The organism is Microbacterium sp. ARD31 (assembly GCF_031844425.1).
Map to the genome: position 1 here is coordinate 1 of NZ_JAUZVE010000004.1, position 55683 is coordinate 55683.

Annotated in this window: 57 protein-coding genes and 1 tRNA gene (1 of these 58 only partly in view); 35 read left to right on the forward strand and 23 right to left on the reverse strand. The window is 70.5% G+C overall.

The genetic code is table 11. The features are described 5' to 3' along the window. The first annotated feature begins 365 nt into the window (after positions 1-365). Positions 366-1304: a heme o synthase gene (locus Q9S36_RS13565; protein ID WP_311285881.1), complete on the forward strand. Its 939-nt coding sequence runs from the start codon at positions 366-368 to the stop codon at positions 1302-1304. Between the two features lie 19 nt (positions 1305-1323). Here Q9S36_RS13565 and Q9S36_RS13570 read toward each other — a convergent pair whose 3' ends face one another. Then, positions 1324-1710, reverse strand: a complete 387-nt coding sequence (locus Q9S36_RS13570) for a dinucleotide-utilizing enzyme (protein ID WP_311285582.1) — start codon at positions 1708-1710, stop codon at positions 1324-1326. A gap of 126 nt (positions 1711-1836) precedes the next feature. Next, on the reverse strand, positions 1837-2793 hold the full coding sequence (locus tag Q9S36_RS13575) for a COX15/CtaA family protein (RefSeq protein ID WP_311285583.1): 957 nt from the start codon (positions 2791-2793) through the stop codon (positions 1837-1839). A 256-nt stretch (positions 2794-3049) separates the two neighbouring features. Between Q9S36_RS13575 and sufB the strand changes: the two genes are divergently transcribed. Genes sufB through Q9S36_RS13605 form a run of 6 tightly spaced genes read left to right on the forward strand, consistent with a single transcriptional unit; the run spans position 3050 to position 8327 of the window. Further along, on the forward strand, positions 3050-4468 hold the full coding sequence (sufB, locus tag Q9S36_RS13580; RefSeq protein ID WP_251449551.1) for a Fe-S cluster assembly protein SufB: 1419 nt from the start codon (positions 3050-3052) through the stop codon (positions 4466-4468). Continuing rightward, positions 4469-5677, forward strand: a complete 1209-nt coding sequence (sufD, locus tag Q9S36_RS13585) for a Fe-S cluster assembly protein SufD (protein WP_311285584.1) — start codon at positions 4469-4471, stop codon at positions 5675-5677. It abuts the gene before it with no gap. Continuing rightward, positions 5674-6000, forward strand: coding sequence for a non-heme iron oxygenase ferredoxin subunit (locus Q9S36_RS13590; protein WP_251449553.1), 327 nt, complete (start codon positions 5674-5676; stop codon positions 5998-6000). Before sufD ends, Q9S36_RS13590 begins: the two co-directional genes overlap by 4 nt. Beyond that, positions 6001-6783, forward strand: a complete 783-nt coding sequence (gene sufC, locus Q9S36_RS13595; RefSeq protein WP_251449554.1) for a Fe-S cluster assembly ATPase SufC — start codon at positions 6001-6003, stop codon at positions 6781-6783. It begins immediately after the preceding gene. A 10-nt stretch (positions 6784-6793) separates the two neighbouring features. Further along, positions 6794-7123 carry a metal-sulfur cluster assembly factor gene (locus tag Q9S36_RS13600; protein WP_251449555.1) on the forward strand — a complete coding sequence of 110 codons (330 nt, stop codon included), beginning with the start codon at positions 6794-6796 and terminating at the stop codon, positions 7121-7123. 43 nt (positions 7124-7166) lie between these two features. Continuing rightward, a complete protein-coding gene (locus Q9S36_RS13605) occupies positions 7167-8327 on the forward strand; it encodes an aminotransferase class I/II-fold pyridoxal phosphate-dependent enzyme (RefSeq protein ID WP_311285585.1) in 1161 nt (386 codons plus the stop codon). 24 nt (positions 8328-8351) lie between these two features. Here Q9S36_RS13605 and Q9S36_RS13610 read toward each other — a convergent pair whose 3' ends face one another. The 6 genes from Q9S36_RS13610 to Q9S36_RS13635 all read right to left on the reverse strand — a co-directional run bounded on the left by Q9S36_RS13610 (position 8352) and on the right by Q9S36_RS13635 (position 14028). Beyond that, a complete protein-coding gene (locus Q9S36_RS13610; RefSeq protein WP_311285586.1) occupies positions 8352-9266 on the reverse strand; it encodes a siderophore-interacting protein in 915 nt (304 codons plus the stop codon). Continuing rightward, a complete protein-coding gene (locus Q9S36_RS13615; RefSeq protein ID WP_311285587.1) occupies positions 9263-10117 on the reverse strand; it encodes an ABC transporter ATP-binding protein in 855 nt (284 codons plus the stop codon). The genes Q9S36_RS13610 and Q9S36_RS13615 overlap by 4 nt, the downstream gene beginning before the upstream one ends. After that, positions 10114-11163, reverse strand: a complete 1050-nt coding sequence (locus tag Q9S36_RS13620) for an iron ABC transporter permease (RefSeq protein WP_311285588.1) — start codon at positions 11161-11163, stop codon at positions 10114-10116. Before Q9S36_RS13620 ends, Q9S36_RS13615 begins: the two co-directional genes overlap by 4 nt. Next, entirely contained in the window at positions 11160-12206 is a 1047-nt protein-coding gene (locus Q9S36_RS13625; RefSeq protein ID WP_311285589.1) for an iron ABC transporter permease, read from the reverse strand. Before Q9S36_RS13625 ends, Q9S36_RS13620 begins: the two co-directional genes overlap by 4 nt. Further along, positions 12203-13243 carry an iron-siderophore ABC transporter substrate-binding protein gene (locus Q9S36_RS13630; protein ID WP_311285590.1) on the reverse strand — a complete coding sequence of 347 codons (1041 nt, stop codon included), beginning with the start codon at positions 13241-13243 and terminating at the stop codon, positions 12203-12205. Before Q9S36_RS13630 ends, Q9S36_RS13625 begins: the two co-directional genes overlap by 4 nt. A gap of 152 nt (positions 13244-13395) precedes the next feature. After that, positions 13396-14028: a biotin transporter BioY gene (locus Q9S36_RS13635; protein ID WP_311285591.1), complete on the reverse strand. Its 633-nt coding sequence runs from the start codon at positions 14026-14028 to the stop codon at positions 13396-13398. Between the two features lie 118 nt (positions 14029-14146). Between Q9S36_RS13635 and Q9S36_RS13640 the strand changes: the two genes are divergently transcribed. Beyond that, positions 14147-15745, forward strand: a complete 1599-nt coding sequence (locus Q9S36_RS13640; RefSeq protein ID WP_251449563.1) for an ABC-F family ATP-binding cassette domain-containing protein — start codon at positions 14147-14149, stop codon at positions 15743-15745. Positions 15746-15752: 7 nt separating this feature from the next. Here Q9S36_RS13640 and Q9S36_RS13645 read toward each other — a convergent pair whose 3' ends face one another. The 4 genes from Q9S36_RS13645 to Q9S36_RS13660 are packed head-to-tail and all read right to left on the reverse strand — an operon-like array spanning position 15753 to position 17750. Beyond that, on the reverse strand, positions 15753-16622 hold the full coding sequence (locus tag Q9S36_RS13645) for an SURF1 family protein (RefSeq protein ID WP_311285592.1): 870 nt from the start codon (positions 16620-16622) through the stop codon (positions 15753-15755). After that, positions 16619-16840: a hypothetical protein gene (locus Q9S36_RS13650; protein WP_251449565.1), complete on the reverse strand. Its 222-nt coding sequence runs from the start codon at positions 16838-16840 to the stop codon at positions 16619-16621. The genes Q9S36_RS13645 and Q9S36_RS13650 overlap by 4 nt, the downstream gene beginning before the upstream one ends. Continuing rightward, positions 16837-17202, reverse strand: a complete 366-nt coding sequence (locus Q9S36_RS13655; RefSeq protein WP_311285593.1) for a DUF3099 domain-containing protein — start codon at positions 17200-17202, stop codon at positions 16837-16839. Before Q9S36_RS13655 ends, Q9S36_RS13650 begins: the two co-directional genes overlap by 4 nt. Positions 17203-17261: 59 nt before the next feature. Beyond that, the gene (locus Q9S36_RS13660) at positions 17262-17750 is read right to left on the reverse strand and encodes a DUF4190 domain-containing protein (protein ID WP_311285594.1); all 489 of its coding nucleotides are present in this window, start codon (positions 17748-17750) and stop codon (positions 17262-17264) included. Positions 17751-17867: 117 nt separating this feature from the next. On the opposite strand from Q9S36_RS13660, the gene fabG reads away from it, so the two are divergent. Continuing rightward, the gene (gene fabG / locus Q9S36_RS13665; protein WP_251449568.1) at positions 17868-18578 is read left to right on the forward strand and encodes a beta-ketoacyl-ACP reductase; all 711 of its coding nucleotides are present in this window, start codon (positions 17868-17870) and stop codon (positions 18576-18578) included. Between the two features lie 27 nt (positions 18579-18605). Here the strand turns inward: fabG and serB are convergent, their stop codons facing one another. Both serB and glgC read right to left on the reverse strand, forming a co-directional pair. Then, positions 18606-19247 (reverse strand): phosphoserine phosphatase SerB, encoded by a 642-nt coding sequence (gene serB / locus Q9S36_RS13670; RefSeq protein ID WP_311285595.1) that lies wholly within the window; start codon positions 19245-19247, stop codon positions 18606-18608. 55 nt (positions 19248-19302) lie between these two features. Continuing rightward, positions 19303-20547 (reverse strand): glucose-1-phosphate adenylyltransferase, encoded by a 1245-nt coding sequence (gene glgC / locus Q9S36_RS13675; RefSeq protein ID WP_251449570.1) that lies wholly within the window; start codon positions 20545-20547, stop codon positions 19303-19305. Positions 20548-20594: 47 nt separating this feature from the next. On the opposite strand from glgC, the gene glgA reads away from it, so the two are divergent. From glgA to Q9S36_RS13690, 3 genes are all read left to right on the forward strand, one after another. Further along, positions 20595-21788: a glycogen synthase gene (glgA, locus tag Q9S36_RS13680; RefSeq protein WP_311285596.1), complete on the forward strand. Its 1194-nt coding sequence runs from the start codon at positions 20595-20597 to the stop codon at positions 21786-21788. A gap of 10 nt (positions 21789-21798) precedes the next feature. After that, positions 21799-22584, forward strand: coding sequence for an ABC transporter ATP-binding protein (locus Q9S36_RS13685; RefSeq protein WP_251449572.1), 786 nt, complete (start codon positions 21799-21801; stop codon positions 22582-22584). Positions 22585-22701: 117 nt separating this feature from the next. Continuing rightward, positions 22702-22953: a type B 50S ribosomal protein L31 gene (locus tag Q9S36_RS13690; RefSeq protein ID WP_251449573.1), complete on the forward strand. Its 252-nt coding sequence runs from the start codon at positions 22702-22704 to the stop codon at positions 22951-22953. Positions 22954-22992: 39 nt separating this feature from the next. On the opposite strand, the gene Q9S36_RS13695 is transcribed toward Q9S36_RS13690, so the two are convergent. Then, positions 22993-23730 (reverse strand): exonuclease domain-containing protein, encoded by a 738-nt coding sequence (locus tag Q9S36_RS13695; protein WP_311285597.1) that lies wholly within the window; start codon positions 23728-23730, stop codon positions 22993-22995. Between the two features lie 80 nt (positions 23731-23810). On the opposite strand from Q9S36_RS13695, the gene Q9S36_RS13700 reads away from it, so the two are divergent. Beyond that, a complete protein-coding gene (locus Q9S36_RS13700) occupies positions 23811-24704 on the forward strand; it encodes an alpha/beta hydrolase (RefSeq protein ID WP_311285598.1) in 894 nt (297 codons plus the stop codon). Here the strand turns inward: Q9S36_RS13700 and Q9S36_RS13705 are convergent. Then, positions 24691-25260 carry a CGNR zinc finger domain-containing protein gene (locus tag Q9S36_RS13705; protein ID WP_311285599.1) on the reverse strand — a complete coding sequence of 190 codons (570 nt, stop codon included), beginning with the start codon at positions 25258-25260 and terminating at the stop codon, positions 24691-24693. The genes Q9S36_RS13700 and Q9S36_RS13705 overlap by 14 nt on opposite strands. Positions 25261-25332: 72 nt before the next feature. On the opposite strand from Q9S36_RS13705, the gene Q9S36_RS13710 reads away from it, so the two are divergent. Beyond that, on the forward strand, positions 25333-26328 hold the full coding sequence (locus tag Q9S36_RS13710) for a DMT family transporter (RefSeq protein ID WP_311285600.1): 996 nt from the start codon (positions 25333-25335) through the stop codon (positions 26326-26328). On the opposite strand, the gene Q9S36_RS13715 is transcribed toward Q9S36_RS13710, so the two are convergent. Then, entirely contained in the window at positions 26300-26773 is a 474-nt protein-coding gene (locus Q9S36_RS13715; protein WP_251449578.1) for an Lrp/AsnC family transcriptional regulator, read from the reverse strand. The genes Q9S36_RS13710 and Q9S36_RS13715 overlap by 29 nt on opposite strands. A gap of 166 nt (positions 26774-26939) precedes the next feature. Between Q9S36_RS13715 and pdhA the strand changes: the two genes are divergently transcribed. Genes pdhA through Q9S36_RS13730 form a run of 3 tightly spaced genes read left to right on the forward strand, consistent with a single transcriptional unit; the run spans position 26940 to position 30519 of the window. Continuing rightward, positions 26940-28076 carry a pyruvate dehydrogenase (acetyl-transferring) E1 component subunit alpha gene (gene pdhA, locus Q9S36_RS13720; RefSeq protein WP_311285601.1) on the forward strand — a complete coding sequence of 379 codons (1137 nt, stop codon included), beginning with the start codon at positions 26940-26942 and terminating at the stop codon, positions 28074-28076. Then, positions 28073-29083: an alpha-ketoacid dehydrogenase subunit beta gene (locus tag Q9S36_RS13725; RefSeq protein WP_311285602.1), complete on the forward strand. Its 1011-nt coding sequence runs from the start codon at positions 28073-28075 to the stop codon at positions 29081-29083. Before pdhA ends, Q9S36_RS13725 begins: the two co-directional genes overlap by 4 nt. Then, on the forward strand, positions 29080-30519 hold the full coding sequence (locus tag Q9S36_RS13730; RefSeq protein ID WP_311285603.1) for a dihydrolipoamide acetyltransferase family protein: 1440 nt from the start codon (positions 29080-29082) through the stop codon (positions 30517-30519). Before Q9S36_RS13725 ends, Q9S36_RS13730 begins: the two co-directional genes overlap by 4 nt. Before the next feature lie 50 nt (positions 30520-30569). Here Q9S36_RS13730 and Q9S36_RS13735 read toward each other — a convergent pair whose 3' ends face one another. Continuing rightward, on the reverse strand, positions 30570-31157 hold the full coding sequence (locus Q9S36_RS13735) for a TetR/AcrR family transcriptional regulator (protein WP_311285604.1): 588 nt from the start codon (positions 31155-31157) through the stop codon (positions 30570-30572). 105 nt (positions 31158-31262) lie between these two features. Between Q9S36_RS13735 and Q9S36_RS13740 the strand changes: the two genes are divergently transcribed. The 5 genes from Q9S36_RS13740 to Q9S36_RS13760 are packed head-to-tail and all read left to right on the forward strand — an operon-like array spanning position 31263 to position 37385. Next, a complete protein-coding gene (locus Q9S36_RS13740; protein WP_311285605.1) occupies positions 31263-32867 on the forward strand; it encodes a carboxyl transferase domain-containing protein in 1605 nt (534 codons plus the stop codon). A 5-nt stretch (positions 32868-32872) separates the two neighbouring features. Next, positions 32873-34870 carry a biotin carboxylase N-terminal domain-containing protein gene (locus Q9S36_RS13745; protein WP_311285606.1) on the forward strand — a complete coding sequence of 666 codons (1998 nt, stop codon included), beginning with the start codon at positions 32873-32875 and terminating at the stop codon, positions 34868-34870. Positions 34871-34886: 16 nt separating this feature from the next. Then, a complete protein-coding gene (locus Q9S36_RS13750) occupies positions 34887-36059 on the forward strand; it encodes an acyl-CoA dehydrogenase family protein (protein ID WP_311285607.1) in 1173 nt (390 codons plus the stop codon). Positions 36060-36069: 10 nt separating this feature from the next. Beyond that, entirely contained in the window at positions 36070-36561 is a 492-nt protein-coding gene (locus Q9S36_RS13755; RefSeq protein WP_311285608.1) for a MaoC family dehydratase, read from the forward strand. Next, on the forward strand, positions 36558-37385 hold the full coding sequence (locus Q9S36_RS13760; protein ID WP_311285609.1) for a CoA ester lyase: 828 nt from the start codon (positions 36558-36560) through the stop codon (positions 37383-37385). Before Q9S36_RS13755 ends, Q9S36_RS13760 begins: the two co-directional genes overlap by 4 nt. A 3-nt stretch (positions 37386-37388) precedes the next feature. On the opposite strand, the gene Q9S36_RS13765 is transcribed toward Q9S36_RS13760, so the two are convergent. Both Q9S36_RS13765 and Q9S36_RS13770 read right to left on the reverse strand, forming a co-directional pair. Beyond that, positions 37389-37997: a histidine phosphatase family protein gene (locus Q9S36_RS13765; protein WP_311285610.1), complete on the reverse strand. Its 609-nt coding sequence runs from the start codon at positions 37995-37997 to the stop codon at positions 37389-37391. 63 nt (positions 37998-38060) lie between these two features. Then, the gene (locus tag Q9S36_RS13770; RefSeq protein WP_311285882.1) at positions 38061-38900 is read right to left on the reverse strand and encodes a Sir2 family NAD-dependent protein deacetylase; all 840 of its coding nucleotides are present in this window, start codon (positions 38898-38900) and stop codon (positions 38061-38063) included. A gap of 128 nt (positions 38901-39028) precedes the next feature. Between Q9S36_RS13770 and Q9S36_RS13775 the strand changes: the two genes are divergently transcribed. Then, a complete protein-coding gene (locus Q9S36_RS13775; RefSeq protein ID WP_311285611.1) occupies positions 39029-39832 on the forward strand; it encodes an RNA methyltransferase in 804 nt (267 codons plus the stop codon). Positions 39833-39835: 3 nt separating this feature from the next. Here Q9S36_RS13775 and Q9S36_RS13780 read toward each other — a convergent pair whose 3' ends face one another. After that, a complete protein-coding gene (locus Q9S36_RS13780; RefSeq protein ID WP_311285612.1) occupies positions 39836-40705 on the reverse strand; it encodes an SGNH/GDSL hydrolase family protein in 870 nt (289 codons plus the stop codon). A 153-nt stretch (positions 40706-40858) separates the two neighbouring features. Between Q9S36_RS13780 and Q9S36_RS13785 the strand changes: the two genes are divergently transcribed. Continuing rightward, complete coding sequence (locus tag Q9S36_RS13785; protein WP_311285613.1) at positions 40859-42712, forward strand: DEAD/DEAH box helicase; 1854 nt, start codon at positions 40859-40861, stop codon at positions 42710-42712. Between the two features lie 118 nt (positions 42713-42830). After that, on the forward strand, positions 42831-43919 hold the full coding sequence (locus Q9S36_RS13790) for a VIT1/CCC1 family protein (RefSeq protein ID WP_311285614.1): 1089 nt from the start codon (positions 42831-42833) through the stop codon (positions 43917-43919). A 55-nt stretch (positions 43920-43974) separates the two neighbouring features. Here Q9S36_RS13790 and Q9S36_RS13795 read toward each other — a convergent pair. Next, positions 43975-44059, reverse strand: a tRNA-Leu gene (locus Q9S36_RS13795). A gap of 152 nt (positions 44060-44211) precedes the next feature. Here Q9S36_RS13795 and Q9S36_RS13800 point away from each other — a divergent pair. Together Q9S36_RS13800 and Q9S36_RS13805 are read left to right on the forward strand one after the other, a co-directional pair. Beyond that, positions 44212-45513 (forward strand): M20/M25/M40 family metallo-hydrolase, encoded by a 1302-nt coding sequence (locus Q9S36_RS13800; RefSeq protein WP_311285615.1) that lies wholly within the window; start codon positions 44212-44214, stop codon positions 45511-45513. Positions 45514-45561: 48 nt separating this feature from the next. Beyond that, a complete protein-coding gene (locus Q9S36_RS13805) occupies positions 45562-46389 on the forward strand; it encodes an undecaprenyl-diphosphate phosphatase (RefSeq protein ID WP_251449595.1) in 828 nt (275 codons plus the stop codon). A 17-nt stretch (positions 46390-46406) separates the two neighbouring features. Here Q9S36_RS13805 and Q9S36_RS13810 read toward each other — a convergent pair whose 3' ends face one another. Continuing rightward, positions 46407-47273, reverse strand: a complete 867-nt coding sequence (locus Q9S36_RS13810) for a PAC2 family protein (protein ID WP_311285616.1) — start codon at positions 47271-47273, stop codon at positions 46407-46409. 98 nt (positions 47274-47371) lie between these two features. On the opposite strand from Q9S36_RS13810, the gene Q9S36_RS13815 reads away from it, so the two are divergent. From Q9S36_RS13815 to Q9S36_RS13850, 8 genes are all read left to right on the forward strand, one after another. Continuing rightward, positions 47372-48085: an HAD family hydrolase gene (locus Q9S36_RS13815; protein ID WP_396653760.1), complete on the forward strand. Its 714-nt coding sequence runs from the start codon at positions 47372-47374 to the stop codon at positions 48083-48085. Continuing rightward, complete coding sequence (locus tag Q9S36_RS13820) at positions 48082-49098, forward strand: tRNA (adenine-N1)-methyltransferase (RefSeq protein WP_311285617.1); 1017 nt, start codon at positions 48082-48084, stop codon at positions 49096-49098. The genes Q9S36_RS13815 and Q9S36_RS13820 overlap by 4 nt, the downstream gene beginning before the upstream one ends. A 4-nt stretch (positions 49099-49102) precedes the next feature. Beyond that, positions 49103-50065, forward strand: coding sequence for an FKBP-type peptidyl-prolyl cis-trans isomerase (locus tag Q9S36_RS13825; RefSeq protein ID WP_311285618.1), 963 nt, complete (start codon positions 49103-49105; stop codon positions 50063-50065). 9 nt (positions 50066-50074) lie between these two features. Continuing rightward, positions 50075-51070 (forward strand): helix-turn-helix transcriptional regulator, encoded by a 996-nt coding sequence (locus tag Q9S36_RS13830; protein WP_396653761.1) that lies wholly within the window; start codon positions 50075-50077, stop codon positions 51068-51070. Beyond that, positions 51067-52029: a WYL domain-containing protein gene (locus Q9S36_RS13835; protein ID WP_311285619.1), complete on the forward strand. Its 963-nt coding sequence runs from the start codon at positions 51067-51069 to the stop codon at positions 52027-52029. The genes Q9S36_RS13830 and Q9S36_RS13835 overlap by 4 nt, the downstream gene beginning before the upstream one ends. A 92-nt stretch (positions 52030-52121) precedes the next feature. Further along, positions 52122-52400: a Sec-independent protein translocase subunit TatA gene (gene tatA / locus Q9S36_RS13840; RefSeq protein WP_251449601.1), complete on the forward strand. Its 279-nt coding sequence runs from the start codon at positions 52122-52124 to the stop codon at positions 52398-52400. A gap of 6 nt (positions 52401-52406) precedes the next feature. Further along, on the forward strand, positions 52407-53228 hold the full coding sequence (gene tatC, locus Q9S36_RS13845) for a twin-arginine translocase subunit TatC (RefSeq protein WP_251449602.1): 822 nt from the start codon (positions 52407-52409) through the stop codon (positions 53226-53228). Then, positions 53225-55683: the 5' portion of a DEAD/DEAH box helicase gene (locus Q9S36_RS13850; RefSeq protein ID WP_311285620.1), read on the forward strand. The gene runs 37 nt beyond the window's last position; 2459 of the gene's 2496 nt are visible here — the first part of the coding sequence; its start codon is at positions 53225-53227; its stop codon lies off the right edge, out of view. Before tatC ends, Q9S36_RS13850 begins: the two co-directional genes overlap by 4 nt.

Here is a 55683-nt window from a genome sequence, read left to right on the forward strand (position 1 = left end):
GATCGATTTCATCCCAACGCAGATCCGACACCGGGCCGCCTTTCTTGGAGGGAGCGCCCAGACATGGCCGGATCCGCGGCCCTTGTCCGGCTGGAGAAGGGGGAATCGGCGCGGGGCGCGCGTGTTGTCCCAGCATAGCGAAGGGCCATACCGGCCCCGTCATGTGCACTGCTGTGTGACGCAGTCTTTCCCGACGGCTCGCGCCGAAGGTGACGCCGTCGTGTCGCCGACGTGACTTTTCGCTCACCCCCTGCACCCGGGGGTTGTGAGGTCGGCCCGCTCTCGGGCGCGGGCCGCGCGGGCCCGGCCCGTCGAGCGCGATGGCATAGACTGAGGTGGTTCTGCAGGCGGCGATTGCGGGGGCGATGGACATCACGACCACGGCGGGCGCTTCTGCGACCGCCTCGGCTCCGCGACGATCCTCCTCTTTCGGTCGAACGGTCCGCGCCTACATCGCGCTCACCAAGCCCCGCGTGCTCGAGCTGCTGCTGGTGACCACCGTTCCGGTGATGATCCTCGCCCAGGGCGGGCTCCCGTCCCTCCCGCTGGTGCTCGCGACGGTCGTCGGCGGATCGCTGAGCGCCGGGTCGGCGGCCGCCTTCAACATGTATCTCGATCGCGACATCGACGCGCACATGCAGCGCACGGTGAATCGTCCGCTCGTGACCGGCGAGGTCTCGCCGCGCGGTGCGCTGATCTTCGCATGGACGCTCGCGGTGATCTCGACCGTCTGGCTGTGGCTGACGACGAACTGGCTCGCGGCGACGCTGTCGGCGGGTGCGATCTTCTTCTACGTCGTCATCTACACGATGATCCTGAAGCGCCGCACCGAGCAGAACATCGTGTGGGGCGGCATCGCCGGGTGCTTCCCCGTGCTCATCGGATGGACGGCCGTCACGGGCTCGCTCGCCTGGCCGCCGGTGATCCTCTTCGCACTGGTGTTCCTGTGGACGCCGCCGCACTACTGGCCGCTGTCGATGAAGTACAAGGATCAGTACGAAGACGTAGACGTGCCGATGCTGGGTGCCACCCGCGACGGCTCTCAGGTCGGACTCCAGGTCATCCTCTACGCGTGGGCCACTGTCGCGTGCTCGCTGCTGCTCATCCCGGTGGGCAGCATGGGCGTGGTGTACACCGCCTCCGCCCTCGTCTTCGGGGGGTGGTTCGTGTACGAGTCGCACCGGCTGTACAACCGCGCCGTGCGCGGAACCGAGCCGCGGCCGATGCGCGTGTTCCACGCGTCGATCACGTACCTCACGCTGCTGTTCGTGGCCATCGCGGTCGACCCGCTCCTCCCGTTCTGAGCGGGCCGCCGCGCGAGCCTCAGCGTGCGGCGCCGACCGGTTCGGCCTCGGTGTATCCGAGCTCCGGCTCGTACCCGAGCGCGTCGTCGGCCTCGTTCGAGGGCGCGTCGGCGTCATCTCCGGGCGCGATCGCGCCGGGGGCGGCGGGGCGGAGCGAAGCGGCCGTCGCCACGGTGAGCGCCAGCAGGATGCCCAGGGCCCCGGCGCCGATGAGCACGGCGCCCAGGACGGCGAGCGACTGGCCCACGTAGACCTCGATGCCGGTCGCGGTGCCGTCGGTGAGAGTGGTCGACATCACGCTCAGCTTGTCGACGAGGATCGCGGCGCCGGTGGCGGCGGTGGCGACGGATCCGGCGATGAGGATCCAGAACGGGATGCTGGTGATCAGGCGGGGGCGAACGGTCATCGTGACTCCTCGGTGGTCGTATCGGTGTTCGAAGCGCTGTCCGAAACCAGGGGGTGTCGCCGCGGCATGTGCCGCCGCGGCATCCCTCACGGTGTCACCGGGAGTCGGGAGGTCCCTCAGTCCCGCCTATGCGTCCGCTGTGGACGCCGCGGGCTCGCGGAGGCGGATCACCACGACGGTCATGACCGCGACGGCGACGGCCGCCAGCACCATATGCGCACCGACCGCCAGCTCGGGAAGGCCGTTGCGCGCCTGGTAGAGGCCGACGGCGATCTGCACGACCTCGACGATCAGCAGGGCGGCCGACCAGCGCAGCAGACGCGGTGCGGTGCGCCGCGCGCGGACGGCGGCCACCACGAGGGCGATGGTCAGGACGAGCAGCGCGTACCCCGGCCAGGCGTGGACGTGCTCGAGCAGTTCGGCGTCGAATCCGTTGCGACCCGCAGCGGCGTCGCCCGAGTGTGGGCCCGCACCCGTGGTGAGCACGCCCATCGCGATCGTGAGGGCCAGGACGGCCGAGGTGACGTGGGCGAGCATCGCATGACGGCGGGGGACGGCGCGCGCGCGAGGCGACGGGGGCTCGTCCATGAGGGCCAGGAACCCCGCGGTCACTCCCACCAAGGCGAGCGAGGCGACGTAGTGGAAGCCGACGATGAAGGGGTTGAGGCCGGTGAGGACGGTGATCCCGCCGACGATCGCCTGCGCGATCACGCCGGCGACGACGACGGCCGCCAGCACGACGAGCCGACGCCGACGTCGGTACCGCACGATCACGATCACGAGAACCACGACGGCGAGGATGCCGACCAGCCCCGTCATCAGGCGGTTGCCGAACTCGATCGCGCCGTGGATGCCCATCTCGGGGGTGGCGACCAGGGAGTCCGCGGTGCACGTCGGCCAGGTCGGACAGCCCAGCCCCGAGCCGGTGAGGCGGACCGCGCCGCCCGTGCCGATGATGATCACCTCGGCGAGGAACGACAGCCACGCGAACACGCGCAGCGCGCGTCCGACGCGGTGCGCCTGCGGCGCAGTGGCCGCAGAGCCGGTTTTCGGAGCGGGCGTCGTCGTGGTGTCCGCAGACATGGCGTCGGGGCCTCCTCGGGTCGCCGTTCGCGATGAACGAGCGTGACACAGGGCATCCGGCGCCGGGGCGGAGCCTGTAGAATCAGGGGGTCGGCTGCGGGCGCCTCACGAGGTCCGCACCACTGACAGTCTAGGCGCGAAGGTCAGCGCCGAACGAGAGGGCCCACCAAGCGGCATCCCCTTCCGGTAACTCCATCGGGAGACGAGGAATGCCGGGGCGGATGACACCGTTGGGGCCCGGATGGAGAAATCGACAATGTCCGATGTGCTGATCGATCGCCCCGAGCTCGAGGGCCTGGGTGTCTACGAGTTCGGCTGGCACGACGCCGACGCGGCCGGGGCCAGCGCCCGACGAGGCCTCAGCGAGGCCGTCGTCCGCGACATCTCCGCGCTCAAGTCCGAGCCCGAGTGGATGCTGAAGACCCGCCTGAAGGCGCTGCAGCTGTTCGATCGCAAGCCGATGCCGACGTGGGGTGCAGACCTCAGCGCCATCGACTTCGAGAACATCAAGTACTTCGTGCGGTCCACCGAGAAGCAGGCCCAGACCTGGGAGGACCTGCCCGAAGACATCAAGAACACCTACGAGCGCCTCGGCATCCCCGAGGCCGAGCGCTCCCGTCTCGTCGCCGGCGTCGCCGCGCAGTACGAGTCGGAGGTCGTGTACCACCAGATCCGCGAGGACCTCGAAGCACAGGGTGTCATCTTCATGGACACCGACACGGCGCTGCGCGAGCACCCGGAGTTCTTCCAGGAGTACTTCGGCACCGTGATCCCCTCCGGCGACAACAAGTTCGCCGCACTCAACACGGCGGTGTGGTCGGGCGGATCCTTCGTCTACGTCCCCCCGGGGGTCCACGTCGACATTCCGCTCCAGGCCTACTTCCGCATCAACACCGAGAACATGGGCCAGTTCGAGCGGACGCTGATCATCGCGGACGAGGACTCGTACGTCCACTACATCGAGGGCTGCACCGCGCCGATCTACAAGAGCGACTCGCTGCACTCCGCGGTGGTCGAGATCATCGTGAAGAAGAACGCCCGCGTGCGCTACACGACGATCCAGAACTGGTCGAACAACGTCTACAACCTCGTCACCAAGCGAGCGGTCGCCCACGAGGGCGCGACCATGGAATGGGTCGACGGCAACATCGGCTCGAAGGTGACGATGAAGTACCCGTCGATCTTCCTGATGGGCGAGCACGCCAAGGGCGAGACGCTCTCGGTGGCCTTCGCCGGCCCCGGCCAGCACCAGGACGCCGGCGCCAAGATGATCCACATGGCCCCGTACACGCAGTCGTCGATCGTGTCGAAGTCGATCGCGCGCGGCGGCGGCCGCGCGGGATACCGCGGCGAGGTCCGTGTCGACGCCAACGCGCACCACTCGGCGAACACCGTCCGGTGCGATGCGCTGCTGGTCGACACCATCTCGCGTTCGGACACGTACCCTGCCATCGACATCCGCGTCGACGACGTGCAGCTCGGTCACGAGGCGACGGTGTCGAAGGTCAGCGAGGAGCAGCTGTTCTACCTGCAGTCGCGCGGCCTCCCCGAGGACGAGGCGATGGCCATGATCGTCCGCGGCTTCATCGAGCCGATCGCGCGCGAGCTGCCGATGGAATACGCCATGGAACTCAACAAGCTCATCGAGATGGGCATGGAAGGATCGGTCGGCTAGATGACGACCACGACGCAGGCACCCGCGACGGTGCCGGGCTCAAGGCCGCATTCCGACGGCGCAGGAGCGTTCGTTCCGGTGCAGACGCGCTCGGAGCGACCTCGCTCGTACGCTCCTGAGGACTTCGTCGTCCCCACGGGGCGCGAAGTGGATTGGAAGCACACGCCGATCGCGCGGGTGGCCCCGCTCTTCGCGGACGAGGACACCGACGACCGCGAGGACGATCCGGCCGTGGCGTACACGGTGACCGCGGCCGACCAGGTCCAGATCGGCGCGCTCGGCGCGGGGGAGTCCCCCCGCGGTTCGGTGTTCGAGCCGGAGGACCGTGTCGCCGCGATCGCGTGGAACCGCTCCGAGCGGGCGCTGCACGTGCGGATCCCGGCGGGGGTCGAACTGTCCGATCCCGTCCACGTCGACATGGTGGGCAGCGGCGCGGATCGACGCGCCAACGCGCACATCGTGATCGAAGCCGAGGCCCAGGCGCGCGGCATCGTGCTGCTGCGCCACTCGGGCTCCGCGCGCTACGCGCAGGATGTCGAGATCATCGTCGGAGACGGTGCCCACCTCGAGGTCGTCAGCGTGCAGCAGTGGGAGGACGACGCCGTGCACGCGTCGTCCCATCAGGCCCGCGTCGGGCGCGACGCGACGCTGCGCCACTTCGTCATCACCTTCGGCGGCGGCGTCGTCCGCGTCAACCCGTCGGTTGAGCTGGCCGGCACCGGTTCGCGCGGAGAGCTCTTCGGCCTCAGCTACGCCGACGCCGGTCAGCACTTCGAGAGCCAGGTGTACCTGCACCACAAGGGCGCCGAGACCTCCGGCGACGTGCTGTACAAGGGCGCACTGCAGGGCCTCGGCGCCCGCAGCGTCTGGGTCGGCGATGTCCTCATCGGACCGGATGCCGTCGGCACCGACTCCTACGAGGCGAACCGCAATCTGGTCCTGACGGACGGCGCGCGCGCCGACTCGATCCCGAACCTCGAGATCGAGACCGGCGACATCCGCGGGGCGGGCCACGCCAGCGCCACGGGCCGCTTCGACGACGAGCAGCTGTTCTACCTCCAGGCTCGGGGCATCCCCGAGGACGAGGCGCGGCGCCTCGTCGTGCTGGGGTTCCTGTCCGAGATCGTGCAGAAGATCGGCATCCCCGATCTCGAGGCCGAGCTCTTCGCCGCGATCGAGACCGAACTCGCCCAGGAGGTGGCCCGATGACCGCACAGCGCGCCTGCGCTCTGAGTGATCTTGAACAGGACAGCGCGCTGCGCGTCGAGATCGACGGAGTGGCCATCGCGGTCGTTCTCGACTCGAACGGCGAGGTGCACGCCATCGGCGACACCTGCACCCACGGCGACATCTCGCTCGCCGAGGGCTTCGTCGACGGTGACACGCTCGAATGCTGGGCCCACGGCTCGGCGTTCTCGCTGCGCACCGGCAAGCCCCTCAACCTTCCCGCGTACGAACCCGTCCCGGTCTTCGAAGTGACCATCGACGGCGACGACGTGCTGATCGACCCGAACCTGAAGAAGGAACTCTGAATGTCAGTCCTCGAGATCCGCGACCTCCACGTGACGGTCGAGACGGATGCCGGTACCACGCCCATCCTCAACGGCGTCACCCTGACCATCGAAACCGGGCAGACCCACGCCATCATGGGCCCCAACGGCTCGGGGAAGTCCACGCTCGCGTACACGATCGCCGGACACCCGAAGTACACCGTGACGAGCGGTTCGATCACCTTCGACGGTGAGGACGTCCTCGCCATGTCCGTCGACGAACGGGCCCGGGCCGGACTGTTCCTCGCGATGCAGTACCCGGTGGAGATCCCCGGCGTCACCGTCACGAACTTCCTGCGCACGGCCAAGACCGCGATCGACGGCGAAGCGCCGTCCATCCGCACGTGGACGAAGGACGTCAAGGCGTCCATGAAGAACCTGCGCATGGACGCGAAGTTCGCCCAGCGCAACGTCAACGAGGGATTCTCCGGTGGCGAGAAGAAGCGCCACGAGATCCTCCAGCTGGAGCTCCTGCGTCCCAAGCTCGCCGTGCTCGACGAGACCGACTCGGGTCTGGACGTCGATGCGCTCAAGATCGTCTCGGAGGGCGTCAACCGCGCCAAGTCCGAGACCGACCTCGGCGTGCTCCTCATCACCCACTACACGCGGATCCTCCGCTACATCCGTCCCGACTTCGTCCACGTGATGATCGGCGGCCGGATCGTCGAGGAGGGCGGCCCCGAACTGGCCGACCGCCTCGAGGACGAGGGCTACGACCGCTACCTCGCCCCCGCAGGCGAAGCCGCCGTCGACGCGGGCGAATAGAATCGCTGCCATGACCGCCACGCTCACGCCTGAGAAGTACGACGAGGTCACCGAGGCCCTGAAAGACGTCATGGACCCCGAACTGGGGATCAACGTCGTCGACCTGGGCCTCATCTACGACCTCGCGTGGGACGACGAGAACGACGCGCTCATCATCCACATGACGCTGACCTCGGCGGGCTGCCCCCTGACGGACGTGCTCGAGGAGCAGACGGCTCAGGCGCTGGACGAGGTCGTCGACCGTTTCCGCATCAACTGGGTGTGGATGCCGCCGTGGGGCCCCGAGCGCATCACCGACGACGGCCGCGACATGATGCGCGCGCTCGGTTTCGCCATCTGACGTCGGCCGGGCGATCGGCTCGCACGCTGGCTAGGCTCGACGGGTGAGCGTCACTCCTCTCCCCGCCCTGCCCATCGAACAGCTGCGACAGCGCTCGAGCACGAAGTGGCGGAAGTATCCCGCCGACGTCCTGCCGCTCTTCGTCGCGGAGACGGACTTCGCCCTCGCGCCGGCGATCACCACCGCGCTGGCCCGGGCGGTGGAGCTGGGCGACACCGGCTACACGCCGCCGGACCCCGGCATCCGCGACGCCTACGCAGCGTTCGCACGGCGCCGATTCGGGTGGGAGGTGGACCCCCGGAACATCCGCACCACGTGCGACGTCATGATGGGGGTCGTCGAGATCCTCCGCGCGGTGACGACGCCGGGCGACCGGGTCATCGTCACCCCGCCGGTGTATCCGCCCTTCTACGACTGCATCCCCGAAGCCGGAGCGGTCGTGGACCGCGTGCCGCTGGTGCAGACCGCGAGCGGGTGGGAACTCGACCTGCCCGGCATCGAGGCGGCGCTCGCCCGCGGGGCGCGTGCCGTGCTGCTCTGCAACCCCCACAACCCGACCGGGACCGCGCACTCCCGCGAGGCTCTCGCAGCCCTCGCGGAAATCGCCGCCACGCACGGCGCCGTCGTCGTGAGCGACGAGATCCACGCGCCGCTCGTGCAGCCGGACGCGGCGTTCACGCCGTTCCTGGCGGCATCGGCGACCGCGGCGCGCGTCGGGTACACCGTCACGAGTGCGAGCAAGGCGTTCAACCTCGCGGGTCTCAAGTGCGCGCTGATGGTGACCGCCGACCCCGGCACGAGAGGCGTCATCGACGGCCTTCCCGACGAGATCGAATGGCGGACCGGGCTGTTCGGCGCCCTCGCGGGGGTCGCGGCGTTCGCGCCCGAGAGCGACGCATGGCTGGACTCCCTGCTCGTCCGCCTCGACGAGAATCGGCGCCTTCTGGCGGAACTCCTCGACACCCACGTTCCGTCGGCTCGCTACCGCATCCCCGACGCGGGATTCCTCGCCTGGGTGGACCTGAGCGCACTCGGCTGGGGTGACAACCCGGCGGCGCGCATCCTGCGGGACGCGAAGGTCGCGCTGCATTTCGGCCCGCACTTCGGCGACGAGGGGCGCGGCCACGTCCGCGTCAACTTCGGGTGCGACCCCGACGTGCTGCGTGAGGCCATCGCCCGGATCGGTGCCCTCGCCGCATCCTGAGCGCCGGCATCCGCGGGCCGGCCGTCAGTTCTCGGCGCGTCCGAGCCGCCAGTAGCCCATGAAGGCGACGGCGCGACGGTCGACACCCTGCTCGGTCACCAGGTGTCGGCGCAGCGCCTTGATCGCGCCCGCTTCGCCGGCGAGCCAGGAGTACAGCGGGGCGCTCTTGAGGGCGGCGCCCCCCTTGGCGGTCCGCGGCACCTCCCACAGGATGCCGCTGTCGATGTCCACCTCTTCGACCTCGCCGCCACGGCCCGCCGGAGCCAGCGTGGCGACGGCGGCCTCCACTTCGCGCACGAGATGGCTGTGCCGCGCGGCCTCGCCGCGCGCGGCGATCCGCTGCTCGAACCCCGGATGCTTCGGAAGATACGCGGCATCCTCGGGGCACGGCACCTCGAGCACCACGATGCCACGCGCCTCGGGCGGCAGCTGCTCGAGGATGGTGGCGATCGCGGGAGCGGCGGTCTCGTCGCCGGCGAGCAGGATGTTCTCGGTGCGGGCGGGCGGGACGAAGTCGATCCCGTAGCTGACGCCGGTGTGGTGGACGGTGGGCGCGAGGATCAGCACCTCGTCGCCGACGGCGGCGCGCGCGATCCACGCGGATGCCGGACCGGAGACCTCGTGGGCCACCATGTCGACGTCCACCTCGCCGACGTCGTTTCGGACGCGCCTGGTCGTGTACGTGCGGAAGGGCGGACGCGCGTGCGGTGCCATCTCGCGCCACTGCGTGTACCAGTCCTCGCCGGTGGGCATGTCGTCCAGTCCCGCGGTGTCTGTGGGGAAGACCACCTTGATCCGCTGATCCAACCCGGTGTCGCCGTAGAGGTCCAGGTCGTCCCCCGTGAAGGTGAAGCGCCGGAAGCTCGGCGTCAGGTTTGTGACGGTCTTCACCCGGACGCGGAAGAAGCGAAGGGTGCTGACGGTGGTGGCGATGGTCATGCGCTGGCTCCGGAGAGGGTCGGCCCGGCGCCCGCGGATGCGGCTGCCGAGGAGAGGACGTGGTGGCGACCGCGCGGCAGCACGATCGGCGTACCCGACACCGGGTCGTCGACGACGAGGGCATCGATGTCGAACACGTCGCGGATGAGGTCGGCGGTCATGACGTCGGCCGGCGCGCCGGCGGCGACGACCCTGCCGGCTCGGACGGCCACGATGTGGTCCGCGTAGCGGGCGGCCATGTTCATGTCGTGCAGCACCATCACGACGGTGGTGCCCCGGTCGCGATTGAGGTCGGTCAGGAGGTCGAGCACGTCGACCTGGTGCGCGACGTCGAGGAAGGTCGTGGGCTCGTCCAGCAGCAGGATGTCGGTCTCCTGGGCGAGCGCCATCGCGATCCAGACCCGCTGGCGCTGCCCGCCCGACAGTTCGTCGACCGCACGGTCGGCCAGTTCGGTGGTCTCGGTGGCGGCGAGGGATTCCGCCACCACCTCGTAGTCGCGCGCGCTCCAGCGGGCGAGCAGCCTCTGGTGGGGATGACGCCCCCGCCCCACGAGATCCGCCACGGCGATCCCCTCGGGCGCGGACGGGCTCTGCGGCAGCAGGCCGAGCGTGCGTGCCACTTCCTTCGAGGGCAGGGAGTGCAGCTCGCGGCCGTCGAGCACGACCTGCCCCGCGTGGGGTGAGAGCAGCCGGGCGAGCGCCTTCAGGACCGTCGACTTGCCGCAGCCGTTCGCGCCGATGATCGCGGTGATGCGGCCGGCGGGGACGTCGAGATCCAGATCGTCCACGATCGTGCGGTCGCCGTACGACAGCGACAGCGACCGGGCGGACAGCTGGTGGGACACGGTCACAGGGAGCCTCCGGAGCGGTTGATCCTGATGAGAAGGAAGATGAGGTACGGCGCCCCGAGGACGCCCGTGATCACCCCGACGGGGTAGCGGTTGTCGAACGCGAACTGGCCGACGAGGTCCGCAGCGAGCACGAGCAGGATGCCGACCATCGCCGACGGAAGCAGGAGCGGGGTGCCGGGTCCGACCAGACGCGCCGCGATCGGCCCCGACATGAACGCCACGAAAGCGATGGGTCCCGCGGCCGCGGTGGCCACCGCCAACAGGGCCACGGCGGCGAGGATGAGAAGGATGCGGGTGCGCTGCACTGAGACCCCCAGGCTCGACGCGGAGTCGTCCCCCAGCCGGAGCAGCCCGAGGGGTCGGCCCTGCAGGAGCAGAACGGGGCCCAGGACGGCGCTCGCGATGGCCACGGGGGCGACGACCGACCAGGAGGCGCTGTTGAGGCTGCCGGTCAGCCAGCGCATCGCCGCCTGCAGATCCCACGCCGGGGCCTGCGACAGAACGTAGGTCACGGTGCTGTCGAGCATCGCCGCGACTCCGATGCCGATGAGGATGAGGCGGGTGCCGGCGAATCCGCCGCGGTGCGAGAGCAGATAGACGGCCAATGCCGTCACGACGGCGCCGCCCAGCGCCAGGAGCGACACACCGGTCTCGTTGAGGCCCAGGACGACGATGCCCACGACGGCGGCGGCGCCCGCGCCCGAACTGACGCCGATGATGTCGGGGGAGGCGAGGGGGTTTCGCAGCAGAGTCTGGAAGGTGACGCCGGCGATGCCGAAGGAGAAGCCCGCGAGGACGCCGAGCACGGCTCGGGGAAGACGCAGTTCGCCGACCGTGAAAGACGCGCCGGGGACCGTCTGGCCCGCTATGACGCGCAGGACCTCGTCCGGCGAGTAGACGGTGTTGCCGACCATCAGCGAGACCGCGAAGAGCACGAGGATGCCGGCTCCGAGCGCCGCGGTGACGACAGCGCGTCGTCGCGCACGCCGGCGGCGTCCGGCCACCACCGTGGCGACGGACGCGGGGAGGAGCGCTGCGGACGTCACAGTTCCCTCACCCGCTGGCGCCGGACGATCCAGATGAACACCGGCGCGCCGACGAAAGCGGTGATGATCCCCACCGGGATCTCCTCCGGACGCGCCACCACCCGCCCGAGCACGTCACCGGCGACCAGCAGCGCGCTCCCCGCGACCGCGGCGAACGGCAGCAGCCAGCGATGATCGCTGCCCACCAGCATCCGGCACAGATGCGGGATCACGAGCCCGACGAAGGCGATCGGACCCGCCACCGCGGTGGCGGCCCCGACGAGGATGACAGCACCGGCCGAGGCGATGAGGCGGGTGCGCGAGACCCGCTCGCCGAGTCCGGCGGCCAGCTCGTCGCCGAGCGCCAGGGAGTTCATTCCCCGCGCGGCCGCGAGGCAGATGAGCGTGCCGAGGAGGAGGACCGGCGCGACGGCGGCGATGCGGTCCCATGTCGCTCCACCGACGCCGCCGATCTGCCAGAACCGGAAGCTCTCGAGGATGTCGACGCGGGGGAGGAGGATCGCGCTCACGAGCGATGCGAACGCCGCCGATGTCGCGGCACCCGCCAGCGCGAGCTTGAGCGGTGTCGCACCGCCCCTGCCGAGCGACCCCACCGCGTAGACGAAGACGGCGGCGAGGGCTGCGCCGACGATCGCGAGGCCCATGGTCGGGTAGGGGCCGGTGATGCCGAAGAACGCCAGACCGGTGACGACCGCGAGCGCGGCTCCGCCCGAGACCCCGAGGATGCCCGGATCGGCCAGCGGATTGCGGGTGACGGCCTGCATCGTGGCGCCGGCGAGGGCGAGCGCCGCCCCGACCAGGACCGCCAGCGCGGTGCGGGGCAGTCGGGCCACGACCGCGGCCTGCGCGACCCCGTCGGTGGCGCCGGCCAGTCCGGCGGCGACGTCGGCGAGCGAGACGTCCCTGACGCCGAAGGCGACCGAGGCGGCGCACAACAGCCCGAGGATGCCCAGGGCGGCGACGAGGATCGCCAGTCTCACCGCTGCCGGACGCCGCAGCGCGGCGGTGTCCGGCAGCGGTGTGCGGAGCGCCTGGGTGCTCACCCTTCCTGGTCGAGCGCGTCGGCGAGCAGGGCGAAGTACTCGTCGACGCCCCAGCCGATCGACAGCGGTGAGGGGTTCGCAGACGCCGCGAGGGGCGTCGAGTTCTCGAGCACGGCGATGCGGCCCTCGGCGATGGCCGGGATCTGCGACAGGAGCGGATCGGCCTGCAGGCTCTCGACCATGTCTCCTTCGGGGTCGCCGTAGGTGACGAACACGTCGACGTCCTCGAATCGGTCCGCCTGCTCGGCGCTGACGGTGACGTAGAAGAGGTCGGTGCCGGCCGACTCCTCTTCGACGACGGCGGGAAGAGGCAGTCCGAGAGCGGTCAGGAACCCAGGGCGGGTGTCGAGGCTCGTGTAGAAGCCGATCTGGCTCAGGTCGGCGGGGTCGATGTACGAGAAGAGCAGCTTCGAGTCGGCCAGCTCCGGGTACTCGGCGAGGGAGTCCTCGACCGTGGCGTGCAGGTCATCGATGAGCTGGTCGCCTTCTGCGGCCAGACCGAGCGCCTGGGAGTTCAGCCGGATGGTGTCCTCGTACGAGGTGCCCCAGGCGACATCCGGGTACGCCACGACCGGGGCGATCTTCGACAGCGTGTCGTATTCCTCCTGCGTCAGTCCCGAGTACGCCGCGAGGATGACGTCGGGTTGCGTGTCGGCGACGGCTTCGAAGTCGATGCCGTCGGTCTCGTCGAACAGCACCGGAGTCTCGGCATCCAGCTCCTCCAGCTGGTCCTCGACCCACGGCAGGACGCCGTCGCCGTCGTCGTCGCCCCACGTCGCCTTGCTCATGCCGACCGGCACGATGCCGAGCGCGAGCGGGACCTCATGGTTCGCCCACGCGACCGTGGCGACCCGCTCGGGCTGAGCGTCGATCGTCGTCTCGCCGTAGGCGTGCTCGATCGTGACGGGGAACGACGCGGACGCTTCGGGGGCGGTCGACGCGGCGGGCGCGGTGCCGGTGTCGCTGGAGCAGCCGGCGAGGACAAGGGATGCGGTCGCAGTCGCGGTCAGCGCGATGGCGAGGCGGGTACGGGGCACGATTCCTCCGGGTGAGTAAGGTAAGCCTTACATTACCCAAGAGGCCGCGCGCGTGCGAATTCGCCGATGTCCATGACGGCGGATGTCCCCGAGAACGCCGACGGCGCCGGATGCGTGATCTGCATCCGGCGCCGTCGGGGCAAGTGGTCCGGTCAGCCCTTGCGCGCGTCCGCCGCCCGGACGGCCGCCCACGCGCCGGGGATGACGAGCGCCGCGATCGCGGCCTTCACGACACCGCCGAGGATGAAGGGGAACAGGCCCGCCTCGAGCAGCTGCCAGAACGACAGCTCGAGCCCCATCACCGCGTTGAGGATGATCGCCATGTACGGGATGCCGAACACGAAGGGCACCGCGCTGGCGGCGATGAACCCGACGAAGGCCAGCCACGGCTTGCGATCCCACGCCCTCTCGGCGAACCAGCCCGCGACGAAGGCGGCGACGATGAACCCGATGATGAATCCGAAGCTGGGCTTGCCGACGGCGGCGATCGAACCGGTGAAGTCTGCGAAGACGGGAAAACCCGCCAGGCCCGCGGCCATATAGGTGACGAGCGCAGCAGCGCCGCGGCGTGCTCCCAGAGCGGCCCCGACGACGATGACGGCCAGGGTCTGACCGGTGATCGGAACCGGCCACAGCGGGATCGACGCCTGCGCCAGCACGGCGACGAGGGCGGCGCCGGCGACGACGAGCCCGGCATCGACGGCGAGTGCGAGCGCGCGGGAGGAGGGGCGGGCGATGACGTCGGCGAGGACCCGACGTCGGGAGGGTGCGGCGGCCAGGGTCATGGGTGCTCCTTCGGCGTGGGGGTTCCCGGGACGGCGCCCGGGGCATCGCGACTTATACTAGGGGGCTGGTCATCGACCGCCTCTTGTACCCCTTCACCGAACGAAACGGACAATCGCTGTGCTCTCCGTGCACGACCTCGAGATCCGCGTGGGCGCCCGCGTGCTCATGTCCGAGGTGTCCTTCCGCGTCAGCGGCGGCGACAAGATCGGTCTGGTCGGGCGCAACGGCGCCGGCAAGACCACCCTGACCAAGGTGCTCGCCGGAGATCTGCTTCCGGCGGACGGACGGGTGGACCGCAGCGGCGAGCTCGGCTACCTGCCGCAGGACCCGCGAGCGGGCGACCCCGAGATGCTGGCACGGACGCGCATCCTCGACGCGCGCGGCCTCGGCACGATCGCGCTCGGGATGAGCGAGGCATCGCAGGCGATGGCCGATGCGGATGCCGCCACGGCGGCCCGCGCGATGAAGAAGTACGGCAATCTGACCGAGCGCTTCGAGGCGCTCGGCGGCTACGCCGCCGAGGCGGAGGCCGCGTCCATCGCGCACAACCTCTCGCTGCCGGACCGGATCCTGGACCAGCCCCTGCGCACGCTCTCGGGCGGGCAGCGGCGCCGCATCGAGCTCGCGCGGATCCTGTTCTCCGACGCCGACACCATGATCCTCGACGAGCCCACCAACCACCTCGACGCCGACAGCGTGGTGTGGCTGCGCGAGTTCCTCAAGGGATACAAGGGCGGTCTCATCGTCATCAGCCACGACGTCGAACTCGTGGGCGAGACCGTGAACCGGGTGTTCTACCTCGACGCGAACCGCCAGGTCATCGACATCTACAACATGAACTGGAAGAACTACCTCCGGCAGCGTGTGGCCGACGAGGAGCGTCGCAAGAAGGAGCGGGCGAACGTCGAGAAGAAGGCGACCGCACTGCAGCAGCAGGCCGCCCGGTTCGGCGCGAAGGCCTCCAAGGCCGCGGCAGCCCACCAGATGGTGGCGCGGGCCGAGAAGATGCTCTCGGGACTGGACGACGTCCGTCAGGACGAGCGCGTGGCCAAGCTCCGCTTCCCCAAGCCGGCGCCCTGCGGGAAGACGCCCATCACGGCATCCAATCTGTCGAAGTCGTATGGCTCGCTCGAGATCTTCACCGACGTCGACCTCGCGATCGACCGGGGCTCGAAGGTGGTCATCCTCGGTCTGAACGGCGCGGGGAAGACGACGATGCTGCGCATCCTGGCCGGCGTCGACGCGCCCGACACGGGCCAGGTCGAACCCGGTCACGGGCTCAAGATCGGGTACTACGCGCAGGAGCACGAGAATCTCGACGTGTCCCGCTCCGTTCTCGAGAACATGATGTCGGCCGCCCCCGACATCACCGCGACCGAGGCGCGGAAGGTGCTCGGGTCATTCCTGTTCACCGGCGACGACGTGCTCAAGCCCGCGGGCGTGCTGTCGGGCGGCGAGAAGACGAGGCTGTCGCTGGCGACCCTCGTGGTCTCGAGCGCCAACGTCCTGCTGCTGGACGAACCCACGAACAACCTCGACCCGGCCTCACGTGAGGAGATCCTCGGCGCCCTCGCGCACTACGAGGGCGCGGTGATCCTCGTCTCGCACGACGAGGGTGCGGTGGAGGCGCTCAATCCCGAGCGCGTCCTCATCCTTCCCGACGGCGTCGAGGACATCTGGGGCCGCGACTACGCCGACCTCGTCACGCTCGCCTGACGCGCCTTCAGCGCGCGGAGGCGTCGATGAGAGCGTCCTCGTCGTCCGCATCGCGGTCGCGGCGCCGCGTGCGCGGCGCGGGCGCTGAGCCGGGTGCGCCGTCGTCCTCCGCGTCCTCGCGTCGATGCTGACGCTCGGTGCGGATGACATAGCCGATGAAGACGAAGCCCATGACGGCGAAGAGGATCCACTGGATCGCGTACGACAGGTGCGGGCCCGGGTCCTCCGACGGCGACGCGATCGCCTGGGGACGCGTCGCGGGCGCGGGATCCTCGTCGGCCATCAGCCCGTAGGCGCTCGTCTCGAGGTCCACTCCGGCGTCGCCGATCTGCTCGGCCACCGACGGGAGGTGGATTGTCGGCACCTGCCCGTCGGGCGCCGATCGTCCGGAACGGGGGAGCGGTTCGCCCGGCTGGAGCCGGGCGACGACCGTGACCGTCCCCTCCGGCGCGGGGGGGACGTCATCGGGCAGGGGGCTCTGCTCCCCGGGCAGCACCCATCCTCGGTCGATGAGCAGCACGCGTCCGTCGTCGAGTCGGAACGGGACCAGCACCTCGAACGCGGACGTCCCGCCGTGCGGCCGGTTGCGCACCAGCAGCTGTTCCCCGGACAGGTAGCTGCCGGTGAGTTCGACCTGCCGCCACTGATCTGCGGGGTCGAGTCGCCCGCCGGCGGGGATCAGCTCGGCAAGGGGAACCGGGGCGACATCGTAGTTCGCCTCGACGAGCGCCAGCTGCGCCGAGCGCTCATCGTTCCTGGCGAACTGCCAGTTCGCCAGGAACGCGCACGCGATGGCGAACACCGCCGCGAGAGAGAGATAGATCGCCCACCGACCGGCCGTCGGGAGGTTCTGCATGCTGACCCCGCGCCGGCTCATGTCGCGGACTCCGCGTCGGGGTCCAGAGGCACGGAGGCGACGGGGAAGTTCCGGGCGGAGAGGTACTCGCTGAGGAAGGCACGGTGCTCCTCGCACGCCGTCCAGCTCTTCACGCGGTCGGGGGCGTGGATCCGGGGGTTGCGCCAGTCGATGCGCCACGACGCCGGGGCGCGGCATCCGGCCCGCGAGCACACGGGCACGGCGTCGTCCACGATCATCCGCGATCGTCCGCGGGCGGGTTCTCGCTCGTCTCGCCCAGTCGGATGATGCGAGGGGCCGACGGCGGCGGCTCGACACGAGCGGGCGGAGCTGCCGGGAGCGCGCGCTCCGGGCTCTCGGGATCCGGCGAACGCACGTCCTCGCCCACGTTCGCCGTGACGACGGCGAAGTAGGGAAGCAGAACGGCGGCGGCGCCCAGCACCCAGGTGTACCAGCCGTACGGAGTGATCACCACCATGAGCACGAAGCAGAGGACACGGATGCCCATCATCACGAGATAGCGCCGCGAGCGCGCGGACGCCTCGTCGCGTGGTGCACGCGGCAGAGACGTGGCCGACTGGGCCCGATTCGAACTCTTCACGGTGCTTCCAGGGTACGCCGCCGCGGGGGTGCGGTCGCCGTTCCGGAGGCACGGATCCGTCAGCTGAAGGAGGTGCTGCTGACCGTGGCGAGGAACGCCGGCAGGACCGCGAACAGGATGATGAGAGCGAGCACGCTGAACCCGACGCCCACCCAGCCGACGATGGTGCCCGCAAGCGCCATCCCCCTGCCGCCCTCGCCGTTCTGCTTGATCTGCGACAGCGACATGTGGCCGGTGATGACCCCGACGACCGATCCGATGAACGGGACGAGCACGAGTCCGACGATCGATGCGATCAGCGAGACGATCGCGAGCGTGTTGGTCTTCGGGGCCGTTCCATAACCGCCGTACGCCGGTGCCGCGCCGTAGGACCCCGCACCGTACGCGGGCGGAGAACCGTAGGCGGGGGCACTGCCGTACGGCGGGGGAGTGGGCGCCCCGTAGGCAGGTGGCTGCGGAGCGGCGGGGGATGCCGGCGGCGGATAGGCTCCGCCGGCGGACGGGGACGGCGGATCGGCGGGCTGTCCGCCGGGGGTGTTCTCGCTCACGCGTGGGGCCTTTCTCGAGGTGGCACCCTCAGCGTTCCAGCGCGCGAGCCCGGGTGTCAAACGGCGCGCCGATAGGCTGGTGCGCGGTCCATCACCTACCCGGGGAGCATCATCGCCATGTCGAGCCCACGCGTCGTCCTGATCACCGGCGGAAATCGCGGCATCGGCCGCGCCATCGCCGAGCGTTTCGTGGCCGAGGGCCATCGCGTCGCGGTGACCGCGCGCTCCGGCGAGGGGCCTGCCGGCACGCTCACGGTGCGCGCGGATGTGACCGACACCGCCGCCGTCGACGCCGCCTTCCGCGAGGTGGAAGAGGCGCTCGGGCCGGTGGAGGTGGTCGTCGCCAATGCCGGCATCACCAAGGACACCCTGCTGATGCGGATGACCGAGGAGGACTTCGACAGCGTCGTCTCCACCAACCTCGGCGGCGCCTTCCGGGTGGTCAAGCGCGCCAGCAAGGGGATGCTGCGCGCGCGGTGGGGACGAGTCATCCTGATCTCCAGCGTCGTGGGGCTCTACGGGTCGGCCGGCCAGGTCAACTACGCCGCCTCGAAGAGCGGGCTCGTCGGCTTCGCCCGCTCGCTCACCCGAGAACTCGGGGGGCGGGGGATCACCGCGAACGTCGTGGCGCCGGGGTTCATCGAGACGGACATGACCGCGGCGCTCCCGGAGGACACCCAGGCGGAGTACAAGCGGAACATCCCGGCGGGGCGCTTCGCCACTCCCGACGAGGTCGCTGGTGTGGTGGCATGGCTGGCCTCGGATGACGCGGCCTACATCTCGGGCGCCGTCATCCCTGTCGACGGCGGCCTCGGGATGGGGCACTGACCCGGACGCGGATGCGCAGGACCCGGCTCAGGGCAGGAGCGGGATGACCTGTGCGAGATCGACGGGGCCGATGACGACGTCTGCGCGCTCGCGCACCGCCGGCTTGGCGTTGAAGGCGACGCCCAGCCCGGCGACGTCCATCATCTGGAGGTCGTTCGCACCGTCCCCGATGGCGAACGTGCGCGAGAGGGGAACGTCGTAAGAGAGGGCCCATTCGCGCAGCGTCGCGGCCTTGACCGCCGCGTCGACGATCGCACCGTCGACGGTGCCGGCCAGCATCCCCTCGCGCACGTCGAGGCGATTCGCGCGCCACACGTCGACGCCGAGGGCGGGGGCGATCTGATCGAGGATCTCGTGGAAGCCGCCGGACACCACCCCGACGATCCCGTCGCGCCGGTGGACCGCGTCGATGAGCTCGGCCACGCCCGGGGTGGGCTCGATGCGCGAGATGACGCGTTCGAAGCGTGAGATCGGCACGCCGGCGAGCACCGAGACCCTCGCCCGGAGGCTGGCGGCGAAATCGACCTCACCGCGCATCGCGGCCTCGGTCGCTGCGGCGACCTCTTCGCCGCGGCCGGCCTCGTCAGCGATGAGCTCGATGACCTCGTTGCGGATCAGTGTCGAATCGGCATCGAGGACGACCAGGAGACGCGCGGAGGGCGAGGGCATGCTCTCACGCTAGCGCCGCGGGAGTGCTGGTCCCGCATCGAGGAGCCGCGCGGCGTCACCGTTCGACGCGCACGCCCTTGCCCACCACCGTGATGCCGGAATCGGTCACGGTGAAGCCGTTCGCGAGATCGCGCTCACGGTCCACGCCGACGGTCGCGCCGTCGGCCAGGATCACGTTCTTGTCGAGGATCGCCCGATGGATACGGGCGCCCGCGCCCACATGCACGTGATCGAACAGCACCGAGTCCGTGATCGTCGACCCACCTCCGGCCAGGGTCCACGGGCCCACCACGCTCCGCTCCAGATGGGTGCCCGACAGCACCGAACCGAGCGAGACGACCGAGTCGATCGCGTTGCCGATCCGCCCGACGGAGTCCCGGACGAACTTCGCCGGCGGGGAGTTCACGGACTGCGAGTGGATCGGCCACTGCATGTTGTAGAGGTTGAAGATGGGCAGCGTGGAGATCAGGTCGCGGTGCGCGTCGAAGAACGAGTCGATCGTGCCGACATCGCGCCAGTAGTAGCGATCGCGGTCGGTCGAGCCCGGCACGTCGTTGTGCTTCATGTCGTACACCCCGGCTTCGCCGCGATCGACGAAGTAGGGGATGATGTCGCCGCCCATGTCGTGGTTCGACGTCGGCAGCTCGCCATCGGCCTCGACCGCTTCGATGAGCGCATCGGTGTCGAAGATGTAGTTGCCCATCGAGGCGAGCACTTCGTCGGGAGCATCGGAGAGCCCGGTGGCGTTCTGCGGCTTCTCGAGGAACTGATTGATCCGCGTCGGGTCGGAGGCGTCGACGTCGATGACGCCGAACTGGTTGGCCATCGACAGCGGCTGCCGGATTCCCGCGACCGTCGCACGCGCGCCGGAGTCGATGTGGGCCGCCAGCATCTGGCGGAAATCCATGCGGTAGACGTGATCGGCGCCGATCACGACGACGATGTCGGGCTGCTCGTCGTTGATGAGGTTCAGCGACTGCAGGATGGCATCCGCCGACCCCGAGAACCATCGCTTGCCCAGGCGCTGCTGGGCCGGCACCGATGCGACGTACGAATCCAGCAGCGCCGACATCCGCCACGTCTGCGAGATGTGACGGTCGAGGCTGTGCGACTTGTACTGGGTGAGCACGACGATCTGTCTCAGCCCCGAGTTGATCAGGTTCGAGATGGCGAAGTCGATCAGGCGGTACTGGCCGCCGAACGGGACGGCGGGCTTGGCTCGGTCCGCCGTGAGCGGCATGAGACGTTTGCCCTCGCCGCCGGCGAGGATGATTCCGAAGACCTTCGGCGCTGCAGGCATGGGTCCACACTAGGACGCGATCGGCGCTGTGTACTAGCGTTCCCCACATGCGCGTCGACATCATTTCCAAGGAGTACCCTCCGGAGGTCTACGGCGGGGCCGGTGTGCACGTCGCCGAGCTCGTCAAGGCATTGCGCGGCGGGCTGGAGGTCCGGGTGCGCGCGTTCGGGGCCCCCCGGGACGAGGACGGCACGACCTCCTACGGGGTCCCCGTCGAGCTGTCCGGCGCCAACGGTGCCATCCAGACGCTCGGCACGGACCTCGCGATCGTGTCGGACGTCGCCGGAGCCGATGTCGTCCACAGTCACACCTGGTACGCCAATTTCGCCGGTCACCTCGCATCACTGCTTCACGGCATCCCGCATGTCGTCACCGCGCACAGCCTGGAACCGCTGCGCCCCTGGAAGGCGGAGCAGCTCGGCGGAGGGTACGCCGTCTCGAGCTACATCGAGAAGACGGCATACGAGGGAGCGGCCGCCGTCGTGGCCGTCAGCGAGGGCATGCGCGACGACATCCTGCGCAGCTACCCGGCGCTGGACCCGGCCAAGGTGCGGGTCATCTACAACGGCATCGACACCGACGCGTGGGCACCGGTGGAGGACCCGGGACTGCTCGCCGAGATGGGGATCGATCCGGCCCGTCCGTCGGTCGTCTTCGTCGGCCGGATCACCCGGCAGAAGGGTCTGCCCTACCTGCTGCGCGCCGCCGAGCGCCTGCCCGCCGACGTGCAGCTCATCCTGTGCGCCGGAGCCCCCGACACCCCGCAGATCATGGCCGAGGTCGAGGAGCTCGTCCGCGGCCTCCAGCAGACGCGCGAGGGTGTCGTCTGGATCGACCGCCTGCTGCCGAGGCGCGAGCTGTGCGCCGTGCTCACCGCCGCCACCACCTTCGTCTGTCCCTCGGTGTACGAGCCGCTCGGCATCGTCAACCTCGAGGCGATGGCGTGCGGTGCCGCCGTGGTCGGCACCGGCACGGGAGGCATCCCGGAGGTCGTCGTCGACGGTGTCACCGGCCGCATCGTGCCCATCGACCAGGTGCAGGACGGTACCGGAACCCCCATCGACCCCGAACGCTTCGTCGGGGATCTGGCTCGCGTGCTGACCGAGGTGGTGAGCGACCCCGAGCGGGCGCGCGCGTACGGCGAGGCGGGCCGACGGCGCGCCGCTGAGGATTTCAGCTGGGAGCGGATCGCCGAACAGACCGCCGCGCTCTACACGGAGGTCGCCGCTGTCGGCCGATAGGGTAGACGGCATGCCGCAGGTGCTCGAGTTCTCCGACGTCGTCGTCCGCAGAAACGCCCGGGACATCGTCGATCACCTGCAGTGGTCGGTCGCCGACGATCAGAGGTGGGTGATCCTCGGACCCAACGGGGCCGGGAAGACCACGCTGCTGCAGCTGGCTGCGACTCTCATCCACCCCACGTCGGGTCAGGTCGACGTCCTCGGCGAGCGGCTCGGTCGCACCGACGTGTTCGAACTCCGTCCCCGCATCGGATTCGCATCGTCGGCGATGGCCCGGCGGGTGCCGCCGGAGGAGACCGTGCTGAACGTGGTGCTGACGGCCGCGTTCTCGGTGCTGGGACGATGGAACGAGGCGTACGAGGACATCGACGAGCGCCGCGCGCTGCGTGTGCTCGCAGAGTGGAGGCTGGACCACCTCGCGGACCGCACCTTCGGCACCCTCAGCGACGGCGAGCAGAAGCGGGTGCAGATCGCGCGCGCCGTCATGACCGACCCCGAGATCCTGCTGCTGGACGAGCCCACGGCGAGCCTCGACCTCGGCGCCCGCGAGGAGCTGCTCACGCTGCTCAGCGGCTATGCGAAGGCCCCGACGACTCCCGCCATGATCATGGTCACCCACCACGTCGAGGAGATCCCCGTCGGGTTCACCCACGTCCTGCTTCTCAACGCGGGACGGGCTGTGGCGGCCGGACCGATCGCCCAGACGCTGACAGCCGAGGCCCTCACCGATACCTTCGGCCAGCCGATCGTCCTCACCGAAGACGGCGGCAGGTACGCCGCCCGCGCCGCCCACTGACGCGGCTCGGATTCCTCCAGCCGGCCGCGGGCTGGTAATATGGCCCCTTGGTGCGCTCGCACCCCAGACTTTGACCGCCCTGGCAAAATCCAGGGCACCACTTTCAAAGGACTTCCCATGAAGACTGACATCCACCCCGAGTACCAGGCCGTCGTGTTCCGCGACCTCGGCTCCGGCGACACCTTCCTCACCCGCTCGACGGTCACCAGCAACAAGACGATCGAGCTCGACGGTGTCGAGTACCCGGTGATCGACGTCGAGATCTCCTCCGCCTCGCACCCGTTCTACACGGGCAAGCAGCGCATCCTCGACTCGGCCGGTCGTGTCGAGAAGTTCAACCAGCGCTTCAAGAACTTCGGCTCCAAGTAAGCAGCCGCACGAAGGGCCCCGCCTCGGCGGGGCCCTTCGTCATGCGCCCCGCACGGGCCACGTGCCGTCGATGCTGTCGTCGGCGTCGATGCGCCCGATGCGTACGAAGTACTCCGTCAGGCTCGCCGCCTGAGCACGCGCCCACCCGATCTGCCGGGTGTGCAGCTCTTCGGCGGTCGCGGGCAGCCACGCCGCATAGCGAGCCGCGATCGCCTGCGCGACCCGGCCCGCGGCGACCGCGTCCGCCGCCGCCTCGTGCGCATCGTCCAAGCGCACGTCGTAGTGTGCCGCCACGACGCCCAGCGTGCGCTTGCCCCGGCGATAGCGGTCGTAGGCCTTGTCGACGACGAGCGGGTCGATGACCGGCGACGGCGCCGTCAGCGGCGGCACGCCGTGGCGGGCGGCCTCATGGGCAAGCAGGGAGAAGTCAAAGGCCGCGTTGTAGGCGACCACCGGGATGCCGGCCTCCAGGAGACCGCGCAGCGCCGCGACGACCTCGGTCACGACCGCGGCGGCCGGTCGTCCGCGCGTGCGCGCGTCGGCGGTGGTGATGCCGTGGATCGCCGCGGCCGCGTCGGGGATCTCCACGCCCGGGTCCGCGATCCAGCCCCGCGCGCTCATGACGGCTCCGGTCGCGTCGAGCATGCCCACGTGCGCCGTGACGATGCGGTCGGCGGTGACGTCGATGCCCGTGGTCTCGAGATCGAAAACCCCCACCACGTCCAGCCAGGCGGGGGACTCGAACATCGACAGCGGAGGAGACTGCCACACGTGCATGCTGAACACGGTAGGTGCGCCCGCGGACATCGTTCGGGTGCCGCTCCGACGTCGCGCGATCGCCCCGATAGGATCGCCTGATGCCGCCTGAGAATCCCTACGGTGCGCTGCTGCGCGAGATTCCGGTGCAGCGCGGCGAAGCCGATGTGCTCGGCGGCCGCACCGCGTACTGGACGTACGGACCTCCGGATGCCGAGGTCACCGTGCTCGCTGTCCACGGCTTCCGCGGTGAGCACCATGGGCTCGAGCCGGTCGTGGCGTATCTTCCCGGCATCCGCGTCGTCATGCCCGACCTGCCCGGCTTCGGCGAGACGCCCCCGCTGCCCGCGCGCACCCACGACCTCGACGCCTATGCCGAGTGGCTGACCGCCTTCGCCGCGGCCACCGCCCCCGGCGCGGTGGTGCTCGGCCATTCCTTCGGCTCGATCGTCGCCGCCGCCGCCGTGACCGGTGGGCTCTCGACACCGGCCCTCATCCTCGTGAACCCGATCGGGGCACCCGCCCTGGAAGGACCGCGTGGGGTGATGACCCGGCTCGCCATCGCCTACTACACGGTGGCCGCGCGGCTCCCCGCGCGCGCCGGCGACGCGCTGCTGCGCAACCCCGCGATCGTCCGCGTCATGAGCGCGACGATGGCCAAGACGCGCGATCGACGACTCCGCGCTTTCGTCCACGACCAGCACGACACCTACTTCTCGCGATTCGCCGATCGTGACGTCCTCCACGACGCCTTCGTGACCTCGGTGTCTCACGACGTCCGGGAGTTCGCGCCCGCCGTCGACGTGCCCACGCTCCTGGTGGCCGCGCAGAAGGACGACATCACGCCGATCGAGAAGGAGCGGGAGCTGCGCACGCTCTTCCCGGACGCCCGCCTCGTGGAGATCCCCGCCGTCGGTCACCTCATCCACTACGAGACTCCGCACGCCGCAGCCTCGGCGATCCAGGAGTTCCTCGCGGACGTCACGACGAGGTGAGGCCTTCGCGTGCCCGTCGACGTCGATAGGCGTTGACGTTCATGCGATTGCCGCAGTTGCCGGTGTCGCAGTATCGCTTCGACCGGTTCCTCGAATAGTCGATGTAGACGCTCAGACAGTCGTCGGCCGCGCACACGCGGACGCGATCGTATTCGTCCGAGCGGATGACGTCGACGAAGGCCATCGCCGCCTCGACCATGACGCGGGTGGCGAGCGGTGCGTCCTCGGAAGTGGCGTGGATGTGCCAGTCGTACTCGTCGTGGATGACGAGCTGGGGAAGCGCCTCACCGTCTCGCAGCATGTCGTTGACCAGGGGCACCGCGCCGTCGCGGTCCACGAACCACAGGCCACGCAGTCGCGTGCGGATCTCGCGCAGGGAGCGCCTCTCGTCCTCGTCATGCGAGATGCGCCCGGAGTACGGGTGCGCGCGAAGGTAGCGTGCGAGGTCCTCCGCGGTGTCGAGGCGGTCCACGCCCGCAGTGTCTGTCGCCGGAAGAGTGTTCACGAGGTCGACAGCGGCCGCGAGCGCATCGCGGGTGTCACGAATGAAAACCATGTTGACTCCTGACAGTCCCTCGGGATACTGTCACCAGTGTAAGTGCAGATGACTCATGACAGGCGGATGGCAGTGGCTGCTCGACCCACGACGGGATCGTCCTCGGGTCTCGTCGTCGGGCGGGCTCATACCTCCGGTCTGCTCCTCGCTGTCGTCTCTGCCCTCGCATTCTCGTCGAGCGGACCCCTTGTGAAGCCGCTGCTCGAGGCGGGATGGTCGCTCGGCGCCGCGCTGACGGCGCGCATGGGCATCGCCGGTCTCATCCTCGCTCCGGCGCTCGTGCGAGCACTTCGCCGCGAGCGCGGATTCCTCCGCCGGCACGGCCCCCTCATCGCCGGGTTCGGTCTCACCGGCGTGCTCGGCTGTCAGCTGTTCTACTTCTCGGCCATGCAGCGGATGCCGGTGGCCATCGCTCTGCTCATCCAGTACCTCGCGCCGGTGCTCCTTGTCGGCTTCGTGTGGTTGCGCACCCGTCGGCGGCCCTCGGCGCTCGTGCTCGGGGGGTCGCTCATCGCTGTCGCCGGGCTTGTCCTCGTCGTGGATGTCGCCGGCGCCCGCTTCGACCTGTGGGGAACGCTCCTCGCCCTCGGCGCCGCCGTGTGCGCCGCCGTCTACTTCGTCATCTCTGCACGGGCGGTCGACGACCTGTCGCCGATCGCGCTGGCGGCGGGCGGTCTGCTGTTCGGCGCGGCGATCATCGTTCTTCTGGGCGTGACCGGCATCCTGCCCTTCCACGCGCCCGCCGTGTCGGTCGTCGTCGGCGGTGTCTCCCTGCCGTGGATCGTGCCCGTGCTGTGGGTCGCGATCGCGTCCACGGCGGTCGGCTACGCCCTGGGTGTCATCGCCGTGCCGCGCATCGGGTCGAGGCTGGCGTCCTTCATCGGACTGGCGGAAGTGCTGTTCGCTCTGGCCTTCGCCTGGCTCCTGCTGGGAGAGACGCCCGGACCCGTGCAGTTCGCCGGCGGCGCTCTGATCCTGCTGGGTGTCGTCGCGGTGCGATGGGATGCCGGAATCGCGCGACGATCGCTGCCTGCAGTCGCTACTGCTCCCGCCGTGCCAGCTCCATGAGCGGGACCACGCGATAGGGGATGACCTCGCCCATCACCAGAGAGGTCTCGGTGCGCTCCACGCCCTCGATCGCGAGGATGCGCGCATCCGTGTCGAACAGGTGCTGGGTGTCGCGACACGCCACTCGCACCAGCAGGTCGACCTGCCCGCTGAGGCCGTGGGCCTGCACGATCTCGGGCACGCGGAGGAGTTCCTCGGTGATCCGCGGCAGTTCGGCCTGACGCACGATGACGCTGATGAACGCCTCGATCGGGAACCCCAGCGCCGACGACGAGATCGCCCGCTCGTAGGACAGGAACACACCCGAGCGGTCCAACCGCGCCATGCGCGCCTGCACGGTGTTGCGGGACAGGCCCAGCCGCTCGGCCAAAGCGACGACCGTGGCACGCGGGTCGTCCGCCAGGGCGGCCAGCAGCTCGAGGTCGACGTGGTCCAGTGCGCTCATAGTGCGAAACGATAGCACGCTGTCCGACCCTTCTGTTGCGCAACATGCTCAAGCTTCTGCCGGATGCTTGAGCCACATGCGTCGCAGACGTATTCTCGGCCTTGTCGGCGACGACGCCGGCATTCCACCCCGGGCCTACTCACGAGGCAGGCTCCGGACGAGGGAGATGACGATGGCGCACACCCTGACACCGACAGCCGATCCGGCGACCGACATCGACGACGTCGCGCGGCTGGTGAGCCCGGACGGCGCGCGGGTCGCCGACCCCGACCTCGACCGCTGGATCGCCGATGTGGACGTCGAGACGGTCCGCGGTCTGTACCGCGACATGGCCCTGGTGCGGCGCATCGATGCCGAAGGAGTCGCGCTCCAGCGTCAAGGGCAGCTCGGGCTGTGGGCGCCCTGCCGCGGCCAGGAGGCCGTCCAGGTCGGCACTGCTCGCGCGCTGCGCGCCGACGACTTCGCGTTCCCGAGCTACCGCGAGATCGGCGTCAACCACGTTCGCGGTGCCAAGCCGGCGGACTTCGTCCTGGCGTGGCGCGGCGAGTCGCATTCGACGTACGACCCCTACGAGATCAACACCGCGACGCCTCAGATCATCATCGGCGCCCAGTCGCTTCACGCGGTCGGCTACGCGATGGGCATCCAGCGCGACGGCACCGACCAGGTCGCCGCCGCCTACTTCGGCGACGGCGCCTCGAGCCAGGGCGATGTGAACGAGGCCATGGTCTTCGCCTCGTCCTTCCGGGCTCCCGTGGTCTTCGTGTGCACCAACAACCAGTGGGCGATCTCGGAGCCGGTGACCGTGCAGGCGAAGTTCCCCATCGCGGGTCGCGCTCCCGGATTCGGCATCCCCAGCCTGCGGGTGGACGGCAACGACGTTCTGGCCTGTCTCGCCGCGATGCGATGGGCGGTGCAGAATGCGCGCGCCGGCGGCGGCCCCGCCTTCATCGAAGCGGTGACGTACCGGATGGGCCCGCACACCACATCGGACGACCCCACGCGCTATCGCGACAAGGAAGAGGTCGAGCGCTGGGCCGCTCGCGATCCGCTTGCGCGCATCGAGGCGCTGCTGCGCGCGCAGGACGCCTTCGACGAGGAGTTCTCGCGAAGCGTGGCCGCCGAGGCGGACGACCTCGCCGCCGAGGTGCGTGCTGCGGCGATCGGCGCGAAGACCCTCCCGCCGCTCAGCGTCCTCGACCACGTCTATGCCGAGCCCCACTCGGGGCTCGAAGAGCAGGGTCGCTGGTTCGGCGCCTATCTCGACGGTTTCGCCGACGACGAGGACGGGAGCGGGCGATGACGCAGCTGACGATGGCGAAGGCCATCAACGAGGGTCTGCACCGGGCCATGGCCGATGACCCGAAGGTGCTCGTCATGGGCGAGGACATCGGCAAGCTCGGCGGCGTCTTCCGCATCACCGACGGACTGCTCGACGAGTTCGGCGCCCAGCGCGTCATCGACACACCTCTGGCCGAGTCCGGCATCATGGGCACCGCGGTGGGACTGGCCTTCCGCGGCTACCGCCCGGTGGTGGAGATCCAGTTCGACGGCTTCGTCTACCCCGCCTTCGACCAGATCGTGTGCCAGGTCGCCAAGCTGCACTACCGCACGCGCGGCAACGTGCGGATGCCCATCACCATCCGCATCCCGTGGGCGGGGGGAGTCGGGGCGGCGGAGCATCACTCGGAATCGCCCGAGGCCTACTTCGTCCACACCGCAGGGCTTCGCGTCGTGGCGGTGTCGAACCCCCAGGACGCCTACGTATGCCTGCGTCAGGCGATCGCCTCGGACGATCCGGTGGTGTTCTTCGAGCCCAAGCGGCTGTACCACGCCAAGGGGGAGGTCGATCTCTCGGTCGATCTCGCGGATGCCGCGCCGATGGGGCTGGCACGCGTGGCGCGGCAGGGTTCCGACGTCACGATCCTCACCTACGGCGCGCAGGTGGGCACGGCACTGGATGCCGCCGCCGCCGCCGAGGACGAGGGGATCTCGATCGAGGTCATCGACCTCCGCTCGATCTCGCCTGTCGACTACCGCACGGTCACGGCGTCGGTGCGCAAGACCGGGCGCGTCGTGGTCACCCACGAGGCGGCCCGCGAGGCGGGGGTCGCCGCCGAACTCGTCGCGAGCGTCACCGAGCGCTGCTTCAACTACCTCGAATCGGCGCCGGCGCGGGTCACCGGTCACGACATCCCCTACCCGCCCGCCAAGCTCGAGAAGCACCACCTGCCCGACCTCGACCGGATCCTCGACGCCGTCGATCGCGTGCTGGATCGACCGAACAGCCTGACGGGGGTGGAGCTGTGATCGAAGACTTCCGCCTACCGGATCTCGGAGAGGGACTGCCGGAGGCCGAACTGGTCCAGTGGCTCGTGGCCGAGGGCGACACCGTCGCGCTCAACCAGACGATCGCCGAGGTCGAGACCGCCAAGGCCGTCGTCGAGCTGCCGTCGCCTCATGCCGGTGTCATCACCAAACTGCACGCGGCGGCCGGAGACGTGGTCGAGGTCGGCTCGGTGCTCATCTCGTTCGACCTGGGAGGTGACTCCTCACCGTCCGGATCGCCCGCTTCCGAGACCGCGCCCGCGACCGCAGGTGACGCCGGTCATCCGGCAGAGCCGGCCGAGTCGCCGCAGGCAGCGGCATCCGCCGACGCAGTGTCCGCCGACGACGAGAAGGCACAGCCCAATCTCGTCGGCTACGGGGCGGCTCCGCGCGCGGCCGCACGGCCGCGCCGTCGAGCGCGAGTCGCGGCGCTGGGAAGCGCCGCGACCGACACCGCTGTGCTCGAAGCGGCCCCGCACGACGCGGTCCACGCTCCGGACCTCGACGACGCGCTCGTGGAACGGCCGCGCTCGACCCCTCCCGTTCGCGCGCTGGCCAAGCAACTGGGCGTCGACATCGCGCTGATCGAGCCGACCGGCGCCGAGGGTCTCGTCACGCGAGCCGACGTCGAGGCGTACGCGCATCGCGTGGAGGCCCTGCCGCCCACCTCGGCGACCGCACGCGCGGAGCAGCAGCCCGAGGACGGATCCCCGGACGCGCGGGTCGTGCGCACCCCGATCCGGGGGGTGCGCAAGCACACCGCGGAGGCGATGGTGCGCAGCGCCTTCACGGCTCCCCACGTAACCACCTTCCTCACCGTCGATGTCACCGCGACCTCGGAGCTGATCGCCTCGCTCCGCTCGGATCGGTCGCTGGTGGACCATCGGATCGGCATCCTCGCGGTCGCGGCCAAGGCGGTGTGCGTCGCCCTGGCCAGGACGCCGGAGCTCAACTCGAGCTGGGACGAGCGCGCGAACGAGATCGTGCAGTACCGGTACGTCAACCTCGGGATAGCCGCAGCCACCCCTCGCGGGCTCGTCGTGCCGAACATCCGGGACGCCCACGAGATGGGACTGGTCGAACTGTCCGACGCGATCCGCGAGCTCGCCCAGACGGCACGCGCGGGTCGGACCGCTCCGGCCGACATGGCCGGCGGGACCTTCTCGATCACCAACGTCGGCGTCTTCGGCGTCGACGCGGGCACGCCGATCCTGAACCCCGGCGAGGCGGGCATCCTCGCGCTGGGAGCCGTCCGGCGCCAACCCTGGGAGCACCGGGGCGAGATCGCGCTGCGCGATGTGATGACGCTCGCACTGTCGTTCGACCACCGCCTGGTCGACGGCGAACAGGGTTCGCGCTTCCTCGCCCACGTGGGGGAGATCCTGCGCGAACCCGGCCGGGCGATGCTGCACTGCTGAGAGGCGCGACGGTCAGCACGCGATGAGGGTGGGTCCGAGCGGGACCGCCCTCATCGTGCGAGGGCGGCGAGCGCCATCGTTTCGAGGATGGCCCGCGCGTCGTCGCCTCCCGCGCGCCCGCGCGCGGTGCGAGGGGTGGAGTTCATCAGGCCGAAGCACGCATGGGCCCGGACGCGCAGGTCGTCCGCGTCGCGGTGCGGATGCAGATCGGCCAGCACCTCGATCCAGTTCTCCACGTACTCGCGCTGCAGCCGGCGCACGGTGCGGAGATCCTCGTCTCTCAGGCTCGCCAGGTCTCTGTCCTGCACCCGGATGACATCGGGGTCCGCGAGGGCGAAGTCGACGTGGAACTCGATGAGCGCACGCAGCCTCGAGGTCGGGTCGCCGTCGATCGAGCTGACCTGTCGCCCGCCGTCGCGCAGGCGCTCGCTGACCCCGACCAGCAGTGCCCCCAGCAGGGCCTGCTTGTTGGCGAAGTGGCGGTACAACGCAGGCCCGGACACCCCGACCGCCGAGCCGAGATCCTCCAGGCTCACCCCGCTGAATCCGCGTTCGGCGAACAGTCGCGACGCCTCGCGGAGGATCGCCGCGTGCCGGCCCGCTTTGGCCCGCTCGCGGTCGGTCGCACCTCTTGTCATTTCAGTTAACCCTCGCTAACCTGGATGATCAGTTAGTGAACACTAACCAGTTCGATCGCGGCGGGACAACCGCCGTGATCCGATCGTGACGTCGATGGAGATGACATGAGCGTGCTGCCGACCGCCGTGGTCCGCGACGACGTGTTCACCCGCACCGCGGATGCCCAGTCGCACCTCGCCGCCGACCTGCGCGAGAGGCTGGAGCGCGCCGCCCAGGGCGGACCGCCCGCATCTCGGGACCGCCACGTCGCCCGCGGCAAGCTGCTTCCGCGTGAGCGGGTGGACCGACTGCTGGACGAGGGGAGTCCGTTCCTCGAGATCGCGCCTCTCGCCGCCGACGGCCTCTACGACGGCGAGGCTCCCGCGGCGGGTGTCATCGCCGGCATCGGCCTGATCCACGGTCGCCATGTGCTCGTCGTCTGCAACGATGCCACGGTCAAGGGCGGCACCTACTTCCCGATGACGGTCAAGAAGCACCTGCGCGCGCAGGAGATCGCGCGAGAGAACCGCCTGCCCTGCATCTATCTCGTCGACTCCGGGGGGGCTTTCCTGCCCATGCAGGACGAGGTCTTCCCCGACCGAGAGCACTTCGGGCGCATCTTCTTCAATCAGGCGCGGCTTTCGGCTGACGGCATCCCGCAGATCGCGGCCGTGATGGGCTCGTGCACCGCCGGCGGCGCGTATGTGCCGGCGATGAGCGACGAGACCGTCATCGTCCGCGGTCAGGGCACGATCTTCCTGGGCGGGCCGCCGCTGGTGAAAGCCGCGATCGGCGAGATCGTCACCGCCGAGGAGCTCGGCGGGGGAGAGCTCCACGCCCGCCGCTCCGGGGTCGTCGACCACCTGGCCGACGACGACGAGCACGCCCTCGAGATCGTGCGCGACATCGTCGCGACGCTTCCGGCCCCCGAGCCGCCGGCGTGGGCGGTCGCCCCGTCGACGGACCCGCTGGTCGACCCTGCGGATCTCTACGGCGTGGTCCCCGTCGACGTCAACGTGCCGTACGACGTGCGCGAGGTCATCGCCCGCCTGGTCGATGGAAGCGATCTCCATGAGTTCAAGCGGGCGTACGGCGACACCCTCGTCACCGGCTTCGCCCGCATCCACGGTCACCCGGTCGGCATCGTGGCCAACAACGGCGTGCTCTTCGCCGAGTCGGCGCAGAAGGGCGCCCACTTCATCGAGCTGTGCGACCAGCGGGGCATCCCGCTGCTGTTCCTGCAGAACATCTCCGGGTTCATGGTGGGCAGGGATGCCGAGGCGGGCGGCATCGCCAAGGACGGCGCGAAGATGGTGACCGCCGTCGCGACCACGCGCGTGCCCAAGCTCACGGTCGTCATCGGGGGATCGTTCGGGGCCGGCAACTACTCCATGTGCGGGCGCGCGTACTCGCCCCGCTTCCTGTGGACCTGGCCCGGGAGCCGCATCTCGGTGATGGGCGGGGCGCAGGCCGCATCGGTGCTGTCGACGGTGAAGCGCGACCAGCTCGCCGCGCGCGGCGAAGACTGGGCCGTCGCCGACCAGGCGGAATTCGAAGCCCCGGTGAAAGCCCGCTTCGAGGAACAGGGGAACCCCTACTACGCCACCGCGCGGCTGTGGGACGACGGCGTGATCGACCCCGCAGAGACTCGTGACGTCCTGGGGCTCGCACTCGATGTCATCTCGCGAGCACCGCTGCCCGAACCGCGCTTCGGCGTCTTCCGGATGTGATCGCCGTGACCGACCCGCTCTTCTCCACCGTCCTCGTTGCCAACCGCGGGGAGATCGCCTGCCGCGTCATCAGGACCCTCCGGCGATTGGGCATCCGCTCGGTCGCCGTCTACAGCGACGCCGACGCCGGTGCACCCCACGTGGCGGAAGCCGATCGAGCGGTGCGGATCGGTCCCGCGCCGGCAGCGAAGTCCTACCTCGACATGGACGCCGTGCTCGCGGCGGCCCGGGAGACCGGGGCGGAGGCGGTCCACCCCGGCTACGGCTTCCTGTCCGAGAACGCCGAGTTCGCCCGGCGGTGCGCCGAGGACGGGATCGTCTTCGTGGGTCCATCCGAACGGGCGCTCACGATCATGGGCGACAAGATCCGGGCCAAGGAGCACGTCGCCGCGCACGGCGTCCCGACGGTCCCCGGCTTCAGCGCCGCGGGCCTCACGGACGACGAGATCCGCGACGCCGCGGACGCCGCGGGGTTCCCGCTCCTGGTGAAGCCCTCCGCGGGCGGCGGCGGGAAGGGGATGCAGGTCGTCGCCTCCGCGGGCGAACTCGGTCCCGCGATCGATACGGCGCGCCGGGTGGCGCGCGCGTCGTTCGGCGACGACACCCTCCTGCTGGAGCGTCTCATCGAGCGGCCCCGCCACATCGAGGTTCAGGTGCTCGCCGACGAGCACGGACGGATCGTCCACCTCGGCGAGCGCGAGTGCACCCTGCAGCGGCGCCACCAGAAAGTCATCGAAGAAGCGCCGTCCCCGGTCGTCTCGGCCGCGACGCGCGAGCGCCTCGGCGCCGCCGCGTGCGCCGCCGCCGCGAGCGTCGATTACCTCGGCGCCGGAACGGTGGAGTTCCTCGTGTCGGGAGCCGACCCCGACACGTTCTTCTTCATCGAGATGAACACCCGGCTCCAGGTGGAGCACCCCGTCACCGAGATGATCACCGGCGTCGACATCGTCGAGCAGCAGCTGCGCGCGGCCGCCGGGCTGCCGCTGACCCTCGCGGCGCCCGGCGTCGCATTCCGAGGGCATGCTGTCGAAGCCCGTGTGTACGCAGAATCGCCCACGCGCGCATTCCTCCCCGCGAGCGGGCCGGTGCTGCGCTGGGATCCGCCGGCGGGTGACGGGGTGCGGGTGGATTCCGGTGTCGTCACCGGCTTCCGCGTCACCGGAGACTACGACCCCATGATCGCCAAGGTGATCGCGTGGGGCGCCGACCGGACGCAGGCGCTGGACCGCCTGGACGACGCGCTGGCACGGACCGTCGTCCTCGGCGTCGACACGAACATCGGCGCACTCCGCGAGCTGCTCGCCGACCCCGCCGTCCGTGCGGGTGATCTCGACACCGGCCTGATCGATCGGATGCCGGAGCACCGGCATCCGCAGCCCGACGCCGTCGCACTCTCGACGGCGGCCCGAACCGTCAGCGACCTGTCGCCCGCCGGTCCGGCCGACCCGGCCCCGAAGATGGGGTCGGCGTGGTCGAGCGTGCCGGCGGGCTGGCGGCCCGGCCGTCCCGCGCGCCCGCGGCGCTGCCTGCTGGAGGATGACGCCGGCGTCGTGCACGTCGTCGCCGTGACGGACGGCGAGGGCGAGGCCCCGGCCGCTGTCGACGACGACGGCGCCGTCTGGGTCCACGCCGCGGGCGCCGCCCACCGCCTGCGCCCGATCGACCGGCGGACGGACTTCGCCCGCCGGCATCGGGAGCGCACCCGACCGGCGGGTGCGGCGGACCCCCACGTGCGGGCTCCCATGCCCGGCGCGATCGTGGCGGTGCACGTCGCCCCCGGCGCGCACGTGCGTGCGGGCGAACGCCTGGTCACCATCGAGGCGATGAAGATGGAGCACCCCGTGGTCGCCCCTCATGACGGCGTCGTCGAGCTCGCGCCCGCCTCAGTGGCCGGCGCCCAGGTATCTCGCGACCAGACCCTCGCCCACGTCCTGCCCGCCGCCCGTGACGCGGCCGCCGCACCCGAAGGCCGCGCGGATCCGCCGCGCACCGACCCCTCCTGACACCCCGAGGAGCACCATGGAACGCCAGAGCCTCTCCGCCTACGACCTCGACGACACCGAGCGCGAACTCGCGCAGATGGTCCGTGCGTTCGCCGACGAGGTCGTCGCCCCGGTCAGCTACGAAGCCGACCGCACCAAGACCCTGCCGCTCGACGTCGTCCGCCAGATGGGCGAGCTCGGCCTGTTCGGGCTGCCGTTTCCCGAGGAGGTCGGCGGACAGGGCGGCGACTACTTCGCCCTCTGCCTCGCGATCGAGGCACTGGGGCGCGTGGATCAGTCGATCGCCATCACGCTCGAAGCCGGCGTCAGCCTCGGCGCGATGCCCGTCTTCCGGTTCGGCACCGACGATCAGAAGGCGACCCTCCTGCCGGACCTGCTGGAGGGCAGGGCCCTCGCCGGCTTCGGGCTGACCGAGCCCGAGGCGGGGTCGGATGCCGGAGCCACCCGCACGACGGCCCGCCGCGACGGCGAGGACTGGGTGGTCAACGGTTCGAAGCAGTTCATCACCAACTCGGGCACCGACATCACCCGTTTCGTCACCGTCACGGCCGTCACGGGCGAGACCGCTGAAGGGCGCAAGGAGATCTCGACCATCATCGTGCCCAGCGGCACCCCCGGATTCACGGTGGGCCCCGCCTACGACAAGGTCGGGTGGCATGCGTCCGACACGCATCCCCTGTCCTTCTCGGACGCGCGTGTCCCCGCCGCGAACCTGCTCGGCGAACGCGGGCGGGGCTTCGCGAACTTCCTGCACATCCTCGACGAGGGACGCATCGCGATCGCGGCCCTCGCGACCGGCGCGGCCGAAGGGTGCCTCGAGGCCGCATTGGACTACGCCGCGACCCGTTCCGTCTTCGGGTCGCCGCTGTCCAGCCGGCAGAGCATCCAGTTCATGATCGCCCGCATGCGGATGCGCGTGCACACCGCGCGCCTCGCCTGGCACCACGCCGCCCGGCTGCGGGACGCCGGCCGCCCCTATAAAGAAGCGGCGGCGATCGCCAAGCTCACCGCCAGCGACGCGGCGATGGACAACGCCCGCGATGCGACGCAGACCTTCGGCGGCAACGGGTTCATGAACGAGTACCCGGTCGCGCGCCACTACCGCGACTCGAAGATCCTCGAGATCGGCGAGGGAACCAGCGAGGTGCAGCTGCTGGTCATCTCGCGGGCGCTGGGCATGGAGGGGTAGCGTGACGACCGTGACCGAGTTCGTCCAGCGAGGCCTGTACGTCGAGGAGCTGGAGGTCGGTGCGCGCTACCTGCACCGCCCCGGCAGGACCGCGACCGAGGCCGACAACGTGCTCTTCTCGTCGCTCACGATGAACGCGCAGGCCCTGCATCTGGATGCCGCCTACTCGGCGACGCAGCCGTTCGGGCAGCGGCTGATGAACTCGATGTGGACGCTGGCGACGATGGTCGGGGCCTCCGTCGCCCAGATCACCCAGGGCACGCTCGTCGCCCAGCTCGGCCTCAGCGACATCTCCTTCCCCGCGCCGCTCTTCCACGGCGACACCCTGTACACCGACACCGAGATCCTCGACGTCCGGCTGTCCTCGTCCCGCCCCGGGCAGGGCGTCGTCACGATGAGGCACACCGGCCGCAATCAGCGCGGCGAGGTCGTCGCCACGGCGACCCGCGCCGCGCTGATGTGGTGCCGGGATGCCGCGCCGGACACTCCGGGGCAGCCGTGAGCCGCTTCGAGCTCGGCCCCGCGATCCTGTTCTGCCCCGCAGATCGTCCCGAGCGCTTCGACACGGCCCTGCGGCGCGCGGACGCCGTGATCCTCGACCTCGAGGACGCGGTGGCGGCCGGCTCCAAGCAGGAGGCTCGCGGAGCCCTCATCGAGGCCAATCTGGACCCCGGCCGCGTCATCGTCCGCGTGAACCCGACCGGTACCGAGGACTTCGCCGCCGACATGGCGACACTGTCGCAGACCGACATCCGAACCGTCATGGTCGCCAAGGCCGAATCTCCGAAGCAGCTGCGGCGCATCGACGCGCGGTTCTCCGTGGTCGCGCTGTGCGAGACCGCGCGGGGCGTGCTCGCGGCGGAGCGTATCGCCCAGCTCGACAACGTCGTTGCGCTGATGTGGGGTGCGGAGGACCTCGTCGCCTCTCTCGGCGGCTCGTCCAGCCGCAAACCCAACGGCCGCTACCGCGACGTCGCCCGCGCGGCCCGCGCTCGGGTGCTGCTGGCGGCGGGCGGGCACGGCCGTGCCGCGATCGACGCCGTCCACCTCGACATCGCCGATCACAAGCGACTGCGCATAGAGGCGATGGATGCGGCAGCATCGGGATTCGCCGCAACGGCGTGCATCCACCCGGGTCAGGTCGAGGTCATCCGCGCGGCCTATCGCCCCGATGACGGAGCTCTCGCCTGGGCGCGGGACGTGCTGGCTGCGGCCGATGGACGGCGCGGGGTCTTCACGCATGAGGGCCGCATGGTCGACGAGCCGGTGCTGCGCCACGCGCGCGCGCTCGTCCACCGCGCCGAGGCGGACACACCCGGGGGCTGACGGTCAGACGAGGACGGGCGGGGCGTACGACAGCAGCGTCAGGCGCTCGCGCTCGTAGCGCACCTCGTGCGCGGATCCGTTGGCCAGCCGCTCGCCGGGTCGAGGGAGCTCGTCGCCCGTGGCGTGGCCGATGATCTCGCGGATCAGCCCTCCGTGGGCGACGACGATGAGCGTGGTGCGGGACGGCGCGCTCGAGCGGCGCAGGTCTGCGACGACGGTCGCGAGGGCCTTCCGCGCGCGGGTGCGCAGCGCGACAGGCTCCTCGGCGCCCGGCACGCCGCCGCGATAGCTCGACCCCCACCGGCGCGCGAACTCCTCGATCTGCATCCCCTCGGCCTCCCCGTAGGCCCGCTCGCGCAGCTGTGCATAGCGGCGCGGGGTGGCGAGCTCCAGAGTGCCGGCGATGATGTCGGCCGTCTCGCTCGCGCGGGAGAGGTCGCTCGAGACGATCGCGAGTCGCTCGCCGGCATCGCGCCGGTCCTGCAGCGCGAGCGCCGCCTCGTGCGCTTGCCGCCGGCCGGTGTCGTTGAGCGGGATGTCGGTCGCCCCCTGAATGCGGCGATCGCGATTCCAGTCGGTCTCGCCGTGGCGGATGAGGATCAGTGTCGTCACGGCATCGAGCCTACGCGCGACAGATCCGACGAGCCTCTCGCGCCGGTCCGCAGTCCGCGCGGTTCAGCGGTCGGGCAGCGCCGCGGCGAGCGTGGTGAGCACCTCGGTCGTGCCGCCGTCGATCTTGACGGTCGCGCGCGAGTCCGCCCTGGTGGCACCGCGGTTGACGATGACGACCGGCATCCGTCGCCGGCGGGCGCGCTCGAGAAGACGGATGCCGGAATTGACGACGAGGGAGGAGCCGGCGATGACCAGCGCGTCGCTGGAGTGGACGAGCTGCTCCGCCTCGCGGAACTTCTCGAGGGGGATGTACTCGCCGAAGAACACCACGTCGGGCTTGAGCATCCCCTCGCAGACGCTGCATCCCGGCACGACGAATCCGTCGGTGCTCTCGGGCAGCACATCGCCGTCGGGACCGAGCCGGACGTTCGCGGGGACGGTGATCCACGGATTCTCGGTCTCGACGCGCACGGCGAGGTCGCGGCGGTCGAAGACCTGACCGCAGCGGGTGCAGAAGACCCGGCGCATGGTGCCGTGCAGTTCCACCACCCGACGGCTGCCCGCGCGGACGTGCAGGCCGTCGACGTTCTGGGTGATGACCCCGGTCACGAGGCTGCGCTCCTCGAGGGACGCCAGGGCGCGGTGACCGGCATTCGGCTGCGCGGCCGCGAACGTGCTCCAGCCGAGATGGCTGCCCACCCAGTAGCGTCGCCGGGCGGCATCGCTGGAGAGGAACTGCTCGACGGTCATCGGCGTCCGCACGGGTGCGCCCTTGCCGCGGTAGTCGGGGATGCCGGAGTCGGTGGACATCCCGGCGCCGGTGAGGACCGCGATCCGGCGGCCCGCCAGCGCGTCGATCGCGCGCGCGAGGACCTCGGTGACGACGTCGTCCTGGTCCGTCACCGTGGCTCCCGTGGCTCCCGTGGTCACCCTGGCACCCCCCTTCGACCCTCCGAGTGTAGGCGCAGGCGTTTTCGGGGATGTTACGGCCGTCGCCCCGGCACCTGCGAGAGTGGAGAGCGGAGGTGTCGATGTCGTTCGAGTCGATCGAGGATGCCGGTGACCCGCGGCTGGTGGACTATCGCGATCTCACCGATGTGGCCCTCCGGCGGGTGATGGAGCCTGCCGGAGGGCTCTACATCGCGGAGTCGGCGAAGGTGCTGACCAGAGCCCTGGCCGCCGGTCATCGGGTGCGGTCGGTGCTGGTGCAGGACAAGTGGCGCGCCGACGCGGAACGGCTGCTGGCGGGGCGCGATGTCCCCGTCTACGTGGTGGACGCCGCGGTGGCCGAAGGTCTCACGGGCTACGCCGTGCACCGGGGGATCCTCGCGGCGATGCACCGACCCGCGCTCGCTCCGGCAGCCGAGCTCCTGGCGGCGTCCCGGCTCGTCGTGGTGCTCGAGGACATCGTCGACCACACCAACGTCGGCGCCATCTTCCGCGCGGCCGCGGGCCTCGGTGCCGATGCGGTGCTCATCAGTCCGCGGTGCGCCGATCCGCTCTACCGCCGGAGCGTCAGGGTGAGCATGGGGACGGTGTTCCAGGTGCCGTGGACCCGCCTGCCGGAGTGGCCCGCCGCGGCCGGGGTCCTCCACGGGGCGGGTTTCGACATCGCCGCGCTCGCCCTCGCCGAGGGGGCGGTCGCGCTGGACGACTATGCGGCGTCCGGGCCGGGGAAGGTGGCGCTCGTCCTCGGTGCCGAGGGCGACGGTCTCTCCCGCGCGGCCCTCGAGGCGGCCGACACCGTCGTGACGATCCCGATGGCCGGGGGAGTGGATTCCCTCAACGTCGCCGCGGCCAGCGCCGTCGCGCTGTGGGAGCTGCGCAGGCGTTGAGGTTCAGGGGCGCTCGTCGTCGACGCCGGACGGCTCGTTCGCGTCCTCCCGGGTCGCCGGACGCGCCATCGGCAGCGGGTCGGGCCGCTTGGCGGTGACCAGATCGCCCGAGGACTGGTGGCGCACGCGCCGCAGCACCCACGGGACGAAATGCTCGCGCGCCCAGACCAGGTCCACCGCGCGGGCCTGGCGCCACGTGCGGCGGGGGAGCGGGTCGGGCTGCATCGGCTGCAGGTCGTTCGGCACGTTGAGCGCGCGCAGCACCATCCGCGCCACCTCATGGTGGCCGAGCGCATTCAGGTGCAGACGGTCGTCGTCGAAGAACCGCATGTCCTGGATCTCCTTGAGCGCCCACTGATCGGCGACGATGCAGTCGTAGCGATCCGCGATCGCCCGGATGTTCTCGTTGTAGATGGCGACTTTGCCGCGGATCCCGCGGAAGACGGGTGTGAAGTGCGTGTCGATGCCGGTGAAGACGACGACCGTCGCACCGTCCGCGCTCAGGCGCACGACCGCGTCCTCGAACACCTCGGCGACCGCGTCGGGATCCGACGTCGGGCGGATGACGTCATTGCCGCCGGCGGAGAAGGTCACCAGATCGGGCTTGAGGGCGATCGCGGGCTCGAGCTGCGTGTCGACGATCTGCCCGATGAGCTTTCCCCGCACGGCCAGGTTGGCGTAGGCGAAGTCGTCGACTGTGCTCGAGAGCACTTCGGCGACCCGGTCGGCCCAGCCGCGATGACCCCCCGGGGACGACGGCTCGGGGTCGCCGATCCCCTCGGTGAACGAGTCGCCGATCGCGACATAGCGTCGCCAGGGGTGCTGCTGCGGGTTGGGGATGTACGGGGTGCGGGAGTCGTCGCTCGTCGGCATGGGGTGTTCCTCGGTTCGTGACCTCGATCCAGCCTAACCGCCGGTCGGCGGGGCCCCGGGTGCGTCCGCTCGCGCCGGACGCACGGGTGCCGGTCGTGGGGTCGGGGTCGCCTATCGTGGAGACTCGCTGTCGCGAGTGGGAGGAGGCTGCCGGTGGACCACGTCGAGACGTCGACCGAACCCGCATCCGGTGGATCACCGCACATCGGCAGCTTCGCCGCGGAGCACCTCTCGCCGGCCTTCCCGCAGCGCGCGCCCTGGGGCACGGCTCAGCGGCTGCGGGCATGGCAGGCCGAGGCGCTCGATCTGTACTTCGGGCTCGACGGTCCCGACGGCGAGGGCTCCGGCCCCCGGGACTTCCTGGCCGCCGCGACGCCCGGCGCCGGCAAGACGACCTTCGCCCTTCGCCTGGCCACCGAGCTGATGCGCCGCCGCGTGGTGGACCGCATCGTGGTCGTCGCCCCCACCGAGCACCTGAAGACGCAGTGGGCGGACGCCGCCGCGCGGGTCTCGATCCGGCTGGACCCGGCCTTCAGCAACCGCCACGCCGCCCCCGCCCGTCACTATCACGGCGTCGCGGTGACGTACGCCCAGGTCGCCGTCAAGGCCTCGGTCCACCAGCGCCTGGTCATGGACAGACGCACCCTCGTCATCCTCGACGAGGTGCACCACGGCGGCGATGCCCTCAGCTGGGGAGACGCGCTCCGCGAGGCGTACGGGCGCGCCACGCGACGCCTGCTGCTGTCGGGGACGCCCTTCCGCAGCGACACCGCCCCCATCCCGTTCGTGGAGTACCACCCGGACGACAAGGGCATCCGCATCTCGCGCACCGACTACAGCTACGGGTACGGACGGGCGCTGGAGGACGGCGTCGTGCGTCCGGTCATCTTCCTGGTCTACGCCGGTCAGATGCGCTGGCGCACCAAGACCGGTGATGAGATGGAGGCGCAGCTCGGCCAGGACAACACCAAGGACATCACCTCCCAGGCGTGGCGCACCGCCCTCGACCCGGAGGGCGAATGGATTCCGGCCGTGCTGCGCTCGGCCGACCGCCGTCTCAGCGAAGTGCGGGAGCAGGTGCCGGATGCCGGGGGTCTGGTGATCGCCACCGACCAGACCGCCGCGCGTGCGTACGCCGCGATCCTGCGCGAGCTCACGGGGGAGGAACCCACGGTGGTCCTCTCCGATGAGGCCGAGGCGTCGTCGCGCATCGAGACCTTCGCCGCGGGGACGAGCCGGTGGATGGTCGCCGTGCGCATGGTGTCCGAGGGTGTCGACGTGCCGCGCCTGGCCGTCGGCGTGTACGCCACCTCGGCTTCGACGCCGCTGTTCTTCGCCCAGGCCATCGGCCGCTTCGTGCGCGCACGCCGCCGCGGTGAGACCGCGAGCGTCTTTCTTCCGCATGTTCCGCAGCTGATCGCCCTTGCCGGCGAGATGGAGCGTCAACGCGATCACGCGCTGGACCGCGACAGCGACGGCGACGACGAGTGGGCGCTGGACGACGATCTGATGGATGCCGCGGAGCGTGAGGACAAGGCATCCGATGCCCTCACCGAGGAGTTCACGTATCAGGCACTCGGCTCGCAGGCGCACTTCGATCGGGTCCTGTACGACGGGCGCGAGTTCGGACAGCTGGCGGTGCCGGGCACCCCCGAGGAGGAGGAGTTCTTGGGGCTCCCCGGCTTGCTGGAGCCCGAGCACGTCCACGAGCTGCTCATGCAGCGACAGGTGCGGCAGGGGCGTCACCGTCACGCCCGCGAGGCTCGGGAGGCCACCGGTGAGGCGTCGCCTGCTGTGGCGCCGCCCGTGGCGCTGCACCGGACGCTGAAGGAGCAGCGCCAGCTGCTGAACAGCCTGGTCGGGCTCTACGCCCGGCAGTCCGGCGAGCCCCACGGCGCGATCCACGCCGAGCTCCGCCGGATCTGCGGCGGACCGGCCGTCTCGCAGGCCACCGTCGCGCAGCTGCAGTCGCGCATCGACACGCTGCGCTCTCGCGTCCGGGCGTGAGCGAGCCCGCTTCGGGGCTCCGAAATGCTGGCAATCCCCGCTTCGAGCCGGTTTCCGCTCGGGTGGCTCAGTAGCGTTTACGGGTCCCCACCCGCTTCCGCACCCACCGGAGACCTGTTTGAGCGCGCCCACCGCAGCCACCGACCGCGATCGACGCCGCTGGGCGCAGTACCTCGTCAACGAGCGCGCCGAAGCGCGGGTGTATCGCGAGCTCGCGGCCCGGCGCGAGGGCGAGGAGCGTGCCATCCTGATCGCCCTGGCCGACGCCGAGGGGCGGCACGAGGCGCACTGGCTCGATCTCCTCGGCGGCGAGCCCGCGCGGCTTCCGCGGCCGGACACCCGCACGCGACTGCTGGGACGGATGGCACGGCGGTTCGGGTCGATCTTCGTCCTCGCCCTGGCGCAGAACGCCGAGGGCCGCTCCCCGTACGCCGCCGACCCGCACGCGACCGCGGCGATGGCCGCGGACGAGCGCATCCACCAGGAAGTCGTCCGGGGCCTCGCCGCACGCGGCCGACGTCGGCTGTCGGGCACCTTCCGGGCCGCGGTGTTCGGGGCCAACGACGGACTCGTCTCGAACCTCGCCCTTGTGCTGGGGATCGGGGCGACCGGTGTCGCGCCGCAGTTCGTGCTCTTCTCGGGCATCGCCGGACTTCTCGCGGGAGCCCTGTCGATGGGAGCCGGCGAGTTCGTCTCGGTCCGCTCGCAGCGGGAGCTTCTCGCCGCCACGCAGCCCAACAACGACGCCGACCACGTGCTTCCCGACCTCGACCTCGACGCGAACGAGCTGGCGCTGGTGTACCGCACGCGGGGAATGAGCGCGGAGGACGCCCGTGAGAAGGCCGCGCGCGTCCTCGTCGACGCCCGCGCGGCCGACGCGGCCACGCCGTACCGCGGCCATGACGAGGGCGGCGAGGATCACGAGGTCGTCGGCGGGGCGATGGGGGCGGCGGTCTCGAGCTTCCTCTTCTTCGCATCCGGCGCCGTCATCCCCGTGCTGCCGTGGCTGTTCGGCCTGTCCGGCGTCGGAGCCGTCGTGCTCGCGCTCGTCCTGGTCGGAATCGCCCTGCTCTCGACGGGCGCGATGGTCGGACTCCTGTCGGGCGCGCCGCCCCTGCGCCGAGCGCTGCGCCAGCTCGCGATCGGCTTCGGCGCCGCCGCGATCACCTACGCCCTGGGTCTGCTGTTCGGCGTCAGCGTCGGATGAGACGCCCACTCCCGGAAACGGAAAAAGGCCCCTCATCGGGGCCTTTTTCACTTTGTGCGCGAGGGGGGACTTGAACCCCCACGCCCTATACGGGCACTAGCACCTCAAGCTAGCGCGTCTACCTATTCCGCCACCCGCGCAGGTGGTTTTCGGTTTCGCAACCGAGGATCGACACTACCACGTCGTCGACGCCCGATCGAATCCGCATCGCCGATGCGCGCCACGGCCGACGGGAGCCGGGCCGTACGCCGGTGAAACGATCCGGCAACAGAGCCGGGGTAGGTTGGTCGGCATGCCCTCGTCGGAATCCTCTCTGCCCGAGGTCGCGCGGATCGCCCGCGACCTCATCCGATTCGACACCACCAATCACGGCGGGGGGCGGGCCGAAGGCGAGCGCGAGGCCGCCGAGTACGTGGGGGCGTACCTCAGCGGTCTCGGCCTGAAGCCGGAGTTCTACGAGCCCATTCCGCGCCGCACCAACGTGTGCGCGCGCGTCCCGGGCCGCAACCGCGACAAGCCCGCGCTCGTCCTGCACGGGCACCTCGACGTCGTGCCGGCCGTCGCCGCCGACTGGTCGGTCGATCCTTTCGCCGGCGAGATCCGCGACGGCATGCTGTGGGGCCGAGGTGCGGTCGACATGAAGGACATGGACGCCATGATCCTCACCGCGGTGGGCGACATCCTGCGGGCGGGAGAGCAGCCCGAGCGCGATCTCATCGTGACGTTCTTCGCCGATGAGGAGAACGGCGGTGTGGAGGGGTCCGCGCTGGTGGTCCAGAACCGCGCCCACTGGTTCGACGGCGCCACCGAGGCCATCAGCGAAGTGGGCGGCTACTCGATCGACGCGGCGGGGCGCCGAGCGTACCTCCTGCAGGTCGGAGAGAAGGCGCTCGTGTGGATCCGCCTGGTCGCGCACGGCCGTGCCGCGCACGGATCGAGCCACCACCACGACAACGCCGTGACTGCGCTGGCCGAGGGCGTGGCTGCGCTCGGTCGCACGGCGTGGCCGATCGAGCTCACCGACACCACGCGCGAGATGGTGGACCGGCTGGCGACGCTGACCGGGGCGGACCCGGTCGACCCCGACGCGGTCGCGCAGACCACCGGCAAGGCCGCCGGGTTCCTGCGGTCGACCCTGCGCACGACCACCAATCCCACCGGTCTCACCGCCGGCTACAAGCACAACGTCATCCCCGACCGTGCCGAGGCGCTCATCGACGTGCGGGCGCTTCCGGGCACCGAGGAGCTCGTGCTCGCCGAGATCCGCCGCATCGTCGGCCCGGACGTCGACGTCGAGATCGTGCACGCCGACATCGGGCTGGAGGTGCCCTTCACCGGCGACCTCGTCGACGCCATGGTCGGCGCGCTCGGCCGCCACGACCCGGGAGTGCCGGTCGTCCCTTACCTCATGGGAGGCGGCACCGACAACAAGGCGCTGGCGACCCTCGGCATCGCCGGGTACGGGTTCGCCCCGCTGCGTCTGCCGGCGGGCCTCGACTTCACCGGGATGTTCCACGGCGTCGACGAGCGCGTCCCGATCGACGCGCTCGTCTTCGGTCAGGCCGTCCTGGCCGATCTGCTCCGCACCTACTGACGATCGGATGCCGCCACCGCCGGCATCCCCTCACGAAAGGCGCCCGCCATGCAGCTGTTCGAGGCGATCATCCTGGGCCTGGTCCAGGGGCTCACCGAGTTCCTGCCCATCTCCTCGAGTGCCCACCTCCGGATCCTCGGCGAGTTCCTGCCGGGTGCCCAGGACCCCGGCGCCGCCTTCACCGCCATCACCCAGATCGGCACCGAGGCGGCCGTGGTGGTCTTCTTCTGGCGCGACATCGTCCGCATCATCGGCAACTGGTTCCGCTCGCTCGGCGGGCGGATCCCCCGGAACGATCCGGACGCCCGCATGGGCTGGCTGATCATCATCGGCAGCATCCCCATCGTCGTGCTGGGTCTGCTCTTCCAGGACCAGATCGAGACGACCCTCCGGTCGCTGTGGCTGGTCGCGGGGATGCTGATCTTCTTCGGCGTGCTGCTGGGCATCGCCGATGCGGTCGGCGCGAAGAAGCGGAAGCTGAACGATCTCACCGTCGGCAACGGCGTCGTGTACGGGTTCGCGCAGTCGCTGGCTCTCATCCCGGGCGTCTCGCGGTCCGGCGGCACCATCACCGCGGGCCTGTTCATGGGCTACGAGCGGGCAGCCGCCGCGCGGTACGCGTTCCTCCTGGCGATCCCGGCCGTCTTCGGATCGGGGTTCTACCAGCTGTTCAAGAGCTGGAACGAACCCGCCGTGTTCACCCTCGGCGAGACCGTTGTGGCCACCGTCGTCGCGTTCGTCGTCGCTCTCGGCGTCATCGCGTTCTTCATGGCCTGGATCTCCAAGCGTAGCTTCCTGCCCTTCGTGATCTACCGCGTCGCGCTCGGCGCGACGCTGCTCGTGCTGCTGAGCATGGGCGTCCTCCAGCCCTACTGATCGACGGGGCGCGCCGGTCAGCGACGCGGGTCGTCGCGGCCGGGCTTGTGCGGTCCCTCTCCGCCGCCACGGCGGAGGTAGCGCTCGAACTCCTGCGCGATCGCGTCTCCCGAGGCTTCGGGGGAGTCCCACGTGTCACGGGTCCGCTCGAGCTGGCGGATGTACTCCGTCATCTCCTCGTCGTCTGCGGCGGCCGCATCGATCGACGCCTCCCACGCGGCGGCATCTGTGGCGAGCGTGCCGCGGGGGATCGGAGCGCCGGTGAGATCCTCGAGCCGGTCCAGCAGGGCGAGGGTGGCCTTCGGCGACGGGGTGTGGCCGGCGACGTAGTGGGGAACGCTCGCCCACAGGCTCGCGGTGGGGATGCCGGCGGCATCGGCGGCGTGACCGAGGACACTCAGGATGCCGACGGGACCCTCGTAGCTGCTGCGCTCGAGCCCGTGGCTGGCGCGGAGCTGCTCGTTGTCGCTGCCCGCGAAGACCGAGATCGGCCGGGTGTGGGGCACATCGGACATCATCGACCCCATCGAGACGAAGCCGGTGACGTCCTCGCGCAGCGCCACATCGATGAGCTCTGCCGCGAAGGCCTGCCATGCGCGAGCCGGCTCGACGCCGGTGAGCAGCCACAGCTGCGTGCCGCGGGTCGCGCGGGTCGGGCGCAGCAGTGTCGCCTCGGGCCACGTCAGGACGCGGCGGCCTTCGGCGTCGGTGGACACCTGCGGACGCGTGTACTGGTAGTCGAAGTACAGCTCGGGATCGACCGAGAACACCGGTTCGTACGAGCCCTCGTCGCGCAACTGCGTCACGGCGGAGGACGCCGCCTCACCGGCGTCGTTCCATCCGTCGAACGCGGCGACCAGTACTCGGCGACCCAGTCCGTTCACGCGACCTCCTCATCCCCGGCGGGGTTCAGACCAGGATAGGCGCCGGGCGCCGCGGGCGGGGCGCCGGCCCGGCGAGTCCGCCTGGGTAGCATGGGGCGGTGACATCCCCCGCACCCCTGGCCGCTGTCCTCTGGGACATGGACGGCACTCTCGTCGACACCGAGCCGTACTGGATGGCCGCCGAGACGCCGCTGGTCGAGCGCTACGGCGGCACGTGGTCGCACGAGCAGGCGCTCTCGCTGGTGGGCATGGGGCTCGAGGACTCGGCCCGCATCTTCCAGGCCGCCGGGGTCCGCCTGGGCGTGCACGAGATCATCGACCATCTCACCGACGAGGTGATGAGGCAGCTCCGCGAGGACGGGGTGCCGTTCCGCCCCGGCGCGCGCGAGCTGCTGGCGGACCTGCGCCGCGCGGGCATCAAGACCGCACTCGTGACGATGTCCATGGGGCGGATGGCCCGGTCGGTGGTCGACCTCATCGACTTCGACGCCTTCGACGTGGTGGTCGCCGGCGACGACGCCACGCGGCCGAAGCCCTTCCCGGACCCGTATCTGCAGGCGTGCGAGCTGCTCGGGGTCTCGCCCCTCGAGGCGGTGGCCATCGAGGACTCCCCGAACGGGCTCCGCTCGGCCGTCGCGTCCGGCGCCGCCTCGCTCGGCGTGCCGCACATGGTCTCGCTCGAGGGCGCCGGCGCCCACACCCTGTGGCCGAGTCTCGAGGGCCGGACGACGCAGGACGTCGCCGCCTTCCACGCAGCCCACCGCCGCGCCCATTCCGACCCTGCCCTCGCCCCCGAGGAGGGCACCCGATGACCGGACGACCCAGCGGGCCTTTCCGCGTCGGCGACCGCGTACAGCTCACCGGACCCAAGGCGCGGCTCCACACCGTGACGCTGCGCGAGGACGGCGAGCTGCACACGCACCACGGGGTCCTGCGCCACCGCGACCTCATCGGTCAGCCGGACGGGTCGGTCGTGGTCAACAGCTCGGGCCACGAGTACCTGGCCCTGCGCCCCCTGCTGCGGGACTTCGTGATGTCGATGCCGCGCGGCGCCGCCATCGTCTACCCCAAGGACGCCGCGCAGATCCTCGCCCAGGCGGACGTCTTCCCCGGCGCGACGGTCGTCGAGGCCGGGGTCGGCTCGGGCGCGCTGTCACTGTGGCTGCTGCGCGCGATCGGCGGCGAGGGACGACTGATCTCGTTCGAGCGTCGCGAGGAGTTCGCCGACGTCGCCCGGGCGAACGTCGAGACCTTCACCGGCACGGCACCGTCCAACTGGGACGTCGTCGTCGGCGATCTGGTGGCAGCGCTGCCCGAGGCCGTCGCACCGGCATCCGTGGATCGGGTCGTGCTCGACATGCTCGCGCCCTGGGAGTGCATCGACGTCGTCGCCGACGCGCTCACGCCCGGCGGCGTCGTGGTCTGCTACGTCGCGACCGCGACGCAGCTGAGCCGCGTCGCAGAGTACATCCGCGGCACCGGGCTGTTCACCGAGCCGGACGCGAACGAGACGATGGTCCGCGGCTGGCACGTCGAGGGGCTCGCCGTTCGGCCCGACCATCGGATGGTCGCCCACACCGGCTTCCTGGTGTGGGCGCGCCGGCTGGCACCGGGAGCGGTCCCGCCCGAGGTGCGGCGACGTGCGTCGAAGTCCAGCTACGGCGACGAAGACGTCGAGCTGTGGACGCCCGGAGCCGTCGGCGATCGGCAGATCACCGACAAGAACCTGCGCAAGCGCGTCCGCGAGGCGCGGCGCGCCGCCGATGGGGCGCGGCACGCGGCAGGCGGTGCCGACGGGAACGAGCGAGCGGCGCCTCTAGACTGATCCGGTGCGAAAGATCTCCGCTGCCCTCGTCGCCGTCGCCCTGACCGCCGTCGGACTGACCGGCTGCTCCCTGCCCGGAGCCGGTGCGGAGTGCCCGCGGCCGGATGTCTCGGACGCCGAGACGATGGACCTGATCACCGTGTCGGGGCCGATCGAGAACGTTCCGGACGTCTCGGTCTACGCGCCGTTCCAGACATCCTCGACGGCCTACGCGGACGTCGAGGAGGGCTCGGGCACGCAGATCACGACCACCGCGCAGCTCGCCGTCCTCGATGTGACCCTCATCAGCGGCGAGACGGGCGATCTCATCGTGAGCACCGCCTATGACGGCAACCTCTCGAGCCCGATTCCGCTCACCCAGTGGACCACGTCGTTCCCCGGCTTCGAGGACGCCCTGTCGTGCGCCGAAGAGGGTGCGCGCGTGGCGATCGCGCTCGCCCCGGGCGACATCGAAGCGCAGACCGCGGCCGGACTCGGCATCGGCGAAGAGGATTCCGCCGTCGCCGTCGTCGATGTCCGCAAGGTCTATCTGCCCAAGGCCGAGGGCGACCTCCGCTTCAACGCGGGCAACGGTCTGCCCGCTGTGGTCCGCGCGCCCGACGGGCGTCCCGGAATCATCGTCCCCGACGGCGCCGCTCCCGAGGACCTCGTCGTGCAGACGCTCGTGGAGGGCGACGGCGAGGAGGTCACGGGTGACACCCCGGTGCGCGTCCACTACACCGGCGTGCTCTGGGATGACCGCACCGTCTTCGACAGCACGTGGGACGCCGAACCGGCCTCTCTCACTCTGGACGGCGTCGTCCCCGGCTTCGCGCAGGCGCTGGAGGGCCAGACCGTCGGCTCCCAGGTCATGGTGGTGATCCCGCCGGAGCTCGGCTACGGCGACACCGAGCAGGGGTCGATCCCCTCCGGCTCCACCCTGGTGTTCGTGATCGACATCCTCGGACTGGACCAGCCCGCCGCCTAGGATGAGGGGGTGCCTGCCGTACCCGCTGTGAAGATCCCGCCCGAGGAGCGGCTGGTCAACCTCGTGGTGGCGCTCATGGCCACCGAGCAGGGGATCACCAAGGACACCATCCTCTCGTCGGTCTCGGGCTACCGCGAGCAGGGCGGAGCCGGCGCCTCGAAGGACGCGCTCGAGAAGATGTTCGAGCGCGACAAGGAGAATCTCCGCCGCCTGGGCGTGCCGATCGAGACGATCGGGGATTGGGCCGATCCCGATGATCTGCGCGAGGCGAGGTACCGGGTGCCGTCGACCGAGTACGAGCTCCCCGACGACATCGCGTTCACGCCTGCCGAGATCGCGCTGCTCAATCTCGCCGGAGGAGTCTGGCGGGAGGGCTCGATGTCGAAGGACGCCCGCACCGGCCTGCGCAAGATCCGCGCGCTAGGAATCCCCGTCGACGAGCCCATCATCGGATTCTCGCCCCGCATCAGCGTGCGCGAGGCTGCGTTCGCGCCACTCCAGCAGGCCATCGAGCAGTCCTGCGTCGTGACGTTCCCCTACCTGAAACCGGGGGAGGAGCGCCCGCGCTCCCGCCGCGTCCAGCCGCTCGCGCTGGTGGAGTACGAGGCGCGCTGGCATGTGTTCGGCACCGACCTCGGCGTCGATGCCGAACGCACGTTCCTGCTGTCCCGCATCGTCGGACCGGTGCGCATCGAGCGCGAGACCTTCGACCCGGCGCTGCGCGCGGGGGCGGGGGAGCGCGCGCTGTCGGGACTGGAGCAGGTCGCGGCTCGGAATGCGGCGCTGCTCGAGGTCAATCCCGGCACCGAGGCGGCACTCCGCCTCGCACGACGCGCGGAGCCCGCCGATCAGGGCGTGCGCGTGCGCTACGTCGACCTGCATGTGTTCGCGGACGAGCTGGCGTCCTACGGTCCCGAGGTGCGCGTCGTCGAGCCGCCCGAGCTGCGACGTGCCGTCATCGACAGACTCACCGCCGCTCTCGAGCGCCACGGAGGCGTCGCATGACCGCCGCCCGATCGCCGCTGGCGACCGATCGCGCGGCGCTCCTGCTGCAGCTCGTGCCGTATCTGGTCGGCAAGGGCGAGGTGGCCCTCGCCGAGGCCGCGGACGAGTTCGACGTCACCCCCGAGCAGATGCGGCAGCTCGTCGAGCGGCTGACGGTCATCGGCCTTCCCGGCGACGGCGGATACTGGCAGATGTCCAACGACCTGTTCGACATCGACTGGGACCTGCTGGACCGCGATGACCTCATCGTCATCACCCACGCCGTGGGCCTCGAGCGCGCGCCGCGGCTGACCGCGCGCGAGGCGGCGGCCCTGCTGGCGGGGCTGCAGCTGGCGCGCGCCCTTCCCGGCGTCGGCGACACCGAGCTGTTCGCCGGGCTCCTCGCCAAGCTCGCCCGCGGCGCGTCGAGCGCCCCGGCCGAGGTGATCGTCGCTCCCGGCCCCGTGGACGCCGTCCGCGACGCCGTCGCCGCCGCGCTGCGCGAGGCGGTCGCGGTGACGTTCACCTACAAAGCACCGGACGCCGGACCCACGGCCCGCACCGTCGATCCGGTCAAGGTCCACATCGCCGAAGGGCAGTGGTATCTGCAGGGCTGGTGTCACCTGCGGCAGGCGATGCGCACCTTCCACCTCGACCGGGTGAGCGACCTCAAGCTGACCGACATCCCGAGCACGCACGGCGAGGAGCCGGTCCCGGCATGGTTCGAGCCCGGCGAGGACGACATGGTCGCACGGGTGCGATTCCCGGCATCCGTCGCACCGCTGCTGGGCGACTACCTCGAACGGGCCGCCGTCGAGACCACGGGATCCGAGTCGACGGCGACGATGCGGATCGCCGATGCCGCGAGCCTGCGGCGCCTCGCCGCGCGCCGCGGCGGAGAGGTCGAGATCCTCGAGCCGGCCGGCGCCCGCCGCGCAGCCGCGGAGTGGGCCGCTGCCGGTCTGGCGCAGTACACGTGACGTTCAGATAACGCGGATGCCGCAACGGCGGCCCGCGGGATGCCGCGGGCTAGACTGTCACCACCCCTGTACGCGAGACGACGGAGTGCATCATGTTCGGCAACCTCAACGGCTGGCACCTTCTCATTCTGCTCGCTGTGATCCTGCTCCTCTTCGGCGCGGCCAAGCTGCCCGCCCTGGCGAAGAGCGTCGGACAGTCCGCGCGGGTCTTCAAGGGTGAGATGAAGGCGATGAAGGACGAGGATGCCGCAGCCGGCACCACGTCGGCAGAGCCGGGTGTCGCCGGGACCACCCCGGGGGCGACCCCGTCGTCCGCGCCCTCCACGGCGCCGCCGGCCACGGGGGACAGCGCCTCCGATCACCGCCCCTGAGGCCTGATGGTCACCGCCGGACCGCCGCGGACGGAGGATCCCGACCTCCCTCGCCGCGACAAGCGGATGTCGCTCGGGGCGCACCTGGTCGAGCTGCGTCGGCGGATCATGTTCGCGGCGATCGCCCTCGTCGTGGGGATGGTCGTCGCATTCATCATCACCGACCCGATCATCCATTGGATCACCGGTCCCATCCGCGAGATCGCGGAGCGTCGGGGTGACGACTTCTCGGCCCTGAACTTCACGAACGTCACGAGCGCGTTCGACATGCGCATGCGCATCGCGTTCTCGATCGGCATCTTCCTGTCGGCGCCCGTCTGGCTGTGGCAGGTCTGGGCGTTCATCATGCCGGGTCTCACGCGGAAGGAGATCCGGTACACGATCAGCTTCGTCGCGGCGGCCATTCCGCTCTTCTTCGCGGGCTGCTACGTGGGCATCCTCATCGTCCCCCACGTCATCGAGCTGATGTGGGGATTCACCCCCGAGGGCGGGGTCAACTTCTACAGCGCCGCGGAGTACTACGACTTCGTCTTCAAGCTCATGATCGTGATCGGCGTCGCCTTCGTCCTCCCGGTCTTCCTCGTCGCGCTGAACGTCGCCGGCATCATGTCCGGTCGCGCGATCCTCAAGGGGTGGCGCGTCGCGATCCTGGTGGCGACCACGTTCGCCGCCCTGGCGACACCGGCTGCCGACGTAGTCAGCATGCTGATGCTCGCCGGCATCCTCACCGTCCTGTTCTTCGCCGCGGGCGGACTGTCGCTGCTGTTCGACCGTCACCGCGCCAAACGGGATGCCGCGATCCTGGCCGCCGGGACGGACACCGTATGAGCGAACCGGGGCCCGCCGAACGATTCGCCCGCGCCAGTGAGGCGAGCCGGCAGGACCGGGATCACCCGGTGACGGCGGAGTTCGCCCGCGCTCAGCGGTTCGAGCTCGACCCCTTCCAGATCGCGGGATGCCGCGCCCTCGAGGACGGCCGGAGCGTTCTGGTGGCTGCGCCGACCGGCGCGGGGAAGACCATCGTCGGCGAGTTCGCCATCCACCTCGCGATGAACGAGCCGGGCGACAAGGCGTTCTACACCACGCCGATGAAGGCGCTCTCCAATCAGAAGTTCCGCGAGCTGCAGGCGGTGTACGGCGCCGACCAGGTCGGTCTCCTCACCGGTGACACGAACATCAACGGCTCGGCGCGGATCGTGGTGATGACGACCGAGGTGCTGCGCAACATGCTGTACGCGGACTCGCCGGCGCTGCAGGGTCTGCGGTTCGTGGTGATGGACGAGGTCCACTACCTCGCCGATCGCTTCCGGGGGGCGGTGTGGGAAGAGGTGATCATCCACCTGCCGCAGACCGTGCGCCTGGTGTCGCTGTCGGCCACCGTCTCGAATGCGGAGGAGTTCGGAGACTGGCTCGACACGGTTCGCGGCGACACCGAGGTGATCGTCTCCGAAGTGCGGCCGGTGCCGTTGGAGCAGCACGTCCTCGTCCGGGGCGACCTCCTTCCTCTCTTCGACGACCGCGCCGGGATCGCCACCGCGCAGGTCAACCAGGAGCTCATGCGCCTGCGCTCGTTCAAGGGCCCGAGCTTCGAAGGCAACCGCAGCGCGCAGGCGGCGCGCAGCGGCGCGCACCGCGACGGCTACTCGTCGCGACGGCCGCAGCGGGGTGGTCGTCGCCCCGTGCGGGCGGCGAACGCCCGCCGGATCGAGAGACTCGATCGGCCCGACGTGGTCGAACTCCTCCACCGCAGCAACCTGCTTCCGGCGATCTTCTTCATCTTCAGCCGGGTGGGCTGCGACGCCGCCGTGCAGCAGGTGCGGCGCGGCGGGGTTCGCCTGACCTCCCCCGAGGAGCGCGCCGAGATCCGCGCGATCGTCGAGGAGCGCACGCGCACCCTTCCGGACGAGGACCTCGCGGTGCTCGGATACTGGGAGTGGCTCGACAACCTCGAGCGCGGCGTCGCGTCCCACCACGCGGGCCTCCTGCCGGCCTTCAAGGAAGTCGTCGAAGAGCTGTTCCAGCGCAAGCTCGTGAAGGTCGTGTTCGCCACCGAGACCCTGGCGCTCGGCATCAACATGCCGGCCCGGACCGTCGTGCTCGAGAAGCTCGAGAAGTTCAACGGCGAGGCGCGTGTCGCGATCACGTCCGGGGAGTACACCCAGCTCACCGGACGGGCCGGTCGGCGCGGCATCGACGTCGAGGGCCACGCCGTCATCCAATGGACCGAAGGCCTCGATCCGCAGCAGGTGGCGGCACTCGCCTCGCGTCGGACCTATCCGCTCAACTCGAGTTTCCGGCCCACGTACAACATGGCCGTGAATCTCATCGACCAGTTCGGCCGCCCGCGGGCGCGCGAGGTGCTCGAGTCGTCGTTCGCCCAGTTCCAGGCCGACCGCGCCGTCGTCGGGCTCGCGCGACAGGTCCGCGAGAAGGAGGAGTCGCTGGCCGGCTATGCCGAGGCGATGACCTGCGACCGAGGCGACTTCCCGGACTATGCCGGCTTGCGCAGAGCGCTGAGCGACGTCGAGAAGCTCAACCGCAAGGATGCGACCGCGTCCCGCGCCACCCGTGATGCACGCCTTCGCGAGATCGCGAGTCTCCGCAAGCGCATCCAGCGTCACGCGTGCCACCAGTGCCCGGAGCGGGAACAGCACGCCCGCTGGGCCGAGCGCCACGAGAAGCTGCGTCGCGAGGTCGAGAGTGCGCGTCGACAGATCGACAACCGCACCGGCACGGTCGCCCGGGTCTTCGACCGCGTCGTCGACGTGCTCACCGCCCTCGACTACGTGCGGACCGCCGACGACGGGCGGGTCACCCTCACCGAGGCGGGGCGGACGATGAGGCGCATCTACGGCGAGCGCGATCTGCTCGTCGCCGAGAGTCTGCGTCAGGGGCTGTGGACGAAGCTCGACGCTCCGTCGCTGGCAGCGCTGGCGTGCGCTCTGGTGTACGAGCCGCGCCGCGACGAAGCCGGCCCGGGGGAGCACCGGCTGCCTGCGGGTCCCTTCCGCCCGGCGCTGGCGGCCACGCAGGACCTGTGGCAGAAGCTGGACGATCTCGAGCAGGACCACAGGCTGCCCGGAAGCGAGCCCATCGCCACCGGTCTCGCACAGGCCATGCACATGTGGGCACGCGGCGGCGCCCTGGACCGCGTGCTCGGCGAGGCCGACATGGCAGCCGGGGACTTCGTGCGCTGGAGCAAGCAGACCATCGACCTGCTCGATCAGCTGTCGCTCGTCGCGTCGCCGGAGGTCGCGACCACCGCTCGCCGCGCTCTCGATCA

Bases quoted from the DNA above. Each gene is read 5' to 3' on its own strand.
- Q9S36_RS13685 (WP_251449572.1), top strand. From the start codon at position 21,799: ATGCCGCAGGTGCTCGAGTTCTCCGACGTCGTCGTCCGCAGAAACGCC.
- serB (WP_311285595.1), bottom strand. From the start codon at position 19,247: ATGCCCTCGCCCTCCGCGCGTCTCCTGGTCGTCCTCGATGCCGATTCG.
- Q9S36_RS13700 (WP_311285598.1), top strand. From the start codon at position 23,811: ATGCCGCCTGAGAATCCCTACGGTGCGCTGCTGCGCGAGATTCCGGTG.
- Q9S36_RS13570 (WP_311285582.1), bottom strand. From the start codon at position 1,710: ATGACCGTTCGCCCCCGCCTGATCACCAGCATCCCGTTCTGGATCCTC.
- Q9S36_RS13575 (WP_311285583.1), bottom strand. From the start codon at position 2,793: ATGTCTGCGGACACCACGACGACGCCCGCTCCGAAAACCGGCTCTGCG.
- glgC (WP_251449570.1), bottom strand. From the start codon at position 20,547: ATGCCTGCAGCGCCGAAGGTCTTCGGAATCATCCTCGCCGGCGGCGAG.
- Q9S36_RS13775 (WP_311285611.1), top strand. From the start codon at position 39,029: ATGTCGTTCGAGTCGATCGAGGATGCCGGTGACCCGCGGCTGGTGGAC.
- Q9S36_RS13715 (WP_251449578.1), bottom strand. From the start codon at position 26,773: ATGAGCGCACTGGACCACGTCGACCTCGAGCTGCTGGCCGCCCTGGCG.
- sufD (WP_311285584.1), top strand. From the start codon at position 4,469: ATGACGACCACGACGCAGGCACCCGCGACGGTGCCGGGCTCAAGGCCG.
- Q9S36_RS13725 (WP_311285602.1), top strand. From the start codon at position 28,073: ATGACGCAGCTGACGATGGCGAAGGCCATCAACGAGGGTCTGCACCGG.
- Q9S36_RS13820 (WP_311285617.1), top strand. From the start codon at position 48,082: ATGACCGGACGACCCAGCGGGCCTTTCCGCGTCGGCGACCGCGTACAG.
- pdhA (WP_311285601.1), top strand. From the start codon at position 26,940: ATGACGATGGCGCACACCCTGACACCGACAGCCGATCCGGCGACCGAC.
- tatA (WP_251449601.1), top strand. From the start codon at position 52,122: ATGTTCGGCAACCTCAACGGCTGGCACCTTCTCATTCTGCTCGCTGTG.
- Q9S36_RS13800 (WP_311285615.1), top strand. From the start codon at position 44,212: ATGCCCTCGTCGGAATCCTCTCTGCCCGAGGTCGCGCGGATCGCCCGC.
- Q9S36_RS13690 (WP_251449573.1), top strand. From the start codon at position 22,702: ATGAAGACTGACATCCACCCCGAGTACCAGGCCGTCGTGTTCCGCGAC.
- Q9S36_RS13635 (WP_311285591.1), bottom strand. From the start codon at position 14,028: ATGACCCTGGCCGCCGCACCCTCCCGACGTCGGGTCCTCGCCGACGTC.
- Q9S36_RS13600 (WP_251449555.1), top strand. From the start codon at position 6,794: ATGACCGCCACGCTCACGCCTGAGAAGTACGACGAGGTCACCGAGGCC.
- Q9S36_RS13735 (WP_311285604.1), bottom strand. From the start codon at position 31,157: ATGACAAGAGGTGCGACCGACCGCGAGCGGGCCAAAGCGGGCCGGCAC.
- Q9S36_RS13590 (WP_251449553.1), top strand. From the start codon at position 5,674: ATGACCGCACAGCGCGCCTGCGCTCTGAGTGATCTTGAACAGGACAGC.
- Q9S36_RS13565 (WP_311285881.1), top strand. From the start codon at position 366: ATGGACATCACGACCACGGCGGGCGCTTCTGCGACCGCCTCGGCTCCG.
- Q9S36_RS13645 (WP_311285592.1), bottom strand. From the start codon at position 16,622: ATGAGCCGGCGCGGGGTCAGCATGCAGAACCTCCCGACGGCCGGTCGG.
- Q9S36_RS13695 (WP_311285597.1), bottom strand. From the start codon at position 23,730: ATGCACGTGTGGCAGTCTCCTCCGCTGTCGATGTTCGAGTCCCCCGCC.
- Q9S36_RS13705 (WP_311285599.1), bottom strand. From the start codon at position 25,260: ATGGTTTTCATTCGTGACACCCGCGATGCGCTCGCGGCCGCTGTCGAC.
- fabG (WP_251449568.1), top strand. From the start codon at position 17,868: ATGTCGAGCCCACGCGTCGTCCTGATCACCGGCGGAAATCGCGGCATC.
- Q9S36_RS13610 (WP_311285586.1), bottom strand. From the start codon at position 9,266: ATGACCATCGCCACCACCGTCAGCACCCTTCGCTTCTTCCGCGTCCGG.
- Q9S36_RS13650 (WP_251449565.1), bottom strand. From the start codon at position 16,840: ATGATCGTGGACGACGCCGTGCCCGTGTGCTCGCGGGCCGGATGCCGC.
- sufC (WP_251449554.1), top strand. From the start codon at position 6,001: ATGTCAGTCCTCGAGATCCGCGACCTCCACGTGACGGTCGAGACGGAT.
- Q9S36_RS13780 (WP_311285612.1), bottom strand. From the start codon at position 40,705: ATGCCGACGAGCGACGACTCCCGCACCCCGTACATCCCCAACCCGCAG.
- glgA (WP_311285596.1), top strand. From the start codon at position 20,595: ATGCGCGTCGACATCATTTCCAAGGAGTACCCTCCGGAGGTCTACGGC.
- Q9S36_RS13750 (WP_311285607.1), top strand. From the start codon at position 34,887: ATGGAACGCCAGAGCCTCTCCGCCTACGACCTCGACGACACCGAGCGC.
- Q9S36_RS13805 (WP_251449595.1), top strand. From the start codon at position 45,562: ATGCAGCTGTTCGAGGCGATCATCCTGGGCCTGGTCCAGGGGCTCACC.
- sufB (WP_251449551.1), top strand. From the start codon at position 3,050: ATGTCCGATGTGCTGATCGATCGCCCCGAGCTCGAGGGCCTGGGTGTC.
- Q9S36_RS13740 (WP_311285605.1), top strand. From the start codon at position 31,263: ATGAGCGTGCTGCCGACCGCCGTGGTCCGCGACGACGTGTTCACCCGC.
- tatC (WP_251449602.1), top strand. From the start codon at position 52,407: ATGGTCACCGCCGGACCGCCGCGGACGGAGGATCCCGACCTCCCTCGC.
- Q9S36_RS13835 (WP_311285619.1), top strand. From the start codon at position 51,067: ATGACCGCCGCCCGATCGCCGCTGGCGACCGATCGCGCGGCGCTCCTG.